Raw genomic sequence first — 57671 nt, forward strand, 5'->3', positions numbered from 1 at the left:
GATCGAGGTGTTCCGTATTTCTTCTGTAGCCGGCCTCTGTGAGGCCGGGCCTGTGCAAGTCCCCAAGCACCGGCCTCACAGAGGCCGGCTACAGATATTCTTCACGACGATTCGGCGTGAGACCGGCCCAGGAAACGGAGCGGCCGGGGCGCCCCGGCCGCTCCGTTCATCGCGTCACTTCATCCGCTCACCCGAACAGCTTGGTCACCGCGTCGTTCGGCACGAGTTCCCGCGGCTGGTTCAGGTGGTTGTAGGCCAGCGTCCGCGGGTCGATCCCGAAGGCGTGGTAGATCGTGGCGAGCAGTTCGCCGGGGTGAACCGGGTCGGTCTTCGGGCTGGAGCCGGTCTTGTCCGACTCGCCGTACACCGCCCCGGCCCTGATCCCGGCCCCGCCGACGACCGCGGTGTAGCAGTACGGCCAGTGGTCGCGGCCGTCGGCCGAGTTCCCGTTGCCCGAGGTGCTCACGCCCTTCTGCGGGCTGCGGCCGAACTCGCCGACCGCGATCACGAGGGTCTCCTTCAGCATCCCCCGCTGGTCGAGGTCGGTGAACAGGCCCGACAGGCCCGCGTCGAGCATCGGCCCGGACTGGTCCTTCATCCGCTTGGTGAGGCCGACGTGGTGGTCCCACGAGTGGTTGTCGGAGTTCGCCACCTTCGGCCAGATGACCTCGACCACCCGCGTTCCGGCCTCGACGAGCCGCCGGGCGAGGAGGCAGCTCTGGCCGAACGTGTTCTTGCCGTACATAGTCCGGGTCTTGTCGGTCTCCCGGCTGATGTCGAACGCCTCCCTGGCGCGGCCCGAGAGCACCAGGTTCAGCGCCCGCTCGTAGTACCCGTTCAGGTTGTGCTCGGCGACCGCCTTGTCGATGGCCGGCATGCCGGCGTTGATCGAGTCGCGGAGCCTGGCCCGGCGCTCGAGGCGGCCGGCGAACACCTCCGGGCGGAGCTTGAGGTCCTCCGTCTGGATCTTGTCCATCTTGTTCAGGTCCATGTCGTCGCCGGCCGGGTACAGCGTGTACGGGTCGTAGGCCTTGCCCAGGAACCCGGCGGTGCCGCCCTTGCCGATGACGTTCGACTCCTGGAGCGGCCGGGGCAGGGTGACGAACGGCAGCATCGGCACCTCGACCGGCTTGAGGCGGACGAGCTGCGAGCCGAAGTTCGGGTAGTCCTTCGGGTCGGGCGGCTCCAACTGGCCCGACGGGCTCACCTTGTCGGTCGTGTACCCGGTCATCATCTGGTAGATGGCCGCGGTGTGGTTGAACAGGCCGTTCGGGGTGTAGCTCATCGACCGCAGGGTGGTGAACTTGTCGTTCACCTGCGAAAGCTTCGGCAGGATCGACGTGTACTTCACGCCCGCGACCTTCGTCGCGATGGGGCCGAACTCGCTCTTCACGTTGTCGGGCACGTTCTCCTTCGGGTCCCACAGGTCCAGGTGGCTCGGGCCGCCCTGGAGGTACACGAGGATGATGCTCTTGGCCTTGCCCCACCCGGGGCCGCCGGGGGACTTGGCCACTTCCGCGGCCCTGGCCTGGTACTCGAGCATCGAGCCGAGGCTGAGGCCGAACAGCCCCGACCCGCCGACGCGGAGGATGTCGCGGCGGGACAGGTTGAGCCGCGAGTCGCAGGTGTCGTTGCCCTGCCGACCGGGGATCACGAGCATGGGAGGCTCCTGTGAGAGTTCGGGAGGAACGCCCCGGGCAGCGCCGGGGCGAGGGTGGTCGTTAGCGGTTGAACAGGAACGCGGGGCTGTTGATGAGCGCCCAGGCAATGTCTTGCGCCCCGGTCAGCCGGCTGTTCGCCGCCTGACGCGCGCTCGTCTCGGCGTCCTTCCGCAACTGGACGATGTTCGGGTCCTCCGGGGTCGGCACCGAGAGGGCGGCCACGGCGTCCTTCAACTCCTTGAGCTTCGGGTCGGCCGGGAGCGGGGCGCGGGCCTCGTCCGCGGCCTTCTGGAGCTTGGCGAACTCGGGGTCGGTCGCCTTCACGAGCTTGCCCAGGGTTTCGACCTGCTTCGCGGTGCGCTCCGCGGCCGGGGTCGCCAGGACCGTGCGGTACTCCTCGGCCAGCCCGAGCGGCACCGGCGGCTTCGCGGTCGTCACGGAGAGCCGGAAGCGGCCGATGCTGTGGTCCGCCTGCGCGAACTGGTGCGACATCGTGACGGTGAACACGGTGCCGTCCTTGAACCCGGCGGGCTCCTTCAACTCGACCACGGCCCAGTGCGTGACGCCGAAGTTGGGCGCGACCGCCCAGCCCTTGCCGCCGTTCGGGGTGCCGTCGAACGCCGTCTTCACGTCGAAGTTCTGCTGCGAGAAGTCGGCCTGGGCCTTCCCGAACGCGACCGGGGTCGGGTTGCCGCCGGCCTTCGGCGCGGCGGTCATCTTCATCTCGGTCAGCACGAAGTTGCCGTTCGGGGCGCGGCCCGGGCCGCCCGCGGGGAACTTCGGGTCGGCCAGGACTTCGAGCCGGACCGCGGTCACGCCGGTCAGGTCGGTGGGCACGGTGAACGTGTAGTTGCCCTTGTCCGGCTTGCCGGTGGCGAAGACCGAGCCGTCGGCCTGAACTTCCAGCTTGGTGCCGGTCGGGGCCTTCAGCGACTTCGCGTCGGGCGTCAGCACGGTCCACTCGGGGCCGGCCTTGAGCCGCTTCTCGGCGGCGGCGATCTTGGCCGCGATGTCGGCGTCGTACTTCTTGACCGCGGCGTCGGCGGCCGCGATCCGCTCGGCCCGCGCCTTCTCGTCGGCCGCGACCCTCGCCGCGGTCTCCTTCTCGTAGTCGGCCTGCGCCGCCTTGGCCTTCGCGAGCAGCCCGTCGCGCTCGGCCTCCTTCTTCTTCCGCTCGGCCGCGGCCTCGGGCTCGCGCGCCTTGAGCGTGTCAGCGAGCGACTGGTTCTCGCCGACGGCGGCGGTGAGCGCCTCGCGGCACTTCTCGAGTTCCGACTTGTTCGCGTGGCGGTTCAGGACGCGAAGGAAGATCTCGTCGATCAACTTGTCGTCGTCCTTTTCCTTGGCGACGAGCGCGGCGAGTTCGTTCTTCGGGTCGTTGATAGCGTCGGCCACGGTCTGCCCGTTGATGAGCGCCATGACCGGCCCGAGCTGCAGCCCGCTGGTCCGCTCGCACTCGCACGCGCTCTCGCGGACCGGGCGGCCGAACGCCGCGAGGAACCCGGTCGGCAGTTCGACGCCGACGTCGGGTAGTTCCGCGGCCCGGGTGCCGGGTGGCACGCCCGGGATCGCCGACCGCGCGCCCACCGCCTTGTGGACCGCGTCGTACAGCACCTCGGCCGGGAGCCGGCGGGCGAGGGCGTGCGAGAAGTTCGTCTTGTCGTCCGCGTTCCACTTGTTCGACTCGAAGCTGAGCTGGTACGTCCGGCTCTTGCAGATGAGCTTCTGGACGTGCCGCACGTCGAACCCGCTCTTCACGAACTCGGCCGTGAGGAAGTCGAGCAGCTCGGGGTTGGTGGCCGGGTTCCCGGCGCGGATGTCGTCGATCGGCTCGATGATGCCGACGCCGAACATGTACCCCCACTGGCGGTTCACGAAGCTGCGGGCGAAGTAGGCGTTGTCGGCCGAGGTGATCCACTCGGCGAGTTCGGTCCGCCGCGGGGCCTTGTCCTTGGTCTCGAACTTGGCGGGGTAGGGGAACTTGGGGGCGGTCACGGCCCCGGTCCGCTCGTGCTTCACCTCGCCGGCCGCCACGTCCTCGACGATCTCGTACAGCGGCTTGGCCCCCTCGACCGCGGTGCCGCCGATCTTCTTGTCGCCGGACGCCGGGTCGGTCTTCAGCCCGGTGCGGGCGAAGAACGCGGCCATCTGGTAGTACTGGTCCTGGGTCCACCGCTCGAACGGGTGGTCGTGGCACTTGTTGCAGTTGAACCGCACCGCGAGGAACAGGTGCGTCGTGTTCTCCATCGTGTCCGCGGGGGTGCGGAGGATCTTGTAGTACGACGCGGCCGGGTTGTCCTTGTTCGAGCCCTGGGCGGTGAGCACCTTGCGGGCGAACTGGTCGTAGGGCGTGTTCGCGTCCACCTCGGTGCGGATCCACTTGCGGAACGCCGCGGCCCCCTCGACCCCGAGGAACTTGCGGTTCACCTGGAGCAGGTCGGCCCACTTGTTGGTCCAGTACTCGACGTACTCCTTGCTGCCGACGAGCTTGTCGACCAACTCGTCTCGTTTAGTCTTCGCATCGCGAGTGTCGGCGAGGAACGCCCGCACGTCGTCGGCCGACGGCGGCAGCCCGGTCAGGTCGATGGTCACCCGCCGGACGAACTCCTCGTCGGAGCAGATGCCCGACGGCTCGATCTGCATCCGCTTCCACTTCGCGGCGGTCAGCTCGTCGATGCGGTTGTTCGCCGGGGGCTGGGTCCAGGTGAACCCGGTGCGGTCGCCCATCACGGTGAGCGTGGTGGCGGCGTACGCGCCCTCGTACCGGGCGAGGATCGGGGCCTCGCCGCGGCGGATCGCGGTGAGCAGCCCGCCGCGGGGCGACGCGGTCGCGACGTCGGCGTTGCCGGTCTCGACGAACGCCTCCTTGGTCACGTCGCGGGTCTTCCCGTCGGCGAAGGTGGCGGTCACGGTGAACTGCTGCGTCTGGCCGTCCTTCTGGACCACGGGGTTGACCGGGAGCAGCTCGATCTTCGTGACCCGCGGGGCGGTCAGGTCGAGCTTCGCGCCGGCGGCGATCCACCCGCGGATGATCTTGTAGTACGGGTCGTCGGTCGTGATGAGGCCGCCGCCGACGTGCGGGGTCGCGCCCGTCGTCTTGAGCAGCATGAGGCTGTCGTCGGGGGCGGCGACGTTCACCCGGCGGCCGGCGAGGTCGTCGGTGAGCGCTCGGACGTCGAAGATCGGGTCGTACCCGCGGAGCGAGAGCTTGAACCCGTTCTTGCCGGCCTGCGCCCCGTGGCACGTCCCGGCGTTGCACCCGAGCCGGGACAGGACCGGGTTCACGTCGCGGACGAAGTCGGGTGCCGCGGCGACCTCGGTCCCGGCGGCGGGCTTCGTCACCGGGGCCGGGGTGTACTGCTTCGTCACGGTGCCCGTGGCCGCGTCGATGATCCGGACCGTGCCGTCGGCCCCCGCGGCGGCGACGACCTTGCGGTCGGGCCGGAAGGCGACCGCGTACTGACCGGCCGGGACGTTCGCGGTGACCGGCTTGTCGGTCGAGACGGCCGGGCGCAGGCGGGCCAGTTCGGCCACCTCCTCGGGGGTCCGCTGCTGCACCCGCTTCGACTCGATCTGCTTGATCCGCTCGGCGGACTTGGGGTCCAGATCGCCGGGGTACGCCGCGATCAGGACCTGGCCCGTCGAGTCGAGCGCCGCGGCCGCCGCGACGAGGGTGCCGTCCCTGCTGACGGTCACGTCGAAGACGCGGCCGGTCATCGCCGGGAGCGGCCGGATCAGGTTCGCGTCGTCGCCGATCTGGCGGGCGGTCTTGCGGTGCATCCGGTACACCCGGGGGGTGCCGTCCGCGCCGCCGGTGACGATCTCGTCGCGGGTCGGGTGCCGGTCGATGGCCTGGATTCCGCCCTTCAGCGCGCCCGGGGTGATGCTCGTGACGTTGTCGACGAACCGCTGCGTGGCGACCTCGGTCAGCTTGGCGGTCATGTCCCGGCCGACGGACACGATGTGCGAGCCGTCCGCGGAGAACACGGTGCCGAGCACCCAGTCCGAGTGCGCGCCCTGCTGGAGGACCTGCTTGCCGGTGAGCGCGTCGAACGCCCGCACCGTGTTGTCGGAGCAGCCGACCGCGACGTGCTTGCCGTCCGGTGACCAGCTCACGCCGTAGACGGTGTCGTACCCCACGGCGATCGACGCCTTGAGCTTCGCCTTCTCGACGTCCCAGAGCTGGAGCTCGCCCATGCGGCCGGGGTTCCCGCCCGCGACGGCGAGCGTCTTGCCGTCCGGGGAGAACCGCACCGACTGGACCCGCTCCGAGAGGCCGACGAGCCGCCCCACGAGCTTCCCCTGCTCGGGGTCGGTGAGCAGCACCTCGTGGAACCCGGCGACGGCGAGCACCCTGCCGTCCGGCGCGAAGTCGAGCCCGGTGATGACCGGGGGCCGGGTGTACGTCGGCGGGTGCTCGGCGTCGAAGTGGACCGCGGCGTTGGCCGGCGTGTCGTCCCTCGCCCCCTCCGCGACCCACCGTGCGATCAGCTCGACCTCGCTCTCGTGGAGCGCGTCGGCGTTCTTCGGCATCAGCGCCTTGTGGGTCTTTGCGTCCGGAGTGATTTGGCGGAGGAGTTCACTCTCCTTTGGCTTGCCGGGGACGACGGCCTTGGTGCCCGAGTCGCCCGTGGTGAGGAGCTTGGCGAACTCCGTCATCACGTACCCGCCCTGCGCCTTCGCCGGCTGGTGGCAGCCGTGGCACTTGGCCTGGAGGACCGGGCGGACGCTCTTGTAGAAGCTGACCGGCCCCGCGGCCGGGGCGGGCTTGGTGTCGGCGGCGGGGGCCGAGGACGCGAACGCGGCCCCCAGGAGGAGGGTGGGGAGGAGACGAGCGGTCACGGTTCGGTGTCCTACGGGTGTGGGGTGCAACCGGTAGTCAGGTCGGCCCGCCGCACCGGGGCAGTCCGGCGTGCCGTGTGTCGAGCGGTCCGTGCTGGCAGGCGGGCAGTGTGAGTAATTTTCCCCCGCGACAGGAGCCGTGTCTTGTCAAATAGCCGCGAGATTTTGTAATTTTACCGCATGGCTGCGATCCCGGACGACCCCGCGACGTGGGCAACCGCCTTCTTCGACCGCCTCACGCGGCCCGACGAACTGTTCGACCTCTTCGACGCGCTCCCGGGTATTTACCTCTACGTCAAGGACGTCGAGAGCCGGTTCGTGCGCGCCAACCAGGTCGTGTGCGACGTCGTCGGCGCGAAGTCGCCCGCGGCCCTGGTCGGCAAGACGGACTTCGACTTCTTCCCGCCCGCGATCGCCGCGCAGTACGTCGCCGAGGACCGCCGGGTCATCGCCGCCGACAAGCCGCTGGCGAACCAGGTGTGGCTGGTGCCCGGGAACGACGGCCTCCCGCGGCTGTACCTGTGCAACAAGATCCCGCTCCACGACAAGAGCGGCGGCGTCGCGGGGCTCGCGGGGGTGAAGCGGCCGTTCGAGCACTCGGCCGGCAAGGTCGAGGGGTACAGCCGGCTCCTGAACGTGGTCGCGTTCGTCACCGAGCGGTACCGCGAGAACATCGAGGTCGGAGACCTCGCCGAGCGGGCCGGGCTCTCGGTGAGTCAGCTCCAGCGCGAGTTCTCGCGGCACTTCGGGATCACCCCGACGAACTACGTCCGCGAGGTGCGGATCGGGATGGCCCGCTACCTGCTGGAGACCAGCGACAAGTCCGTGTCCCAGATCGCCCTCGACTGCGGGTTCTACGACCAGAGCCACTTCAACCACCACTTCAAAACGCTCACCGGGCTGACGCCGCTCAAGTACCGCCAGCGGTTCCGCACCGCGTGACCGCGGCCCCGTCGGTGAAGAATCGGGGAAAATCCGCCGCCGCCGGCGTAGGTACGGGCGGTGAACGAGTTCCGCAGTGGGGGCCGCGTGTCGCCGGAACGCCCAACGGTCGATGAACCCCCCGTGCCGGAGGATTCCTCCCGGCACGCCGAGTTCCTGCGCCTGTTCACGCAGTACCAGCGCGAGATCTACGCCTACGTGTTCGCACTCGTCCGGGACTGGCACGACGCGGACGAGGTGATGCAGGAGACGAGCCTGGCCCTCTGGAAGAACTTCGCGCGGTTCACCTCGGGCAGTAACTTCCCGGCGTGGGCGTGCGGCGTCGCGTACCACCGCGTGCTGCGGGACCGCCGGGCCAAGGGCCGCGACCGGCACGCGTTCGGCGAGCGGTTCGAGGCGGCGCTGCTGGAGGCCGCGGACCGGACCGCCCGCCACGAGGCCCGCCGCGACGCGCTCGCCGGGTGCCTGGAGAAGCTCTTACCCTCCGACCGGACGCTGATCGAGACCTGCTACGCGACCGACGGCACGATCGGCGCGGCGGCCGACCGGCTCAAGATGACCGCGAAGGCGGTCTACAAGGCGGCCGCCCGCGTGCGCGAGATGCTCGCGGACTGCGTGACCCGCACACTGTCCGCGGAGGGCCGGCGATGACCGACGAAACCCCCGCGGCGCAACTCGCCGCCCTTGTCGAACGGTTGTGCTGGCGCGAAGCGACCCCCGCCGACCTCGCGGCGCTCGACGAGTTGCTCGCGGCCCACCCGGAACTGTGGCCGGCGTACCAGGACGCGGTCCACCTGCACGTGTGCCTGCGGCAGCGGTTCGCGGTCGCGCCGGCCCCGGCCGCGCCGCCCGTGCGGCGAACCTGGCGGCGTGCGGCGTTCGCGCTCGCCGGGTGCGCCGCGGCCGTTCTCGTCGCGTGGGTGGCGCTGCGGCCGGCCGCGGGGCCGCGGGCGTTCGCGACGCTGACTGCGCTCCAGGGCGAACTCGCCGACGGCGACGCGGCGCTCGCCAGCGGCCGGGTGCGCCTCGTCGCCGGGCTCGCCGAGGTGACGTTCCAGAGCGGGACCGTCGTCGTCCTCGAAGGCCCGGCCGAACTCGACCTCGCCGGGCCGGCCCGGGGCGTGCTGGTCAACGGCCGGCTCGCGGCGAAGGTGCCGGCGGACGCGGGCGAGTTCGCGCTCGACACCCCGGCCGCCCGCGTCACCGAGCGCGCGTCCGAGTTCGGCGTCTCAGTGACCCCCGACGGGGCGACCGTCGTGCAGGTCTACGGCGGCACGGTCCGCGCCGGGGACCGGGAGATCGCGGCCGGTGACGCGGTGCGGTTCGGCGGCTCCGATTCGGGCCGGGCGGTCGCGTTCGACGCGAGCCGGTTCGTCCGCGAGATGCCGCCGTTCGAGACCCGCCCGGGGACCGGCAACGACCAGAAGACGCCGTACAACCAGGCGACCAGTAGCGAAATGCGGATCCCGTTCGCCCCGCGGCCGCCGCGGATCGACGCCGACCTCGGCGAGTGGGACCGCGTCCTCGCGGTGAGCGGGAGGTGCGACCCGCCGTTCGACGAGGCGTACCGGGCGACGCTGTTCGCGGCCTACGACGAAACCGCAATGTACCTCGCGGCCGAGGTCGCCGACCCGAACCCGCTCCGCAACCGGGCCGACATCGCGACCGGCACTGAGCCGTGGGCCGGCGGCTCCGTGATCGTTCGATTGAGCACCGACCCATCGCTCGGCTACCCCGTCGACCAGCGGAAGCCGGACCTGAACCTGAAGCGGCCGCCGACCCCGCAGAACACGAGCGAGCGGCTCACCCACCTGATCCTGTGGTACTCGCGGCCGGATGACCGGGCGTGCCTTGACGCCTCGTTCGGCATGGACGAGCACGGCAAGCGCCGCAACCCCGCGGGGGTGATTGGCGCGGCGAAGCGGTGGCCCGACGGCCGCGGGTACACGATGGAGTACGCGGTCCCGTGGGCGGCCCTTGCCGGCCCGGACGCCCGCCCCCGCCTCGGCGACACGACCGGCATCTGCTGGCAGGTCCACTGGGCCGACCCCGCGGGCCGCGTGTGGCGGGGCCAGTTGATCGAAGTGCTGACCCCCGGCGAGACCGGGCTCGTGTTTCACAACGCCCGCCGCTGGGGCCGGGCCGAATGGCTCGCCCCCGGCACCCGCTGACCGTCTTCATCCCCACCAACGGAGGTGCCCCGTGCGCCGCCGCGGCTTCACGCTCATCGAACTGCTCGTGGTCATCGCGATCATCGCGATCCTGATCGGGTTGCTCCTGCCAGCGGTCCAGAAGGTCCGCGAGGCCGCGGCCCGCATGAAGTGCTCGAACAACCTCAAACAAATGGGGTTGGGCTGTCACAACGCACACGACTCCGTGGGCAAACTCCCGCCCGCTTACGCGGGCAGTGCCACGAAGTACACCGTCCCGTCGAGTTCGACGCCCTACTCCGCCGCGCTGGTCGCGGACCGGAAGTACAACTCGTACGCCGGGATCGGCCGGGCCTGGGTGCTCGTGTACCTCCTGCCCTACCTCGAACAGCAGTCGATGGTCGAACGCTTCCCGGTGTCCAACGGCATCCGGTACATCGACGTGTACAACAACGCCGGGACCGTGCGGCCGAACACGTTCGTCTGCCCGTCGGACGTCACGATCGGCAACTTCGGCAGCGGCGGCCCCTACAGCCGAGCGGGCGAGGACGCCTCCTACGCCGGGAACTTCCGCGTGTTCGCCCGCGCCCCCGACGTGCCGTTCGGCACGGCCACGTTCGAGGACTGGTTCGGACAATCGACGCTCGGGGCCAGCTTCCCCGACGGCACCTCTCAGACGCTGCTCTTCGCCGAGAAGCTGGGGAACTGTACCCCGGGCGGCGGCAACGGCACCCGGTGGGCTGGCCCGGCCGACCAGGACGCGGACCCGGGCTGGTCGCGCTACGGCAACGTCTGGAACCCGCTCCAACCGGCACGGTGGCCCGCTCCGGTCTTCTTTTGGCACAATTCAAACAAGTTCCAGGTTCAGCCGCGGCTCTCGGGGGCCTCGAACCTCTGCAACCAGTTGGTGGCCAGCACCATGCACGACGGCGGCATTCAGGTCGTCATGGCCGACGGGTCGGTGCGGCTCATTCGCGAGTCCATCCCCTCGGCCCTCTGGTACAACCTCGGGGTTCCGAACGACGGGACCGCAGTTTCGGGAGAGTGGTGAGCCATGCGAATCCCGATTGTCATCGTGACGCTGCTGGTCGCCGGGTGCGCCGCCGACCCCAAGGCCGGTGTCCTCACGGGCAAGGTGAGCGTCAAGGGCGCGCCGGTCACGGGCGGCGAGGTGTACGTCGTGGGCGGCACGGGCAACCACGAGTACGCGGCGACGGCCGTCATTCAGCCGGACGGGAGTTACTGGATGGACCGCGTCCCGGTCGGGTCCGTCCGCCTCTCCGTAACCCCGCCCCTCGGCGCGAACCCCGGCGACGCCCCGCCGGGGCCGGGGATCCCGCCGAAGTTTCGCGACCCCCGCACCTCGGGGCTCGTCCTCGAAATCGTACCCGGGTCGCAGACCTACGACATCAAACTCGACTGATCCCTTTCGGCAGGCGATCGACTTCACCGTGGCCGACCCGAAGCCCGGCACGAAGGCGCTCCCGCGGTTGCCCGAGTAGCGCGCTCGCGCCAGCCGCACGAGCGGTCTGTACCATGCCCCTTCGTTCGCGGCCGGCGCGTGCCGGTTGCTGAGGAGGGTGTCGCAGTGAACCGCCGCACGTTTCTGCGCTCGCTGCCCGTTGCCGTGTTCACCGTGGGGTGCTGGCGCCCGCCTCAGCCCCGGACCGACACGGCCGCGGCCGAGCGGTTGCTCGATCTCATGAACCGCCGCCTCGCGCTCATGGCCGACGTTGCGCGGGCGAAGTGGAACACCCGCTCCCCGATCGACGACCCGCCCCGCGAACGCGCGCTTCTCGCCGCGGTCGCCGAGTCCGGCCGCGAGTTCGGCCTCGACCCGGCCGACACGACCGCTTTCTTCACCGCGCAAATCGAAGCCGCGAAGGCCGTGCAGCGCGCGTGCTTCCGCGAGTGGGAGGCCGCCGCCCGCGGTCCGTTCCCCGACGCGCCGGACCTCGTGCGCGACATGCGCCCGAAGATCGACGCCGTGGGCCGCGAGCTCCTCGCGGGTCTGAAGTCATATCTCGCCAACGGCCGCCTCGACCTCGCCGAAGTCCGCGCACTTGCGGAGGCGCGACTGACCGGCGACGGCGTCACCCCCGAGGCCCGCTCGCTCGCCATCCGGCCGCTCGCACGGGATTGAGGCTTGCAGGAACTGTTGCGTGTTGCCGGGCCGGCCTCCGTGGCGGCCCGCGCACGACTTCATCGGTTCTCAACCGAGCGATCAACTCTCCGGGCCGCGCACGCGGAGCGCGGTGCCTGTCTCGTTTCGGCGGGCACCCGGCCGGTCCCGCCGTTTTCCCGCGAACCTCGCGCCGGGAACCCGCCTCCCTGACCGTTGCCCCGTCAGCACGACCGCGGGCCCGCCGCAGTCTCCCGGGCGGCGCCGGGACGGGCTCGCCGGTTTCTGCACCAACCAACACGGACCCAGACGCAATCATGACTGAAATGAAGGTCGAAGCCATTGCGCCCATGCTCGCCGGGTTCGCCATCCTGGGAACCGTCCTGGGCATGGTCCTGCGCGGCTGGTCGAGCATCAAGGGGCTCGTCCACACCGCGTTCCGCATGGTCGTGACGCAGGTCCACCTGAAGGACGAGGCGACGTCGCACGCCGTCCTCGCGCACCTGATCCGCACCTACCGCCGCTCGACCCTCGGCGAGAAGACGTTCGGCGGCGCGCACGAGTCGTTCCGCGACGGAAAGTACGGGCACGTCCCGTTCGAGTTCTTCGGCGGCCACCGCGTCATGTTCTGGGTCGGGTGGGTTCCGCTGTGGTTCAACGTGACCGCGGAGAAGAGCGACGACAAGGGCGCGATCTACTGGGGCGGGAAGCCGAAAGCGGACATGAAGTCGAGCCTGTCGTTCCTCCGGGGCACGGTGGACGTCGAGGCGATCGTGCGGGCCGCGTCGAGCGCCCGTAACCAGCTCTACTGGGCCAACGGCGTCTCGGAACACAAGCGGTTCTTCATCAAGCGGGTGCCGGACGCGACCGAGGTGGGCCGCCAGCGGTACTCGGCCGGCACGAGCGTCGCGTGGTACCAGGAGGGGCTGTACCGGCTCCTGGCGCACACCCCGGACCAGCTCGGGAAGGGCGCGTCGCCGCTTTCCCCGGGCCGGTCCACGGACAAGCTGTACTTCCCGGACCACGTCCGCAAGCTGATCCGCGAGGTCGAGATGTGGCGGAACCTCCGGGACTGGTACACCCAGCGGGACATCCCGTGGAAGCGCGGGTGGGTGCTGTACGGCCCCCCGGGGACGGGCAAGAGCGCCGTCACCCGGGCCATCGCGGAGGACCTCGACATGCCCCTGTTCGTGTACTCGCTGGGGCAGATGCTCAACGAGGACCTGGAGCAGTCGTGGGCCGAGATGCAGGCGCACGTCCCGTGCATCGCGCTGTTCGAGGACTTCGACAACGTGTTCCACGGCCGCGAGAACGTGTACGGCAAGCCCAAGCTCGCGGACCTCGTCGCCGCCTCGGCCGCGGCGAAGGCGGGCGGGGGCGGTGACGACCAGGGCGGCGGGGGCGGGGGCGGGGGCGGCACCCAGTCGTCCGTCCTGAACACGGGCAAGTTGAGCTTCGACTGCCTGCTGAACTGCCTGGACGGGGTCGAGAAGAGCAACGGGGTGTTCACGGTCATCACGACCAACCACATCGACAAGCTCGACCCGGCGATGGGGCAGCCGCGGAAGAAGGACGACGGGACTGTGGAGTTCATCTCGACCCGCCCCGGGCGGATCGACAAGGCCATCGAACTCGGGTACATGGAGGACGCCGACAAGCTGAAGCTCGCCCGGCGGATCTTCTTCGACGACGAGGTCGGCTACCGGCGGATCTGCCGGATGGTCGAGGTGGAGCCGAATCGCAAGGAAACGCCGGCGCAGTTCCAGGAGCGGTGCGCCCAGCTCGCGCTCGACCTGCTGTGGCAGTCCACCCACCCGGACCCGGCCGCCGAGGCCGAGAAGGCCGCGACGAGCGGGATCGTCCCCCGGACCCGGCCCGAGGGCCGTGCGGCCGACCTGGCGTTCGAGCCGGCCCAGCGGGCGTGAGGCCGGCGTGCCCGTGGCGTTTGCGTGTGACTGCGGAGCGTCGAACCCGGCACGCCGGGTTCGATGAGCGTCGAACCCGGCACGCCGGGTTCGATGCCGGGAAGGGGGAGTGTTCGTCCACTGGGGAATCCGTTTGACATCTCGCGCGCAGTACCGCACCATCCTGAGCGGCCAACCGATTCCCGCCTTCCCGCCGAACGGGCCGCCCGCCGGCGCTCGAACACTCCGCCCGCCGTCACCTTGGACCCCCGCATGCCGCCAACTCGCCTCTTCCCCGGGTTGCTCCTCGCGCTGATCGCCGCGCCGCCCGTCTCCGCCGCCGACGGCCCTCTGGCCGTGACCCCCGACGACATCAACTCCGAGCGCTGCACGGCGCACGGCGACGGCCGCGACCTCGGCCCGGCCCCGAAGGCGGCGCTCGCCGCGCTCTTGGGCCTCGCGCCGCCGGCCGACGCCGGCGCCTGGGCGACCGGCCCCGTGGCCCGCGAGCGGAGGCACTTCCGCGTCGCGTTCCAGAAGCCGGTCGCGGTCGGGACCGTCTGCACCGCGTGCCCGCTCGTCGCGGTCCTGAAGCCCGACGCGGCGTTCCCCGGCGACCCGTTCGACGAGGCGCAGTGGCAACCGCTCGCGACTGGCTCGGTCCGCACGCTCCCCGCCGGCACCACGGTGCGGGCGCTACGCTTCACCTACGAGGTTCACAACTTCCCGTGGGACGCGGTCGCCCGATCGAGCGCGCTGGACCCAGTGATTCTGCTGAAGGGGCGGTTCTACAACCCCGAACCGATCGGCGGCCGAACAGGGCGGCGGCTCCCGCCCGCGGCGCGTGGCGCTGCGCCGATTGACGAGTGGATCGGGTACTGGCCCGACACCCTTCCGGTCGCGGGAATCGTGCTGACGCGGCCCCCAACCAAGCCGGTCACCGTTTCGGTCATCCCGGAACCGAGCGAGGTCCACCCGCGGCTCGCGAAGCCGGCCGACTGGAAGCCGGTCGCCACCGAGGGCGGGCCGTTCGTGCTCGCGCCGCCGGCCGCGACCCGCACGCGGGCGCTCCGAGTTCACTCCCCGGGCGAGACTGGCGTGATGCCGCTGGTCGCGCTCGGCGACAAGGAGCAACCACCGACCTCGTTCGTCCCCCCGTCGCCCTTCGCCGTGCCGTTCGAGATGCCGCTCGACGGGTTCGTCGCGGTCAACGTGACCGACGCGACCGGCAAGCACGTCCGGCGGCTCGTCGCCGAGGTCGAGCGCGGAAAGGGGCCGGTCCTCGAACCGTGGGACCTCCGCGACGACGACGGCCGCCCCGTTCGACCGGGGACGTACCACTTCCGCGGCATCGCCCGGCCGCCGCTCAAGCTCACCTACGAGATGACGGCGTACAACCCCGGCAAGCCGGCGTGGGCCGCCCCGGTGCCGGGCGGGGGCGGGTGGATGGCCGACCACGCGCCGCCGACCTCGGCGTGCTCCGTGGGCGACGCGTTGTTCTTCGGCGCGGCCGGTGCAGAGTTCGGCGTCGCGCTCATCGCGACCGACCGCGACGGCAAGAAGGTGTGGCAGGACCCGCCGGGGGCGCTGCGGCTCGTGTCCGACGGGCGGTACGCCTACGCGGTCAACAACGACGAGGTGACGCGGATCGACCCGAGCGCCAAGTTCGCCCGCACGCCGGTGCTGAAGTGGCCGTACAGCGACAAGGTTCCGGCCCCGTCGCAGAGCTGGATTCACTCGGAGCAGAGCGGCGCGGCCGCGAAGCCGGGGACGCTGTGCATGAGCGTCAACTCCACCCCGGCGGCGTGGGTGCGGTCGGCGATCACCCCCGGCGACTTCGACGCGAGGGCCACCATCCCGCACATTCTGCCGCACAAGGTCCACGTTACTGAGTTGAACCGGTACGAGCAGTTCTTCTCGGCGTTCCAGGCGATGACGAGTTCGACGGCCGCCGCGTTCGGCCCGGCCCCGACCAAGGGGCCGCTCGCGAACACGCTGGTGCTGGCGCTCACCCGCGAGGTGCCCGTCGGCGGCGTCGTGGTCCCCGACGGCGACGTCGAGGTGTGGGCGCTGCGGCAGGGCAAGGCGCTGCCGGCCGCGTTCAAGGAGGCCGCCGCGTCGCTCGACGGGCCGACCGCACCGGCCCCCAAGGGCGACCCGCTCGACCTGCTCGACGACCTCAAGAACCGCTTCGACCCGGCGCTGTGGGTCCGGCTCAAGGCCCCGCCCGGCCGCCCGGGGCTCGCGGTGCCGGCCGAAGCCGTCACCACGAAGGTGCTCGTGTTCACCGGCCCCAAGTTGAAGGCGCTCGACTACGCGCTGGTACTCGACCGCCCGTACCGCGACGCGGCCGCGGGGGCAAAGTTGGTCGTTCGCGAGGGCAGGGCGACGCCCGCCGGCGGGTGGGACGTGCGCCGCGGGGCGGACCGGCCGCTGTCACCGGCTGACCCGGCGACCGCCGCACTCGTGTGGGACAAGCCGGTCAAGCTCCGCGGATTCAACCTGCTCCGGCCGATGGAGTGGGCCGGGGTCGCGGTGGACGTGTGGACCGGCCCGGAAGACGCCGCGATCGCCGCGAGCGACCTAGCCGACGACGCGAAGTGGAAGCCGGTGTACCAGCACCGCCAGAACCGCTCGGACATCCGGTTCTCGTGGCACACGCCGAGGGCGCTACTCGGCGACTTCGGCGCGACCCTGAGCGTCCGGGCACTGCGCGTGCGGGTCGTCGAGGGGCCGTCGGGCGTCGGTGCCGGAAGGCCGGCGGTCGGCGGGTTCGAGCGGCTCGTCGCGCTGGAACCGGTCGGCAAGGAGGCCGAGGCGACCGGCGACCTCGCCCAGCGCATCACCGTCGTGGACCTGCCCGAAGGCGACCGAAAGGACGCAAAGGTCCGCGGCCACCTCGCGCTGCCGGCACCGTCGGCGCTCGCGTTCGACCGGGCCGGGGTGCTGTACGCGGCGTGCGCGAAGGGCGTCGTGCGGGTCCGCGACCTGACCACGTTCGACCGGCCCCCGGCGCTTGAGGTGGTGCTGCCCGCGGAACAAGCCGGGCGGCCGCGGGCGCTGGCGTTCGACGCCGACGGGTTGCTCTACGTGCTCGACGGCGCGGCGAAGCAGATCAAGGTGTTCGACCCGGCGACGGGGAAGGGCGTCCGCACCATCGGCAAGGCTGGCGGGATCGGCCCGTACGACCCCGCGACGTTTACCGAACCGGTCGCCATGGCCATCGACTCGGCCGGAAAGGTGTGGGTCGTCGAGCAGACGTTCCAGCCGAAGCGGATCAGCCGGTGGACCCGCGAGGGGCAGTACGAGAGCGAGTGGCTCGGGCCGACGCACTACGGCGGGGGCGGGATGATGGACCCGGGCGACCGCACCGTGGTCAACCACCTCGGCATGAAGTTCCGGCTCGACTGGGAGAAGCGAACGACGCGGCTCGAAGCCCGGCTCGCGCCCTACGGCGGGGGCTCGTACCTGCCGGACCGCACCACCTACGTCGGCGGCCGCCGCTACCTCGTCGGCGACCGTCCGGTCGTCACCCCGTTCGGGGACGCCGGGCCGACCGCGGTGATCTGCGCCGAGCGGGCCGGCGTGGCCGTGCCGCTCGTCGCCACGGGCGTGCTCGCGGACTGGAAGGAGTTCGCCCGCAGCCCGGAACTCCAGCAGGTCGCGAAGGGCCGCAACCCGTCCGCGACCGCGTTCGTGTGGTGCGACGCCGACGGCGACGGCAAGCCCGGTGCGAGCGAGGTCCAGATGCTCGCCGCGGCACTCACCCGGTCCCCGTACATCGGCGACGACCTGTCGCTGAACTTCGTCCGCGGCGGAACGGCCCCGGGCCTGCGGCTGCGCGCGACCGGCTTCGGGAACGACGGCGTGCCGGTCTACGACGCGAGCAAGCCCGAAGAGGTCGCCGCGCTCACGGGCGAGACGCTCGTGACGAACACCGGCGAGACGCTGGTGATGGGCCACACGTTCCTCGACCGCGCCGGCAAGCCGCAGTGGACCTACCCCGACCGCTACTCCGGGGTGCAGGCGTCGTACGCGACCCCGTGGGGCTTCACCGACCGCCCGCCGGGCGTGGTGGCCGGGAGCTTCGGGCCGGTCGGGCAGTTCGAGGTCGGCGGCGAGAAGCTCCTGTGCGTCGGCGGCAACAACGGCGACTACTACGCGTTCACGGCCGACGGGCTCCTGGCGGCCGCGATCGTCGGCGGCCCGCGGGGCTACGGCAAGCGGTACTTCTCGATCCCCGACTGCGAACCGGGGGTCACCGACCTCTCCGACCTGCGGAAGACCGTCGAGAACTTCCACGGGCACGTCACCAAGGCGAACGACGGGAAGGTGTACGCGATCGCGGGCAAGAACCACATCACCGTGATGCGCGTGGACGGCCTGGAGCGGATGCAACGGGTGAAGGGTGAGGTGACCGTCACCGCGGGGGACCTGGAGAGGGCCGGCGCGTGGGTCGCGGCCAAGGCCCGCGTCGACCGGTTCCTCGCGGCCGAGGGGCCGAAGGTGTACCCGGTCCGCCCGCTCTCCAAGCCGCCGGTGCTCGACGGCGACGTGCTGACCGACTGGAAGGGCGTGCCCGAGGTGACCGTCCGCACGACCCGCGACGTGACCGGCAAGCCGGCCGGGGAGTGGAGGGCGAAGCTCGCCTACGACGCCGACAACGTGTACGTCGCGGGGACCGTGACCGGCGACCGCCCGCTGCGGAACGCGGCGACCGACACGTCGGTCCTGTTCCAGAAGGGCGACGGGCTCGACCTGCACCTCGGGCTCGACCCGGCGGCCGACGCGACGCGTGCCGACGCCGTTCCGGGCGACGTACGGGTCGTATTCTCGGTCGTCGGCAACGAGCCGGTCGCGGTGCTGTACCGCTACCGCCTCGCGCCGCGGCCCGCGAAGCCGACCGTGTTCAAGTCGCCCGTCGGCGAGTTGGAGGTGGACGAGATCCGCGTGCTGGCGAACGTGAAGGTCCAGGTGCGGCAGGGGCCGAACGGGTGGGCGCTGGAAGCGGCGGTCCCGTGGGCGGCGCTCGGCGGCAAGCCGCCCGCAAAGGGCGGCGTCCTCCGCGGCGACCTGGGGTTCCTGACGGCCGACCCGAACGGCGTCGCCACCGTCGGCCGGTACTACTGGGCGAACCGCTCACTGGTCGTGCTCAGCGACCTGCCGTCCGAGGCGCGGGTCCACCCGAACCTGTGGGGCGAGTTCCGGTTCGAGGAGCCGTCCGTTGACGCGCTGCTGGAGCCGTGAGTTGCTGCCGGTCGGTGCCGAACGGGACGAGGCCCGTCACCCACTGCTCGTGTGAGCGCGGGTGACGGGCCCCGCCCTTTCGGTGACGTGCGTTCCGTTCCAACCAAGGGGAGCGAGCGAACCGGTCACGGCTTCTTCTGCAGGCCGTCGAGGATCCGGTGGGCCCGCACCACCTTCGTCACCCCCGACTGGTCATTCGTTTACGACAAGAACCCTCAACGTCGGTCGCGGGAGTGGGCCCGGACCTCGTATAATGTGTACAGCGGCTAACCGGCGACGTGCGGTCACCGGGCTGCGGTCGAGGCTCACATGCAGATCACACTGTACCGCCGCTCGTACCCCATTGCGGGCTCCCCGGTCGCCCACTCGTTCGCCCCCGATCAGGCGAGCCAGCGGCACACCTTCACCGCGGAGGGCAAGGTGTACGAGTCGAGTTGTCGGGAGGTTCAGGTCACCGTCCCGGACGGGGCGAAGCTCGACGTGTTGCGGAACGTCCTGTGCTGGACGGGCTCGTCGGGCGCGGTCCGGTCCACGGCGCAGGAGGTGTTCGACCTGGCGTCCGCAGGGGAGCGCGGGTTCCGCCTCGCCGACGCGTCCAGTGCCCGTGCGTAGCGGCACGTTCCACCACTTCTGATCCGGAACGGTGTGCCCGGGTTTGCGCTTCGAAAGTCGGGTGACTCCACCGGGTGCCGGTACGCTCCGGGGCAGGCGAACGGCCTGCCCCAGTCAACGACCAACGACAACACGGACACTCACCCGACCCCCTGAACACCCAACCGGTCCTACTTCCCCGACTTCGGGGCGTACCCCTTCCACACCCACTCGATGGCGTGCGGGAGGAACTGCTGCTGCGCGTTGCCGTCGCAGTGGCGGGCCCCCTGACAGAACAGGTACTGGTACTCGTACCCCTTCTCCTTCAGCACCTTGGCCATGCGGTGGTTGGCCTCCACCCAGTCGTGCATGTCGTCCCGCATCACGTTCGGGTTGAGCAGGTCCCGGTCGCCGACCTGGATGAACAGGCGGATCGGCTTCTTGGGTTCCTTGGGGATGAGCGTCTCGTGGAACCCCCACGCGCCGTCGGGGAACTTCGGGTCGAACGGCCACGCCTGGTTCACGAACGTGCCCGAGGTGGTCAGCACGCGGTGGTACAGGTCGGTGCGGAACCACGCCATGATGAGCGCCGCCGAGCCGCCGGAGCTGCACCCCATCGCCGCGCGGCCGTCGGGGTCCTTCGTGAGCTTCACCTTGCAGTGCTTCTCCACCCGCGGCAGCACCTCGTCCTCAATGTACATGGCGAAGTCGCCGTTCATGTTGTCGTACTCCTTGCCGCGCTCGTGCCCCTGGGCGTCGCCGCCGCCGTTCTGGATCGCGATCAGCACGATCGGCGGGATCCGCTTCTGGGCGATCAGGTTGTCCAGGATGGTCCTGTAACCCGCGGCCTGGCCGGGGCCGTCGTGGACCACCATGAACGGCGCCTCGGTGCCCTCCTTGTACTGCGCGGGAACGTACACCCCGATCTTGCGCTTGTAGTCGATGGTGTGCGTCTCGACGATCAGCGTCTTCGGGTTGTTCGGATCGACCTTCCCGAACACTTTGCGGGCGATGCCGGGGTTGAAGAGCTTGGTCTCCTTCGAGTCAATCTCGAACTGCTCGACCTTGCCCTCGGGTACGCCCTCGACCTTCTTCCGCTCCGGCGCGGGCACGTACTTCGGCCCGGTCACGAAGTTGTCGTACGCGTCGAGCGGGGGGTTCTCGCCCTCTTTGAGCACCTTGAAGGGCGGCGCGCCCTTATCGTCAGGGTTGCGCACCGGCTGCGCGACCGCCGTGCCGGAGCAGGCGAGCGCGGTGATCAGAACGGCCATCCGCAGTTTGAACATGAGCCCCTCGGTGTTCTTTCAGTTGGAGAGTGCCCGGGGAAGCCCGGACGAGCCGCGAGTGATTTTAGTGAGCGGGATGCGCTTCGATCGGCACACTTCCACCCGGACCACCTCCGACCTTCACCCCGCAAGTGGCTGTGTCACCGGGTTTGAACGAGGCGAGGTTCACCAAATCGCCGCACTCGGTCCGACCCCGGCGGGCAAAACCCGCTACCGTAATCGAAGTACCGTGCGCCCGTGCAATGTCCCGCACCAACTCGACGGCCGCGGAAATTAGGAGCCCGATGCACCCTCACCGCCGACCCGCCCAGTGCCCCGGGTGCCGCCTGTCCGGAGGACTGTGCGTGTGTGGGTTCGCTCCGCGGGTCGCGACTCGCACTCCCCTCATCCTGGTCGGCCACGTCCACGAGTTGGGCCGGACGAGCAACACCGTTCGCCTGCTCGCGCTCGCGGTTCCCGCGGCCTCGGTTGTCTGCCACGGAGTGTTCCCCGCCCCGGCCGACCCCGCGTCCCACGTGCCCCCGGGCACGACCCCGCTCGTGCTCTTCCCGGGCCACGGGGCCAGGCCGCTGACGCCGGAACTGGTCGCCGCGCTGCCGTCGCCGCCGGTCCTCGTCGTCCCGGACGGGAACTGGCGTCAGGCGAGCCGCATGGTGAAGCGGCTGCCGCTCCTCGCCGGCGGGGTGAAAGTCGCGCTCCCGCACCGGGCGTTCGCGGGGGCCGCGTTGCGCCGCAACCGCCCGGGGCACCACATGTCGACCTACGAGGCGGTGGCCCAGGCTCTCGCGGTTCTCGAAGGAGAAGCGGTCGCCGGGCCGCTCATGGACTTCTACCGCCGCGCCACCGACCGCATGCTGTTCGCCCGCGGCAAATTGAAGCTCGAAGACGTCTACGGCGGCCTCGACGGACCCCGCTCTGCCGACTTGCTTGATGTGTAGCGTTGCACTCCGCCCGCCGGCTCGGAACTGCCCGACTCAGGTGGCCCTGCCGGGGACGTCTTGATCTGCCGCTACCCGTTCGGAGGGGCGTAGAGACGCGGCGTGCCGTGCGGCTCCCCGATCGGGCTCGCGATTGCGTTACCGACCCAGCAGGCCAGAAGTTCGCCGCGCGAGTGGACGCCGAACTTTCGGTACAGAGTCGTGACGTACTCGTGAACGGTTCGCGGGCTCAGCCGCAGTCGTGCGGCCACCTCTTTCTCCGAGTACCCTGCGAGCAAGAGTGACAGGGTGTCCCCCTCGCGCGGCGACAGCCGCGGTGCGGTCTCGTTCGCCCGAGCGGGCGGCGGAGGGGCCGCGGGCTGGGCCTGCGCAAGGTGGCCGGCCATCCACCCGAGGCGACCGACCACGTGGTGCAGCAGGGCGTGGGACCGGTCCCCGAACCCCCGCCGGCGCCCCCAATCGTGCCACCCGCCCACCCCGAACACGAGGCCGCCGCCCAACCGCACCGCGGAGGTGAGCGTGTGGTCGAAGCCGATCGACCGGCGGAACCCGTCCACGTACGGGCTGCGGTACCACTCCCGCTCGGGCACCAGTTCCTCCCGCCGGTACGTGACCGGCGTTCCGGGCCGGAACCGCGACCGGGCCGCGGCGAGGAGCGGGTCGTGGCGCGCACCCGGGTTGCTCACGAACAGGCGGTGGAAGTCGGCCCGCTGGCCGGGGGTGAGTCCGGACTGCTCGAAGAACCGCATCGGCCCGGGGGGCGTCGTCCCGTCGGCCGGGACGACGCGGAGCCAGACGCCCGTGTGGGGGCACCCGAGGAGCCGCCGGAGGGCGTCGAGCAGGTGGCCGCTCCAGACCCGCGGGTCGTCCACGGGCAGCCGACCGAGTTCGTCGAACAGCCGATCGACGAACGCGACATCGGCCGCGCGGACCCGCTGCGACTTCCGCATGCGTACCTTTCGGGCGACACTAAGACGGTGCAGAGAGTGTAGCTCCTGAGCGAGACCGCGGGAAGTCCGCAACGGGGCGAACCCAACGTTTGTCCCGATTGCTGTCAATCCCGCCAAACAGCGGGATGGAAGATTGCTCGTGGAACCGGAACACTACTCCATATCTCTAAAACTCGAACACACACGCCGACCCGAACCGGTGCCCCCGCGAGCGACGCCTGCATGTCTTTTCCGCTGCCCGACACTGACGTGCCGTCCCTGACCACCGCGCAGATGGTTGAGGTCGATCGGTTGATGGTGGAGGAGTACGTGATCGACCTGCCGCGGATGATGGAGAGTGCCGGACGGTCGGCCGCCGCACTTGTGAGGGAGCGGTTTCTGGGCGGCGACCCCCGCGGGAAGTCGGTCGCGGTCCTGGCCGGTCCCGGCGGGAACGGGGGCGGGGTGCTCGTGGCCGCGCGGCGATTGGCGAACTGGGGGGCGGACGTGAGCGTAATTCTCGCGTCCCCGAACCTCACTCCCGTTCCCGCGCACCAGCTCGGCATCCTCCGACACATGGGTGTCGGGGTTCGCGCCGCGGACACGGTGGCAGACGTTCCCCCGCCGGTCGCGGTGCTCGACGGGCTGATCGGGTACAGCCTCCGGGGCGCGCCCCGCGGGTCGGCCGCCGACCTGATCCGGTGGGCCAACGGCCGCTCCGAGCGGGTGCTCGCACTGGACGTGCCCTCCGGGATGGACGCGGGCACCGGGGCCGTCTCCGACCCGACCGTGCGGGCGGCCGCGACCCTCACGCTCGCGCTACCCAAGCACGGGCTCCGGGAACCGGCCTCCGCCCAGTGGACCGGAGAACTGTACCTGGCCGACATCAGCGTCCCCCCGGGGCTGTACGCCCGCCTCGGGCTGGACGTGGGACCGATCTTCGCACGCAGCGAGGTCGTTCGGCTGACCTGACCACTGGCCCGCCGCGGGGCCGACCGTTCGCCCGACAGACACGAGAGGTGTGACCCATGAGTTCGCTCGTCCACAACATCCGCCGAACCGGCCCGTCGAAGCTCCTGCTGCTGCCCCGGCTGCTCGCCGGGGGGCCGCTCGTCGCGTTCAGCGCGATGCACTTCATGAACCAGCAGCACTTCCACGACATCCTGACCGCGGCCGGTGCCCCGATGGTCGACCTCACGGTGGTCGCCGCGTCGGCCGCCGAGATGGCCGCCGGGGTGCTGATCCTGACCGGCTTCTTCGCCCGGATCGGCGGGCTGCTCGGGGTCGCCACGATGCTCCCCGCGATCCTCACCACGGTCAAGTTCATGGGGGTGCCCGAGCACCCGTTCGTCCCCCCGCTGCCGCTGCCGGTCGCGGTGCTGCTGGCATCGGCCGTGGTCGCGTGGCTGGGGGCCGGGGCGTTCAGTGCGGACCGGGCTGCGACCGCCCCGGCGATGGCCGGGTGAGTGTGGCGGCGCGCGGATCGGAAACACCCCGCCGGCTCCGGCCGGCGGCAGGGGGCGACACATGGGCCAGCCGGTGCACGAGGTGGTGATTGTGGGCGGCGGGTTCGGCGGGCTGTACGCGGCCCGCGGGCTCCGCCGGGCGGACGTCCGGGTGACGCTGATCGACCGCCGGAACTTCCACCTGTTCCAGCCGCTGCTGTACCAGGTGGCGACCGGGGCGCTGGCCCCGGCCAACATCGCCACCCCGCTCCGGGCGATCCTCAAGAACCAGGCGAACGCCCGCGTCCTGCTCGGCGAGGTCGAGGGGTTCGACCTCGCCGCCAAGGAGGTCGTGCTGACCGACGGGCGGGTGCGGTTCGACACGCTGATCGTCGCGGCCGGTGCCCGGCACGCGTACTTCGGCCGCCCGGAGTGGGAGGACCTCGCCCCGGGGCTGAAGTCGGTCGAGGACGCGACCGAGATCCGCCGGCGGGTGCTGTACGCCTTCGAGATGGCCGAGCGGACCGCCGAGACCCCGATGCTCTGCGACTGCTGGCTCACGTTCGTGGTCGTCGGCGGCGGGCCGACCGGGGTGGAGATGGTCGGGGCGATCAGCGAACTCGCCCGGGACACTCTGCGGAAGAACTTCCGCACCATCGACCCGGCCCGCGCCCGGGTGCTGCTCGTCCAGAGCGCCGACCGGGTGCTACCCGCGTTCCACGAAAAGTCGTCCCGCCGGGCGAAGGCCGCACTGGAGCGGATGGGCGTCGAGGTCCGGCTGAACACGCGGGTGACGGACGTGCGGAAGCACGCGGTCACGCTGAAGGGGGCCGCGGGTCCGGAGGACGTGCTGGCCTCGACGGTCGTGTGGGCCGCCGGCGTACAGGCGTCCCCGCTCGGCGAGCGGTTGGCGGCCGCAGCTGGGACCGAGGTAGACCGGGCCGGGCGGGTGCCGGTCGGCCCGGACCTAACGCTCGCGGGCCGGCCGGACGTGTTCGTCGTCGGGGACCTGGCCGTGGCCGCCCACCCGGCCGGCGGGCAGGTTCCGGGTGTGGCCCCGGCGGCGATGCAGATGGGGGCCTACGCCGCCCGCGTGGTCAAGGACCGGCTCGCCGGCCGCGAGACCGCCCCGTTCAAGTACTGGGACAAGGGGAACATGGCGACGATCGGACGGGCGAAGGCGGTCGCCGAGGCCAAGGGGTTCCGCCTGTCCGGGTTCCCGGCCTGGCTCGCGTGGCTCTTCGTCCACGTCATGTTCCTGGTCCAGTTCTCGAACCGCGTGGTGGTGGTGTGGCAGTGGTTCTGGAACTTCGTCACCTGGAACCGGACGGCCCGGCTGATCACCGGTGAGCCCTCCAAGGCCACGCCCATGAACAGCCTGGCGGCCGGCATCCACGAGGTGATTCCGGAGGGCGGGATGCCGGCCCCACCCGGGGCCGGTCCGGGGGGAATGCGCCCGCCCGGAGGCAGCCCGACCGCCCACTGACCGGCGCGCACCGGCCCGATGAACGCTATTCCGGTCCCCCGGTGTCGCCGTACCCTGTGGTCGCCCCTTCCCGCACTGGGGCGGCCGAACCCTTGCGGGCCTTGGTTGGCAGGAGGGCGGCCGGCGGTTGCTTCACGTCCCAGGCCAGCCCCGTGAGCCGCAGCGCCCGGATGACCGCGTAGCTCACGTCCAGCTCGTACCACGCGAACCCGTGCCGCGCGGAACTCGGGGCGCGGTGGTGGTTGTTGTGCCACCCGTCACCCATCCCCAGGTAGCCCAGGACGAAGTTGTTCCGGCTCCCCTCGCCGGTGTCGAACCGCTGCGGGCCGTACAGGTGGCCGATCGAGTTGACCGCGAACGTGACCTGGAACACCAGCACCACGCTCAGGCAGTACCCGTACACCAGCCCGCCCCACCCGCCCGCGGCGAAGCACGCGGCCGCGAGGAGCAGGCCCGGCACCATCCACAGGCGGTCCAGCCACACGATCTCGCGGTACTTCGTGAGGTCGTGAACCACGGTTTCGTCCGGGTTCATCAGGTCGCGGGTGAACAGCCACCCGACGTGGCCGTACAGGAACCCGTCCCGGACCGGCGAGTGCGGGTCGCCCGGCTGGTCCGAGTGTCGGTGGTGGAGGCGGTGGTGGACAGTCCACCACAGCGGCCCCTTCTGGAGCGCCGCGCAGCCGGCCACGGCGAGGCCGAACTGGAACCACCGCGGGGTCTTGAACGACCGGTGCGAGAAGTACCGGTGGAACCCGACGGTGATCCCCAGGCCGATGACCCGGGTGAGGACCAGGATCCAGAGGACGTACCACCAGGACCACTCGATGAGCGGGACCGTGAACAGAGCGAGGTGAACGGCAAGGAGCGGGCAAAGCGCGAGAAAGACCCTGGTGCCGCGGTAGGCGGCGTGGGCTGATGGCATTTGCGGTGTCCGGAGTGGTGGGGGTCGCGGGCGACCGGGCGCGAGCGTGGGGTTCCGCGAGGGCGGCATGCGAACCACACCCCGGTTAGTCTACACCCTGTGTCGGATCGGCGGCCCCGATTCCGCGCAGAATTCCGGATTGGCGCTCGCCCGGCGGCCGGCACCGGGTATCATCGCCCTTAGGCGGCTCGGCCGCCCGTCAGGAGTGGATGTACCTCCCGATCGCACTCGCGATTTGACCGCTCCCCGGCCCCGAGTTTGCACCTCACGGCCCCGGACCGTCGAACCGCCCCCGACGGAGGCCCGGCACCCGCCTGGCCCGTCCACTCCCGACGGCTCGGGGCCACTTCGGCCCCGCGCCACGCACTCGGGCCAATCGGCCCAGCAAGGTGAAACTGTGGGTAAGAAACTGTACGTCGGCAACCTGTCGTACGACGTGACCGACGACCAACTCCGGGACATGTTTGCCCCGTACGGGGCGGTCCAGACGGCCCAGGTCGTCAGCGACCGTGACACCGGCCGGTCGAAGGGATTCGGGTTCGTTGAAATGGGGTCCGACCAGGAGGCCCAGGCCGCGATCGCCGGGATGCACGGGCAGATGTCCGGCGGCCGGAGCCTGACCGTGAACGAGGCCAAGCCGCGCGAGAGCCGTCCGGGTGGCGGCGGTGGCGGCGGCGGCGGCGGTGGCGGCCGCGGGTACGGCGGTGGTGGCGGCGGCGGTGGCGGCGGCGGCGGTCGCCGGTACTGACCCACGCCCGGCTACGATTCGCCGGAATGTTTGCCGCACCGACCGGGGGAGCGGGTACCATGCACCGCGGCGGGCACCCGCCCGCCGCACCCCCGAGGCCGACATGCACTTCCTCGTCGTCGATGACCGGTTCGGCACCCCCATCTACGTGTTTCTCGAGCGCGACCCCCACGGGCAGACCGGCTACCCCGGGATGTACGTGCGGGAGGTCTCGCTCGAGGCCGGCCTCAACTTGGTCACGGGCCGGCGGTCGGAACTCGGTCGGGACCCGGCGAGCCTCGGAAAGTTCCGCGAGTTCACCTCGTCCGGTGCGGTGGCCCGCGCCGGGTTCATCCTCATCGAACCGCACTACGTCGGGCCGAACTGGGAAGGGTACTGCAGCCAGTTCAAGCCCGAGGGCGTGAAGCCGCCGAAGAAGTCCGGCCGGCCCCAGCTCCCGCCGCGGCCCGCACGCGCCCGGGCGACCGAGGCCGCCAGCTGATTGCTAGTCGCGCCGACTTCTCGTTCTGGACCTCGGCCCTACTTTGCGTTCCGAAGCGAAGTAGGAGTCCCCGCCGGGGCGGCGACCACCCCTCTCTTGCCGCCGTCGCGGCTTCCGCACCACCCGCACGATCGGACCGGCACGTACCCGTAACGCACGCTCCCGAGAGGCGCGGGCTGTAGCGCGGGTCCGAACCGGCGGCGGGGCGCATTTCTTCAGAATGCTGCACGAAAGCCGACGCACCGGCCCACTATTGGGGTAGAGGCCCGCCGACCCCAGGACCGCGCACATGATCCGGCTCACGCTGCGAACGCTGCTCGCGTACATCGACGACACGCTCGAACCCGACGAGGCCCGCGTCCTCGGCCGCAAGGTCGCCGCGAGCGAGGAGGCCCAGAAGATCATCGAGCGGATCAAGCAGGCGACCCGCCGCCGCGGCCTCGGGTCGCCCGCCGCGACCGGTCACGACGACATCGGCTCGAACCCGAACGTCGTGGCCGAGTACCTGAGCGACAACCTCGACCCCGAGCAGGTCGGCGAGCTCGAGGAGGCGTGCCTCGAGTCCGACCTCCACCTCGCCGAGGTCGCCGCCTGTCACCAGATTCTGACGGTGGTACTGACCGACCCCGTCCGCGTGCCGCCGACCGCCAACCAGCGGATGTACAAGCTCGTCGGCGCGCCGGCGTCGGACCCCCGCCGCAAGCCGGGCAAGACCACCCCGGTCGGCGGCGTCATCCCGACGGCGGCGGAGCGGCCCGACGCCGACGACCCGGACGCGGCGCTGCTCCTCGGCATGAAGCGGTTCGCCGAGTCCGACTCGTGGGCCGGCCGCGTCGGGCTGGTGACCGCCGTCGGTGTCGTCGCGGCGACCCTGGCGGTCGCGGTCTTCCTCGCGCTGCCGCGGACCCAGCCCACCCCGCCCGACACCTCGTCGGCCTCGGCCGCGGTCGTGGCCCCGCCCCCGACGACGGTCGTCGCCAAGGCCGATCCGAAGCCGGCCGATCCGAAGAGGGCCGAGGCCCCCGAGCCGAAGAAACTCGACACGCCCGATCCGAAGAAGGCCGAGGCCCCCGAGCCGAAGAAGGTGGAGCCGCCCGAACCCAAGAAGGCCGACGTGCCGGACCCGAAGGGGGTTGCGGTGAAGCCCGAGGACCTCGTCCCGCTCGGGGGGAACGAGGAAGTCGGGCGGGTCGAGTCGGCCAACGTGATCGTCATCGCCCGGCCCGCCGACCCGTCCGGCCGGTGGACGCGGCTGGACCCGGCCGGGAAGCCCGCGGTCCGCGCCAACGAGCAGGTCGTCGCGCTCCCCGGGTACAAGGCCGACGTGAAGCTCGCCACCGGGGTCGGAGTTCACCTGTGGGGGAACCTCCCGGAACAGGTGCTCGCGCGGCCCGCGCTGATGGAGTCGCGGGTCCGGTTCCACCCGCCGGCGGGCGGCCTCGACGGCGATCTCACGGTCGACGCCGGCCGCGTCTACGTGACCGCGGGCAAGCCGGGCGGCGCGAAGGTCCGGGTCCGCGTGGGAACCGAGGTGTGGGACCTCCACCTGCGCGACGAGAAGGCCGAGGTGCTCGTGCAGGCCGCGACCGCGTTCGTTCCCGGCACGCCCCTGGGCGGCGAGAAGCCGCGGACCGATGCGCGGCTCGTCACCGTCCGCGGGAGCACCGACTTCGCCGCCCCGACGCGGTTCAAGAAGTTCGACGCGCTGCCCGTGTGGTCCGAGGTCGCCTGGGACAGCAGGACCGGCCAGCTCTCCGACCCGCACCCGGCCCCGAAGGACGAGTTGCAGCCGAGCAAGATCCCCACGATCGAGGCCGAGTTCGGCCGGTCCGTGCAGAAGACGCTGAGCGACGCGCAGAGGGGGCTCTCGGCCCCCGACGGGGTCCGCGTGCTGCTCAAGGAGCGGCTCGTCACGGACCCGTCCGACAAGTTCCGGCCCGGGATGTCGCCGGGGGAAATCATCGCGATCCTGTACCCGACCCAGTGGGCCGCGTACGCCCAGGCCGCGATCATGGACGGCACCGACTCCGGCGAGTTGCTCAAGGACCTCCTGGACCTGCTCAGCTTCGAGTCCCGGAGCTACGTCCGCCAGGCGGCCATCGTCGCGCTGAGCAACTGGGTCGCCCGGTCCCCCGAGAACACCGACGTGCTGGTGAAGGGGAGCTTGAACAAGGGGTGGGAACGGGAGACGGCCGACCTCTTCGCTCAACTAATGCGGGGGTACTCGTCGGCCGACATGCGGGACCGCACCGCCGCGGTCGCCGGCCTCGACAAGCTGGTCGAGATGCTGGACGACCCCCGGCTCGCGGTCCGCGAGGCGGCCCTGGGGAACCTGCTCGCGTTCTACGCCGGCCCGGACACCGCCGCGAACCGCGTCCTGACGAGCACCGACGTGGCCACCCGCGAGACCCGGGCCGGGGCCGATCCGGCGAAGGTGAAGGCCTGGGACGCCTTCCTCAAGGCCTGGAAGGACCACGCCGAGACGATCAAGAAGCGCATCCTCGAAAAGAAGTGACGCGGCTCGCCGAAAGGAGAGAACGGTAGGCGGGCAAGAAGACCGGCCCCACCAAGCAAGCGAGCGGCCGCCCCGAATGGGGCGGCCGCTCGGCGTTTCACGGTGCGCCACCTCACCGCTGCGGCGGGGCCACGTCGCGGATCACGGCCCCGCGGTCCTCGCTCAGCACGAGGATCGCGAACCGGTCGATCGCCAGCCGCTCCGGGGTGTTGACCGACGAGTAGTCGAACCGGCCGCGGAGGTCGGTGTACCCGTCCTTGTGGAACTTCACCGACCCGTCGTGCAGCCGGGCGTACACCTTCACGTACACCTTGCCGACCGCCTTGCCGCCGGACGTCTCGGTCACCTGCAACTGCCCGTAGTTCTCGGACGTGTTCACCGTCATCGTGCTCGCGAAGTGCGACACCGTGCGGGTCTTCCCGGCGGCGGTCACCTCGACGAGCACGTTGCGGCCCTGGAACTCGGCCGGGAGCGGGTGCGTGTGCTTGGTCCGCCCGCCGGGGAGCTTCACCGAATCGGTCGCGTTCGGCTTGATGGTCGAGAACTGCCCCGCGGCCCGCTGTACGAACGGGCTGGAGCTGAACAGCAGCTCGACGTCCATCAGGTAGTAGTTGATGCGCACCGCGTCGACGTTCTGGTACGTCAGGTTCACGCCCTCGGCGGTCACCGTCAGTTCCACGTTCGGCTCGGTCGCGGCCAGCCCGCCCTGGTTCTGGTTCCGGTCGTCCTTGTCGATCACCTTGCCGGCCCGGCCCTCGATCTCGTCCACCTGGGCGACGACCGCGGCGAAGGCGTTCCGCCACCGGTCCACCGGGTGGAACTGGTACGCGGTGGCGATCGCGCGGGCCTGCTTCGGCTCGGCCTTGAACATCTCCAGGTACGCGGCGCAGTAGTCGTACTGCACCCGCGTCGGCACCTTGTCGGCACTGACGCGGCCGAACGTCTCGATCGCCTCCTCGACCCGGTCCTGGAGGAGCAGGTAGTACACGGTGGCGAGGAGCGAGGCGTCGTCGAGGTCGTTGCTGTACGTCAGCGTCTTGAGGAAGCCGTGGTACTGGGCGAGGAACGCGTCGTTGACGATCTGCCGCCGGTTGCCCAGCGCGTGCGCCCGGGCGTTGACCAGCGGCTTGTACTCCAGGTGCTCGTACAGGCCGCGCTCGACCGGGTCGAGCGTGAACAGCGGCGTGTCGATCGGGCCGCCGACCTCGCGGGCCAGTTGGTCCGAGTGCATCAGGAACTGCCGGGCCGTCGGCACGTCGGCGTGGTGGACGCCGTAGCTGTACAGCGTCGGGTGGTACAGGTGCCGCTCGGCCAGGAGGCGCACGGTCGCCTCGTAGAACGGCCGGTCCTTCATGCGGAACGCGATCTTGTCCAGGTTCAGGGCGCGGACGTTCTCGCGGTTCAGGAACGCGAGCACCTCCTCGCTCGTGCCGTGCTGTGACACGTGGTCCCACGAGGTCGTGTCGACCTTCGTGGCCCTCGCGACCACGTTGAACGTCGTCGGCTGGGCGGCCGCGACGAACTGCTCGTTCTTCGCGACGTGGACCGGGAAGTGCGGGAACGTACCGGCCCGCGGGAAGTAGAAGAAGTAGTCGAGCGTCTGCGTGCGGTACGGCTCCAGGTCCAGCGGCACGCTCCGGGTGAACTGGCCGGTGAGGACCGGGATCGCGCCGACCGGCAGTTGGAGCAGCACGCTCAGCTTCTGCCGCGACGAGGTCGGGTTGGTGACCACCACCTGGCACCCGTACACCGTGTGGACGACGAACTCGCCGGTCACGAACTTGTCGTACGTCTCGCCGCCCTCCTCGCGGTACCGGTCCCCGTGGCGGTAGAAGTTCTCGCTCACCAGGATCGGGATCTGCCCGCCGGGGCCGTCGGCCGGGCGGACCTCCTCGTGGAACGCGATTAGGTGGTTCGCCGGGGTCAGCGTCATGCGGCCGCCCGCGAACTGCACGTCGTGCTTGCCGGCCTCGAACGGCAGGTCGAGGACCGCCAGCGCGAACATCATCTCGGTGAAGTTGCGGCTCGCGTCGCCCAGATGCCGCGACAGGAACGGCGACTTCCCGTCGTGCCTCGCGTAGTCGTGCCAGAACTCGGCGACCGGCACGAGGTCCGCGACCTGCTGCTGGATGCGGATCTTGTAGTAGTTGTTCTCGGCCCACTCCTGGGTCGGGTCGAGCTTGCGGTACAGTCGGCGCACCGTCTGCCGCTTGTCGAGGTTCCCGTCGAAGAACTGCTCGACGCCCGCCTCCTTGTCCCGCTTACCGTCGCTCATCTCCTTCACGGCCTTGGTCTCGGCCTCGCGCTGCTTTGCGGCCTCGGGCTTCGTGGCGGCGGGTCCGCCCTTGCCGCCGGCCATCCCCGGGAGTGCCAGCGCCACGCTGTCGGCAGTCGGGGCCGCTTCCCCCGGCGCACCCCCCCCCCGGATCGACCCGTCGCGGTCGCGGTGCAGGTTCTCGGAGAGCTTCTTGCTGTCCTCCTGCCGGGCGACCTCGGCCTTGAGCTTCTCGGTCACCGCGTCGTCGCTGCTGAGCCCGCCCGAGTCCACCCCGACGTTGAACACGAACAGTTCCTTGTCGACGTTCCGCGGGATGAGCCGGAGCAGGTCGGTGAGGTGCCGGGCGGTCCTGTCCGGCTCGCCGGGGGTGCGGGCCGCGAGCAGCACGCGCTCGACCGTGTTCAGCCGGCCGTACTCCCACGGCTTCAGGTAGCGGCTCACGTCGTCGCCCAGCAGGTAGTGGTCGAGGAACGTCTTGTCCTTCTTGTTCTTCAGGTACGGCTTCACGACCTCGGTGAAGAACCGCGGGTCCTTCTTCGAGAGGAAGAAGCTCAACTCGTGGCAGGCGAACTGCGAGTACAGCGCCCGCTTCTCTTCTGCTTTCAGCTTCGGCCACCCGAGGACGAACCCGAACTCGGTGAGCGTCGGGTTCTTCGAGAGGGTCGCGTAGTAGGCGTACACCTTCGCGAGGCTGTCGTAGGCCTGGAACCGGCTGCCCGCGACGTCGGCGATCGCGAACGCCTCCTTCGGCGCCACGAGGCTCACCTGCTTCTGCTGCGTGTAGTGCCGGGCCGGGTCGAGCCCGTTGCGGAGCCGCAGGTCCACGAAGTGCGCCGGGGTCTCGGCGAGCGTCGCGGTGCGGAGCGTGGTGCCGAGCGGGTCCACGGCGATGACGTGAACCAGCGCGTGCGGGCCGACCTCCTTGCGGGTCAGCGTGATGGTGCCGTCCTTGTCCGGGACGAGGTTGACCGCCACGGCCGCGGCGTCGGCGAGGAAGTCGAGGTTCGCGAAGTCGCCGGACGTCGGCGCGGCCCACCCCGGGGACTGGGGCGGGGTCGCCGGGGGAATGGACCGGCCCGGGTCGAACTTGCCGCCGGCCCCGAACGCGTCGCCGCCCTGCGCGACCTGCTCGCCGGTCTCGGTGGTGCGGACCGCCCACGGGTTCAGCAGCAGCGCCGGCCGCTCCAGCATGTTCCCGGGGTACTTCTTCTGCCCGCGGCGGTCGAGCACGTAGCGGTACTCGTCGCCGATGTTGCGGCCGGTCAGGTACACGGACTCGGCGTGCCCGGGGACGGTGCCGCCGAGTTCCGCGTCGCGGACCCGGCTGAGGTCGGCGAACGCGCTGAACGCCGGCTGGTAGCGGGTCGCGAACACGTGGACCCGGGTGAACTTCGACTCGTCGCGGAGCCGGATCGTGACGTTGTCCTTGTCGGCGACCACCGACTCGACCGCGACCGGCTTGAGGCCGGGAAGTTGCATGTGCCGGGTCGCGCCGAGGACGAACCCGGCCTCGACGGTGCCGGCCACCATGCGGACCCGGACGCGCTCGCCGGTCCGCTTCTGGTACAGGTCGTAGTCGCCAGCCGGCAGGTCGCGGAGTTCGACGCGGCCGTTGGCCACAGCGATTGCTGCGAACCTGTCGGAACGGATGTCGCTGCCGCGGACCTCGAACAGCGCGTACTCCTCGCGGGACGGCACGCCGGCCACGCCGAGGTACGGCAGGGTGACGGTCTCCCCGGCCTTCGCGTGGACCACCTGGCGGAACGTGTGCGCGTCGGTCGAGAGGGTCCAGGTGTGGGCGGTCCCCTCCGGGCCGCGGGCGGTCACGGTGGCGATGTCGGCGAGTTGCCCGAGGGCGACGCGGCCGAGCGGGTCGGTCTTCAGCGACACGTCGATCGGCCGCTTGAAGTCGCGGTGCTTGAGCGAGACGTGGACCATGCGGTCCGCCCGCGACTCGCCGCTGCGGCCGAGCAGTTCGATCGCGTACCCGCTCGCGAACCGGGCGAGGTGCAGGTCCTCGATCTTGTCGGTCCGCTCGATCTCGTTCAGGTCGAACGCCTTCGCGGCGATCAGGTCCGTGTGCTTCCCGGTGCCGACGTTCTTGACGCGGGCGGTGAGGGTCACGGTGAGCGACTTGAGCCGGGCCGGGACGCGGATCTCGTGGACCGCCTCGCGGTCCTCGAACAGTTGGAACGCGGGCACCTCGGCCGAGGTCGGGATGTCGCTGTGGTCGACCGACACGACGCGGAGCTTCACGTCTTCGAGCAGCTTGAGCGACACCGGGGTGTCGTTCATGAACAGCCCGGCCCGGACCAGGACCGGGGCGATACGCTGGGTGAGCAGGCTCTCGCGGGCGACGTGGATGCCGGCCGCGAGGCGGTAGCCCTCGGGCCTGTGGTCGATGAACTCCAGGCACGCGAAGTCGCCGCGGCTCAGGACCACCGGGCGGCGGCCCGGCTCGGCGGTGAACGGAACCGTGATCACCCCGTCCTTATCGGCCCGGTACTCGGCGCTGCTGAGCCACAGGCTCGCGTCGAGCACCGGGCGGTTCCGCTCGTCCACGACGCGGACCGATTGGCCGGCCGGGCCGGTGGCGATGAGCGGCCGCAGCCGGCCCTTGCGGACCAGCGCCCGGCTGCTCTTGCCGGCCCCGATGAAGTCGATCACGTACACGCCCGGCTTGTTCAGTTCGGGGAACTCGTACTTCCGCGGGACGCGGCGGAACGGGGCGTCGTCGTACTTGACGGACCGCTCGGTGTTGGCGACGAGGCCGTCGAGGTTGATGTCGGTGTCGATCTCGACCGGTCGGGCCTTGTACACGGTCCCGGTGTTCACCTCGAACACCTTCACGAGCATGTTCGGCACGTTCTTGACGTGCAACTGCAGGGCGACCGGCTCGTCGGCCGCGTAGTCGGTCGTGTTGGTGAACGCGAAGTCGATGTCGATCCGGTCCTTGAGCGCGCGGAACGCCTCGGGGGAGAGCTTCGACGCCCACGCCTCCGGGTCGCCGCGGCCGAGCTCGATCTGCGTCTCGGCGAACAGTCGGGTCAGGTAGTCGTCGTAGATGTACGGCTCGAACTCCTTCGTCGAGGCCTTGTCGTCGCTGAAGAACTGCTTCAGGTAGCTGCGGACGAGCGGCTCGTCGCTGCGGACCGGTGGCATCAGGGTGACCGCGGTGTAGTCGGCGTTGAGTTGCGCCGGGTTCTGGTTCAGGTGCCGGTCGTTGTTGATCGCCGAGCACATGTACCCCTGCTTCCGCGGGAGCGCGAGATACGCAACGAACCGGGCCTTGTCGTACACGTCGCCGGCCCGGTCGAACGCGAGCCGGTGGAACCCGACGTGGGCCTTGAGCGGGTTGTGAACGTCGCTCAGGCCGGCGGTGAACTGGCCGAGCCGCTCCAGGTACGCGAGCGTGACCTTGCGGTCCCGCTTCCAGTCCTCGTCTGCGCCGGGCTGGAGCTTGGTGAGGTAGGTGGTGACGAAGGCGTGCTGGTTCCGCACCCCCGGGCTGAGCTTGAGCAGCTCGTCGAGCTGGGCGAGGGTCATGTGCTTGTGGACCCCGAGGTAGCCGAACTCGCCGGCGTAGGTCGAGTCGAGGTCGGCGGCGACCATCCTGGGCAGGTCCGCGACGTCGGGCCGGGTGAGCCGTTGGAGCAGGTTGCGCCGCCGCTCCCACCCGAGGTCGTCCTTGGCCGCGAGCCAGTCGAGGGCCGGGTCCTCGAAGTTGTCGAGGTTCCCCCAGGTGAGCGAGGTCCGCCGCAGCGCCTCGCGGCTGATGAGGTTCTGGTCGAGCGCGACGGGCAGGTTGACGGCGTCGTTGACCGTTTCCTTCTGGTGGTTGAAACTCAGCCCGAGGTGATTGCGGAGGTACGCGAGGGTCTGCTCGGGGTTCTTGTCGAACGTCAGGAGGACGCGGCGGGTCTGGATTTCCGTCAGGCGTGCGGTCTGGTTGTGCCGCGTGTGCCACGGGCCGACGAGGGCATCGATCTTCTCGAACTGGCCGGTGTTCAGGTAGTGCAGGGCGTGGTAGTAGTAATAATCTTCGGTGCCCGGGATGAGCTGCTTGAGGGCCGTCGTGCGGTCCTTCGCGAGCGCGAAGTCCTCGTTGAAGTTGATGTCCCCGGCCCGGGTGGGCGTCGGGGTCGCGGCGAGGACGAGCCCGAGGGCGGCCAGTGACGCCCCCGGCAACCAGGCGAAGAGCCGACGCATGCTAAACCCTCAGAAGGAGTTAAACCCCGTGCGGGAGCCGACGTGTTCGGGGTACACTGCAAAGAAGACGTCACCCGGCAGTAACACGACGTATCGCGAGTGTAACGAGATTGCCGGCCGGGTGGGGCGATCAGGGACCAGTGCCTGAAAGATTGGCGGGGCCGATGGGTATGGCCTTGCACGAGTTACGGGACGGCGTGTGGGGTGCCGAGGGGCTCGAACCACGGGGTGCGGGATGACAGCCGTAGAGCAAGAAAAGACCGGGCTGGGCAACTACTTCATCGCGAACTACCCGCAGTTCTCGTTCTGGAAGAACTCGTTCGCGGCCGACGCCGAGCGCACCTTCAACTCCCCGCCGAAGCCCGGCACGCCGCTCGGGCTGTACCTGCACATCCCGTTCTGCCGCAAGCGGTGCAAGTTCTGCTACTTCCGCGTCTACACCGACAAGAACGCGAAGGACATCGAGGTCTACCTCGACGCGCTGACGAAGGAGGTCGAGCTCCTGAGCAAGACGGCGTGCGTCGGCGGCCGGCCGCTCGACTACGTCTACTTCGGCGGCGGCACCCCGTCGTACCTGAGCGCGTCGCAACTCGACGGCCTGATGACGAAGCTGCGCGGCATCATGCCGTGGGACCAGGCCCGCGAGGTGACGTTCGAGTGCGAGCCCGGCACGCTCCAGAAGCACAAGCTGGAGATGCTCCGCAAGCACGGCGTCACGCGGCTGAGCCTCGGCGTCGAGAACTTCAAGCCGGAGATCCTCCAGTTCAACGGCCGCGCTCACCTTGAAGACGAGATCTATCGGGCGTTCGGCTGGGCGCGCGACCTCGGGTTCCCGCAGATCAACCTCGACCTCATCGCCGGCATGGTCGGCGAGGACTGGGACAACTGGCGGACGTGCATCGCCAAGACCATCGCGATGGCCCCCGACTGCGTCACGATCTACCAGATGGAGCTGCCCTACAACACGGTGTTCTCCAAGGAACTGAAGGTGATCGGCAACGACGAGCCGGCGCTCGCGGTGGCCGACTGGCCGACCAAGCGGGCGTGGACCAAGTACGCCTTCGAGGAACTGGAGAAGGCCGGGTACGCGGTGTCGAGCGCGACGACCGTGGTGAAGGACAAGGCGAAGACGAAGTTCGTGTACCGCGAGGCGCTGTGGCGGGGGGCCGACATGTTCGGCACCGGCGTCGCGTCGTTCGGGCACGTCAACGGCGTCCACGTCCAGAACGTGGACACCTGGGAGCAGTACATCGAGAAGCTGACCGCGAACGAGTTGCCGCTCGGGCGGGCGTTCCCGACCACCGAGCGCGACCGGCTCGTCCGCGAGGTCGTGCTGCTGCTGAAGACCGGGCACCTCGACGTCGGCTACTTCCGCGACAAGTACGGCGTGGACGTTCGCGAGGCGTTCCGCGACGCCCTCGCGAAGCTGGAGCAGGAGGGCTGGCTGTCGGTCCAGGGCGAGAGCATCGACTGCTCCCGCGACGGGCTCATCCAGATCGACCGCCACCTGCCCGCGTTCTTCGACCCGCAGTACATTAGCTCGCGGTACACATAACGGGGATTCACCGCAGAGAACGCAGAGACCGCAGAGGAGACCCAGAAATGAGGGAGAAACTCAATTCGATCTCAGCGGCGGTCATCGATGCGGCGATCGCGGTGCATCGCGAACTCGGCCCCGGGCTCTTGGAGAACGCGTACGAGGCGTGTCTCGAATACGAATTACTCGACCGCGGATTCCGTGTGGAGCGGCAAAAAGCCCTCCCGGTCGTGTACCGGGGCATTCAGGTCGATTGCGGGTTCCGACTCGACCTCGTGGTGAATGATCTGGTCATTGTTGAGTTGAAGTCCGTTGAGCGGTTAGACCCGATCCACGAAGCCCAGGTTCTCACCTACCTGAAGCTGACCGGCCTTCACCTCGGGTTGTTGATGAACTTTAACGTCACTCGTGTGGTGGACGGTTTCAAACGACTCGTTCGGAATTTTCCCGCCTGACTTCGTTTTCCTCTGCGGTCTCTGCGTTCTCTGCGGTGAATGTTGAATGCCCGAGCCCCGCACATTCCTGATGGGCAAGCACCCGGCCCCGCTGCCGGGCGACTTGCGCTACTGCAAGAACCACATGTGGTGCCGCCCCGGCACCGACGGCCCGCACCTGTTCGGCTTCACGAGCTACGCCGTGCGGCTCATGCAGGACGTGTACTTCCTCGAGTGGCGCATCGAGCCCGGCCTCGTGACCGCGAAGCAGGAGATCGGGTACATCGAGACGCAGAAGGCCACGTCCGGCCTGTACGCCCCGCTCGAGGGCCGGATCGTCCGGTTCAACGCCGCGCTGCTCGAAGACCCGGGCACGATCAACGTGGACGGGTACGGAAAGGGCCACCTGTTCGAGTTCCGCGGCGACCTCGCCGACACGCTCGACGTGGACGCGTACTTCACGCACCTGGAGGCCGGCTGGGACGCCACTCAGCGGATTCTCAAGGGCCAGGTGAATAAGATGTCCGACGACGAATGACCGTTCCCGGAGCGCGTATGGCCCGATCCCGCCTCACCGTCGTCCTGTCGCAAGCGCCCGGCAAGCACCCCGGGAAGCGGTCTCTCGAAGAGAGCATCGTTGCCGCGCTCATCATGGAGCCCGACCTCGAAGTGTCGGTGGTCCCGAACCTGTACGACCTCGGCCCGGACCACACCGGCCGGCTGTTCCTCGGGTCGGTGAAGGGCGACATGGTCGTGCTGTCATGGCTGTACCCGCGGGCCGCGTTCTGGCTCCTCGACCGCGACGGCGTGAAGGGCCAGTTCGGCGAAACGAAGCTCAAGCCGCCGTCCGACGACGACGACGGCGAGGCCGAGACCGACACGCCGGTGGACCGCCCGCCGGCCATCGGGGCGACCGGCGACATCCCCGACCGGCACATCTACACGCTCGACCTGCGGGACGCGAACAAGCACGAGGCGTTCGTCGCCGAGGTGCGGCGGATCGCGGCGGAGTGCGGAGAGCGCCGGGAGGCGAAGGCCCGCGAGAGGGCCGCCACGAACACGCCGGTGCTGCAACTCGGGCTGGCGCTCGCGAAGCCGGAGGTGGAGCCGCAGCACGCGGCGTTCGCGCCCGAGGCGCTGCTCGCGGCGGCCGGCCGGCGGTGGTACCCGGTCATCGACTACAGCCGCTGCACGAACTGCCTCGAGTGCCTCGACTTCTGCCTGTTCGGGGTGTACGGCGTCGATTCGCTGGAGCGGATCATCACCGAGAACCAGGACCAGTGCAAGAAGGGGTGCCCGGCGTGCTCCCGCGTGTGCCCGCAGCAGGCGATCATCTTCCCCGAGTACAAGTTGCCGGCCATCGCCGGGGCCGAGACCGGGGCCCTGGGCGGACTGAAGATCGACCTGAGCCGGCTGTTCGGCGGCGACGTGGGCGACGCGCTCTCGGCCGCGGTGCAGGAGCGCGACCGCGAGTTGGTGAACGACGGCCGCTCCGCGGTCGGCGCGACCATCGGCATTCCGAAGCGGCAGGACAGCAAGCCGCAGGGGCCGAAGGACGACCTCGACAAGCTCGTGGACGACCTCGACAGCTTGGGGCTGTGACAGAGCAGAAGAGATTGGCCGCAAAAAAGCACAAAAGTCACACAATTGAACGAGATGCAACCTCGGGTTTCATCATGAATTCTCTTTTGTGCACCTTTTGTGCTTTTTTGCGGCCGAGCTTCTGCTCTTATCCGTGTTTCATCCGTGCCCATCCGTGGCTACTCTTCACTTCATGATCCCCCCCGAACGCCTCCAATCCGCGTACGTCACCGCCCGCGACGCGCTCCTCGCCGAGCGGGTGCCGGCCGGGCACTGGGTCGGTGAGTTGTCCACGTCGGCGCTCTCGACCGCGACGGCGGTGATGGCGCTGCACCTCGTCAACCCGTTCACGCACCGCGAACTCATCGACGCCGGCATGAAGTGGCTCGCCGACCACCAGAACGAGGACGGCGGCTGGGGCGACACGACCAAGAGCCTCTCGAACATCTCCACGACGATGCTCGTGCGGGCGGCACTCAAGATGATCGCGATGGACCGGGACTACCCGGCGGCCGTCGAGAGGGTCGAGGCGTACCTGAACGTCCGCGGCGGGCGGAGACCCGAGCAGCGGGCCGAGGCGATCCGCCGTCGCTACGGCAAGGACCGCACGTTTTCCGTGCCGATCCTGATGACGTGCGCGCTGGCCCGAATGGTGCCGTGGAAGGAGGTGCCGCGGCTGCCGTTCGAGGCCGCGGCGCTGCCCCAGAGTTGGTACCGCTTCGCGAAGATGCCGGTCGTGAGTTACGCGCTGCCGGCGCTCATCGCGATCGGCCAATGCGTCCACTACCACCGCGGCACGCTGAACCCGGTCACGGCTCCGCTGCGGTGGCTCGCGAAGGGGAGAACCCTTCGGGTTCTCCGGCGGATCCAGCCGACGTCCGGCGGCTACCTCGAAGCGACGCCGCTGACGAGCTTCGTCGTGATGGCGCTGTCGTCGATCCGCCGCCGCCGCAGTGCGGCCGAGCAGCAGGTGATCGACGAGGGCGTGCGGTTCCTCGTGGAGTCGGTGCGGCCCGACGGGAGCTGGCTGATCGACACGAACCTCGCGACGTGGGTGACGACGCTCTCGGTGAACGCCCTCGCCGCCGCCGGCGACCTTGACTCGCTCGACACGAAGGAACCGATCCTCGCGTGGCTGCTCGGTCAGCAATACAAGCAGCGCCACCCGTACACCGGAGCCGACCCCGGCGGCTGGGCCTGGACCGACCTCCCCGGCGGCGTGCCCGACTGCGACGACACGCCCGGGGCGATGCTGGCGGTTGGTTCGCTCATGGACACTCCACGGGCTCGACAGGAGCCATCTGAAACTGAGCCCATCCAGCGAGGGAACCATTGGGTCAAAGGGTTACAGAACCGGGATGGTGGGTTCCCGACCTTTTGCCGTGGTTGGGGAACACTTCCCTTCGACCGAAGTGGCGCTGACCTCACAGCCCACGCTTTGCGGGCGATCGCATTCGCCAATCCAATCTGGTTCAAATTACCCGGGCGAACGGACAAGTCTCTGAGCTATCTCGCAAAGGAGCAACGGCCCGACGGATCGTGGTTGCCGCTGTGGTTCGGCAACCAGCACGCGAAGGACGACATCAACCCTGTGTACGGCACGGCGCGCGTTCTCGCGGCTTACCGCGATCTCGAGATGAAGGAATCGCCCGAGTGTCAACGCGGCGTCACTTACCTGATGTCGGTGCAGAACGCCGACGGCGGGTGGGGCGGCGACAAGGACTGTCCGTCGAGCGTCGAGGAGACGGCGCTGGCGGTCGAGGTGCTGATTGACTTGGCGAGCCGGGAGCGTCAGCGACCGGAGGAACCTTCGCCTGTCGAGCGCGGCGTGACGTGGCTCGTCGAGGCGGTGGAGTCGGGCCGCTTCCGCGACCCGAGCCCCATCGGGTTCTACTTCGCGAAGCTGTGGTACTTCGAGAAGCTGTACCCGCTCATCTTCACCGTGGCGGCACTGGGTCGCGCTCGCCAACAACTCACTTCTTCGGCTCCGGCGGCAGGATCGGCTTGAACTCGCCCTTGCCCTTCTTGTCGAGGTTCTTGTTCAGGTCGGCCGGGTCGAACTTCACCGGCGCGCCGGCCTCGGGGACTTCGACCTTCGCGGTCCACAGGATCGCGTTGACCACGACGCGGCGGAAGTTCTCGTCGGCCCAGTTGCGGTGGAAGTGCCCGCCGGTGAACCCGAACCCGCGGCCCTTCGCCTCGTCGGGCCGCTCGTAGGCCCACGCCATCGTCTCGATCTCGCCCTTGCGGCCCTTGGTGTACTCGGTGTTCCGGGTGTTGTCCGGCGGCAGCGCTTGCAGGATCGGCGTCAGCCCCTTGGTGTCGTCCGGGAACCGCATCCCGTAGTACCACTCGTCGCGGATCGTGAACGGCTTCACCCCGCGGGTGATCGGGTGCTTCGGTAGCGCCCGGACCTCGGCGTCCCAGTGCGGGTTGATCGAGTAGTTCGGCTCGTAGTACCCGCCCATCCACCCGAGGACGGTCTTGCCGTGCTGCGGGAGGTAGTCCACCGCGTAGTGCAGGTTCACCCACCCGCACCCGCGGTCGATCTGCTTCTGGATCAGCTTCATCCGGTCGCCCTGCACGACCGGGTGCCCGCCGCGGCCGTCCATGTACATCAGGATGCAGTCGGCGCTGTCGAACAGCTTCTCGTTCTTGGGCCACCCATCGCGGGCCATGATCGGGAACACGCCGTCGGTCTGCTTCAGGAGGTTGCAAAGGATGGCGCAGCCGGCGAAGAACTCGTGGTCGCCGGGGCCGTGGCTCTGCCGGCCGGCAATGACGAGAATGCGCTTGCCCTTGAAGTCGGCCGGCGGCTCGACTTCGAGCGCGACCTTCGACTGGTCGTAGGGGTCGACCTTCTCGTCGGCCTTTGCCGCGTGGAGGGGGGCGAGCAGGAGCAGGGCGGAGAGGATTCGCGTCATGGTGTGAAAGACTCCGGGCGGGACGGGGTATCGGCGGGTGGTGATCGTTCTGTATCAGGTAACCACGGGGGCGACCGCCCCGCAAGCGCCGTTTTCATTTGAATCCGCCGCGGGTTCTGGCACACTGGTACGGACCCCGCCACCCTGCCGGCACGTGCGCCGGCTCGTATCCTTGCCCTGCCCATTCCCCGCTGCCAGGGACTCGCCGTGACCGTCGCCGAAGCCGAACTCGAAGTCGCGACCGAGGCCGCGCCCAGCAAGCCGCCGAAGCTCAGCACCGCCGCGTTCAAGGCGGTGCCCGAGACTCGCGAGCTGCGGGACAAGGTGCGCGCCGCCGTCGCGGCGTTCTGCAAGACCGTCGACAAGTCGAAGCCGCTCAACAAGGACTCGACGAAGGAGATGGCCGAGGGCATCCTGTCGTCGCTCGGCCTGGGCGGGACGTACCTCGGCTTCACGATGGTGATGCTCACGAACGAGTTCTGGCGCGAGCAGGTCGCCGCGGTCCCGTTCCACCGCCGGCTCATGCTCCTCCCGCACTGCCTCAAGAACGCCGAGGGGTGCCCGGCCGAGTACGACGAACTCGGCCTCGACTGCAAGAAGTGCGGGGCGTGCGAGGTCGGCGACTTCCGCACGAAGGCCGAGCAGCTCGGGTACAAGGTGCTCGTGAGCGAGGGCACCCCGATCGTCCTGAAGATCATCGTGTCGGGCCACATCGACGCCATCGTCGGCGTCGCGTGCCTTAACGTGCTGGAGAAGGCGTTCGACAAGGTGCTGCTCGCCGGCATCCCGTGCGTCGCCACCCCGCTGCTGTCGAGCAACTGCAAGAACACGTCGGTGGACAACGACTGGGTGTTTGAGTCGATCGACCTGCACACCCCGCCCGCCGGGCAGAAGACGAAGACGTACGTGCACCTGATGCGGGCCGCGAACGCGATGTTCGAGGAGCCCGAGTTGACAAGGTTGGTCCCTCGCGCCCGGGCCGCGTCACCCGAGGCCGACCCGCTCCGCACGCACGAGTCGATCGCTTACGACTTCCTCGCCCGCGGGGGCAAGCGGTCGCGGCCGTTCATCACCCTCGCCGCCTACGACGCCCTCCGCGGCGCGCCGGCCACGCTCTCCGACTCGGGCTGGGAATTGACCGACCCGGTGAAGCGGGCGGCGCTGGCCATCGAGACGTTCCACAAGGCGAGCCTCGTTCACGACGACATCGAGGACGACGACTCGTTCCGGTACGGCGCGGAGACGCTGCACCGCGTCCACGGCGTCGGCACCGCGATCAACGTCGGCGACTACCTCATCGGCCTCGGCTACCGGCTCGTGTCCCGTGACCGCAAGGAACTCGGGGCCGAGGTCGCGGCCGACGTGCTCGACAAACTCGCCGACGCCCACATGAAACTCTCGGAGGGGCAGGGTGCGGAACTGCTGTGGCGCGACGCGAAGAACAAGGCGCTCACGACGCTCGACGCGCTGAAGATCTACGCGCTCAAGACGAGCCCGGCGTTCGAGGCGGCGCTGTACACCGGCGTGCGGCTCGCGGGGCCGGTCGACAAGTACGAGAAGATGATCGCCGACTTCAGCCGCAACGTCGGCGTCGCATTCCAGATCCTCAACGACATCAAGGACTGGACCGGCGACTCCGACAACAAACTGGTCTCCGGGCAGGACGTGTGCGCCGCCCGCCCGACACTGCTGCTCGCACTCGCGCTCGAAGGCTCGTCGCCGGCGCAGCGCGAGGAACTGCTGCACCTCATCGGCACCGCCCGCACCGACGGCACCGGAGCCGAAGAACTCGTCGCCCGCGTGCGGCACCTGTACTTCGCCGCCAAGGTGTTCGAGAGGGCCGACAAGCTCGTGGACAAGTTCCGCGCGAAGGCCGAGAGCCTCGCCGACGAGGTCGAGCCGACCGAGTTCCGCGAGTTCCTCTACTACCTCGTGGACACCGTTCTGGAGAAGGGCGAACTCCCCCGGCAGGGCGTCACGCAGTTCGTGCAACTCGGGCGGTGACGCGGGCCGGGGCTGTAATGCCGGTCCGCGGCCGCGGTATCCCTCGCATACCTCTCACCCGGGTTCCTGCCCCCAGGGGTCGCGAGATGCTGACCACCGCCCCCACGGTCGATCACCTCTACCACTCGTTCCCAGACTCGCCCGACCGGCCCGACGCGGTCGAGGTCCCCGCCGGGGACGTGCCGCAACCCTACCACAAGCTCCTCGTCCACACGCACCACATGACCGTCACGGTCGAGGAGTTCTACCGCTCCCCGGTGGACGTGCGGGTGCTCGACGCGCGCCGGACCGGCAACGAGTACGCCCGCAAGATCCTGCTCACGACCCGGGACACGGGTGCCGTGGTTCAGTTCGGGTTGGTGCGCATCAACCTCGGCGTCTGCCCGTCGGCGGTTCGCGAGGCGATTGTCGAGGGGAAGACTCCACTCGGCCGCGTCCTCATCCAGCACGACATGCTGCGGCGGATCGAGCCGGTCGGGTTCCTTCGCGTGACCCTGAGCGAAGAAATGGCCGGCTGGTTCGGCGTCGAACCCGGCGCGCTCACGTACGGCCGCCTCGGCGTCATCTACACGGGCGACCGCCCCGCTGTCGAAGTGCTCGAGGTCCTCACCCCGATCCCGTCCTGAACTGTCGCATCACTTCCAGGAAACGCCTCGTCCCACCGCGGAGTGGTGCGACGAGGGATCCTATGGGTCCGAGCCCGAGCGGCGAGCGAAGGTGCGCGTGATCCTTCGCTCGCCGCTCGAGTTCGACCCGCTCACGCCGGTTTCTCTCCGGCCGGGGCGGGAGCGGGTTGCGGAGCGGTCGCGGACCAGCGCGACGGCATGACCCGCCACAGGTACGCCTCGATGGCGAGCGCCGAGCCGAGCACGATGACGCTCCCCCACTGCGACAGTGTCAGCCCGCCGTTGTACGACGGCTCGATCCGCAGCGACTCGTTGATGAACCGGTGGATCGCGTACCCGATCATCACCACCACCATCAACTGCCCGTCGTGCCGGCGGTACGGGTAGTACGCGAGCAGCACCAGGATCAGCAGGACCATGCTGACCGTCTCGTAGAGCTGCGTGGGGTACAGGCCGACGGTTTCGGGCGCGAACGCCGGGAGGTCGATCACCTGCCCGCCGCGCTCGACGCCGAGAGTGAGGTGCGCCTTGCCGCGGGGCCAGTCGCGGGCCAGTTCGTCGAGCCGGTCGGTGGTCATGAGGGGTACGTCGCCGGGGATCTTCTCGGCCTCCATCCGCCCCTTGAGGTACGCAGGTAGGGTGTCGAACGCGGCCCGAACGCGGCCGCCCGGCTCGCGCGTCACGGCCGCACCGGCGGCATCAAGAGCGTCCGCGACCGGCTTCACCTTCTCCTCCGGACCCGCGAACTCGACGATAACCGCGTTCGGCTTGCCGTTCACCGTCACGATTCGGTCGCCGGCCTGGAGGCCGGCCTTCTCGGCGGGGGAGCCGACCTCAACGACCGTGACCACCGCCCGCGGGTCCTCGAACAGCATCCCGCGCTCGCGGGGCTTGGTCGCGAACCCGGTCGAGGTCTGGAGGAACCTCTCGGCCACGAGCTGGCCGCGGGCGTGTGCCGGGAGCAGCGGGAAGTGCGCCGGGCCGAGCGGCACCGGGCACGCCTCGACGTTCGCCGCCTGGCCCCAGCAGCACCCGTTCAAGTAGCACCCGATGCGGCCGATCGCGAGGCCCATCGCCAAGAGGGGGGCGACCGCGTCGGCGAGCTGCCACCCGGACACGTTCAGCCGCCGCATCACGAACCAGTAGAAGAGCCCGTACCCCACGACCCCGCCGAGTGCGGAGCCGTAGAAAACGATCCCGCCCTCCCAGATCTTGAAGAACGCACCGGCGAGCCCGAGCAGCGACTGGTCCGGGAACTGGTTCGCGTACTGGGTCATGTACAGGATGCGCGCGCCGACGATCCCGGAGATGAACACCCAGATCGTGAAGTCCTGGAACCGCGACCCCTCCAGGCCGATCTTCTTGGCGCGGGCGGTCCCCCACCACGTCACCATGATGAACGTGACGAACAGCATCGCACCGAACCCGTACAGCGGGATGCCGTCCGGCGGGAACTGCTCTTTGAGCACGGGGATCGTGAAGAGGATTTGTCGCATGGGAAGAGCGATGTAAAGGGGAAGTCGTAAAGACGCTGTGTTGAGGTCCGACGCCTCACGCGGGCCGCCACGGAGGGCGGCCCCTACCAGAAGGAAGGCGGTTGGTTCGTAGGGGCCGCCCTCCGTGGCGGCCCGCCAGCCGCCTCGTGCGCATCCCCAGAGTGCGTGTTACATTTGTCATTCCGTCGTCACGGTACGGGGAGCTTGTCGAGCACCTGGCGGACCACCTGCTCGGGGCGGAGGTCTTCGGCTTCGGCCTCGAATGAGATCACGAGCCGGTGCCGCAGGACGTCGGTGGCGGTCGCCTTCACGTCCTCGGGCGTCGCGTACGCCCGACCGGCGAGGAACGCGTGGGCCTTCGCGGCCCGGTGGAGCGCGATCACCGCCCGGGTGCTCGCGCCGAGCTGGATCAGCCCGCCCATGTCGAGCCCGTACTCGGCCGGCGTGCGGGTCGCGCGGACCACGTCCACGACGTACCCCTTCACCTTCGGGTCGACGTATACCGCGTCGGTCGCGGAACGCAACTCCTCCAGGTCGGCGGGGGTCAGCACCGGCGCGATGTCGGTCGAGGCCGTGAGCCCGCCCATGCGGTCGAGCACGGCCAGTTCGTCGGCCCGCGACGGGTAATCGATGACGAGCTTCAGCATGAAGCGGTCCACCTGCGCTTCCGGGAGCGGGTAGGTGCCCTCCTGCTCGACCGGGTTCTGCGTCGCCAGCACGAAGAACGGCCGCGGGAGCTTCAGCGTGTTCTCGCCGATGGTCACCTGCCGCTCGGCCATCGCTTCGAGGAGCGCCGACTGTACCTTCGCCGGGGCGCGGTTGATCTCGTCGGCCAGGACCACGTTCGCGAACACCGGCCCCTGCTTGACCGTGAACTCGCCGGACCGCGGGTTGTAGATCTGCGTGCCGATGACGTCCGCGGGCAGCAGGTCCGGGGTGAACTGCACGCGCTGGAACTTGAGTTCGAGGGCGCGCGCCACGGTCCGCACGGCGAGCGTCTTCGCGAGCCCCGGGACGCCTTCGAGCAGGACGTGCCCGTCGGTGAGGAGGCCGATCAGCAGGCCGTCGATGAGGTGCCGCTGGCCGATGAGTACGCTCTCGACGGCCGCGTAGAACGGGTCGAGCTTCGGCCGCAGCTTCTCGACGATCGCCCGATCGGTCATGGGTGCTCTGGCTCGCGCGGGACGTTTCGGGACACCCACATGATACGGACCCGGCCGCCGCGGGTCTGTGTCCGCGGGGCCGCGTAACACGGCGGGGAAATCGGTGGCAGACACCGGGGGCGGCCGGGTAAACCTTAACGGAACGACCGCCGCCCCCACACCGAGGCCTCACCGTGACACGCGCTGCCCGCGTCATCGCCGGATCGCTGCTGAACCTGCTGCTGACAAGTCTCGCCTCCCCGGCCGCCGACGCGCCCGCCAAGAAGGTTCTCACCTTCGCCGACGAGGCCGCGTTTCGCACTTCGTCGGTGCCGGTGATGTCGCCCGACGGAACGCACATCGCCTACGCGGTGTGGCCCGTCGAGGGCGACGGTGAGTCGATCGTGAGGCACATTCCCGGCGGGAAGGAGTACCGGTTCCCGCGCGGCCCCGGCGGCGCGGCGGTCGATCCGAAGTTCACCTCCGACGGCAAACACGCGCTGCTCCCGCTCACACCCACGAAGGCCGCAACCGAGAAGGCCAAGGCTTCGAAGGTGAAGCCCGAAGACCTGCCGCAGCCGGCGCTCGCGGTCGTTGACCTCGCGACCGGGACCGTCACCGACCGGTTCCCGCAGGCCGGAGCGTTTGCGGTCGGCGGGGAAGGGGCCGGGTTCGTGGTGTACCGTAAGCCCGCGAAGCCCGATTCGAGCAAGGACGATGGAAAGACCTCGCTGCCGAACCCGCTGCCGCCGACGCCGAAGGGGAAGCTACCCGCTCCGCCCACTTCAACAACGCCGACGTTCGGGAGCGACCTCCACATCCGCGACCTCGCAACGAAGACCGAGCGCACGGTTCCCGATGTGTCCGAGTTCAGCCTGACCCGCGACGGGAAGGCGCTCGTCTACGCGGTCAATTCCAAGAAGGACGAAGGGAACGGTGTGTTCGTTCTCGATCCGGTGGCGAAATACGGGGCCGAACCGATCAAGCTCGCACCCGGCCGGTACTCGGGGCTGACCTGGGACGAGAAGCAGACGAGGCTCGCGTTCCTGTTCGACGACAGCGGCGTCGCGAACCCGCGGCTCGCGCCCCCGCCGCGGCCGATCGGGCCGAACGCCGGCACCGTCGGCCCGCCGCTGCTCCCGAAGGCGCGCTACCGTGCGTTCGTGTGGGACCGAACCGCGAAGCCGGCCAGGTCCGCGGCCCGCGACCTGCCTCTCGGTGCGGCCGGCGGGTTCGCGGCCCTCGTGCCGGCGGTCCTCGCGGCGCACCCCGCGACCATCGTTCCCGCCGAGGAGGTCCTCGGGCCGGACGCGCCGGGGCTGCGGGCCGGCTGGTCGCTCGCGGGCGGCACGCTGGCGTTCTCGACCGACGCGAGCAAGCTGTTCGTGCAGACCGCCCCGAAGCGCGACCCGCTCCCGCCCGCCGGCCCGCCGAAGCCCGACGACTTCCAGCTCGACCTCTGGCACTGGAGGGACGAGCGGCTCCAGCCGATGCAGAAGCTCCAGGCGGCCGCGGACCAGGCGCGGACGTACCTCGCGGTCGTGAACCTCGAGGGGAAGGTGTTCCGACAGCTCTCGGACGAGGACGTCACCGTCGGCCGCCCGCAACGCGACGGCGACTGGGCGCTCGGCTCGGACAACCGCGCCTACCGCAAGCTCACGGGCTACGGGCTGCCACTGGCCGACTACACCGCGGTGAACGTGAAGACCGGCGAGAGCAAGCCGCTGCTGAAGGCGTTCGGTGGGTACGGCACGCCGGCACCGAGCCTGTCGCCGGCCGGCACGCACGCCGCCGCGTTCGACGGCAACGACTGGATCGCCGTGGCGGTCGCCGACGGCAAGCGCGTGAACCTCACGGGGAAGCTGAAGGCGAGCTTCACCGACGTGGACGACGACCACCCCGGCGCACCGCCGCCGGCCGGGCCGGCGCAGTGGACGAGCGACGGCAAGTTCCTCCTCGTGAGCGACGGCTACGACCTGTGGAAGCTCGCCGCCGACGGGTCCGCGGCCGAGAACCTCACGCAGATCGGCCGCGGGCAGCACCTTCGCTTCAGCGTCGTCCAGGTGAAGGTGCAGGACGCGACCGAGGAGCCGCGGGGCGTCGATCTGTCGAAGCCCGTGCTGTTGCGAGCCGAGAACCGCGACACCCGCGACACCGGGTTCTACCGCCTCGAACCTGGGGCCGCGCCGAAGTTGCTGGTGATGGGCGCGCGACAGTTCGGCGTGCCGGTCCGGGCGAAGCACGGGGACACGCTCCTCCTCACGGCGCAGACGTTCACCGCGTACCCCGATTACTACGCCACCACGCCGGGGTTCGCCGAGATGAAGCGGGTGACCGACGTGAACCCGAAGGTGAAGGACTTCAACTGGGGCACGGCCGAACTCGTGCGGTACACGAGCACCGACGGCGCGAAGCTCACCGGCGTCCTCATCAAGCCGGAGAACTTCGACCCGACGAAGAAGTACCCGATGGTCGTGTACATCTACGACCGGCTCTCGGACTCGCTGCACCAGTTCCGGTCGCCGGTCGCGGCCCGCGGGCAAGTCATCAACCCGACGTTCTACGCGAGCAACGGCTACCTCGTGCTGATGCCCGACATCGCGTACAAGGTCGGCGCGCCCGGCCAGAGCGCGCTCAAGTGCGTCCTGCCGGCGGTGCAGGCCGTCGCGGACAAGGGGTTCGTCGACGAGAGGGCCATCGGCATCGACGGCCAGTCGTGGGGCGGCTACCAGATCGCATACATGGTGACGCAGACCGACCGGTTCCGGGCCGCGTGCGCCGGTGCGCCGGTGTCGAACATGGTGAGCGCCTACGACGGCATCCGCTGGGGCTCGGGCCTGACCCGGCAGCACCAGTACGAGCACACGCAGAGCCGCATCGGCGCGACCCTGTGGGAGGCCCCGATGCGGTTCATCGAGAACAGCCCGGTGTTCATGGCCGACCGCGTCAAGACGCCGCTGCTCATGATCCACAACGACCAGGACGACGCGGTCCCGTGGTACCAGGGGATCGAATACTACCTCGCGCTGCGGCGTCTCGGGAAGGAGTGCTACCTGCTGAACTACAACGGCGAGCCGCACAACCTCGTGAAGCGCGCCGCGGCCCGCGACTTCGCCGCCCGGATGTTCCAGTTCTTCGAGCACCACCTGAAGGGCAAGCTCGAGCCCGCGTGGATGGCGAAGGGCGTTCCGCACCTGGACCGCGAGAGGGACAAGGACGAGATCAAGAAGCTGCTCGGCGGCGGGAAGTGACCGCGCCGAAGCGCGGGCCGGCACGGAGGGCGGCCCCGACCAGAGCCTTCGGCTTCGGTTCGTAGGGGCCGCCCTCCGTGCCGGCCCGCCAGCCACGGATCGATTCCGGCGAGGAGCCACCCGCGCCGCGATAGAATCTCTGCCTCTCCAGCCGCACCCCACGCACGGAGTTCGCCGTGTCCCGTTTCGTTGCGCTCGTCGCCGTCACACTCGTCTCGTGGCCCGCTCAGGTGCGCGCCGAACCGGCATTCGCCTACCTGTTGCCGCCGACCGCCACCGATGTCTCCGAGGCGCTCCAGCGGTCCGGCGTCGCGGTGAGCGAACTGCGCGAGGACATCGTGCTGCCGGTCGAGGCGCTCCGGCCGGGTCGCGTGTGGCACCCGGAACTGGTCCGGGTGCCCGCGGGGGCGCTTGTGGTGAGGACGGACCAGTCCCACGGGTGGGTCGCCGCGTGCGTGCTCGAAGCGCGTGCGGTCGAGGGCGTCTCGCGGCGGCTCCCGAAGCCGTACCCGATGTGGCTCGGGACCGCACCGGGGGTGACCGACGGCCGCGTCGCGAAGCAGCCGATCACCGAGGCGCTGCTCATCGGCCACGGCGGCGGGTTCTCGTTCGGCTTGCAGGGCGCGCCGGTGAGCGTCGGCGAGTGGCTCGACGCCGAACACTTCCTTCAGGTGAAGGACGGGAAGTTGTGGGCGGTCGAGGCCCGCACGGGCAAGGCCGGGCCGTTCGCGGACCCGGAGGTGATCGCGAAGTCGGTGAGGGCCTTGAAGGGCGTCGACGCGAGCACGGCCGACGGGATCGCGAAGCGCACCGGGTTCCGCTTCTCGCCCGACCGCACCGCGTTCCTGTTCAACGTCGGCCCGGACCTCGCGCTCGGGTACTTCGACGGCACCCCGGCCGTGCGGCTCACGAAGTCCGACGGCGGGGCCGAACACGTCACGTTCTCGCCCGACGGCACCCGCGTCGCGTTCGTCCGCGGCGGCAACCTGTTCGCGGTCGATGTGAAAAAGCCCGAGGAGAAGCAACTCACGCACGACGGCGGCGGCGAGATTCTGAACGGCGTCGCCGACTGGGTGTACGAGGAGGAAATATTCAACCGTGACGGCAAGGCGTTTTGGTGGAGCCCCGACGGCAAGCACCTCGCGTTCCTGCGGTTCGACGACTCGCCGGTCAAGAAGTTCAACATCGTGAACCTCAACAGCACCCGCGGGCAACTGGAGAGCTACCCGTACCCGAAGGTCGGCGACCCGAACCCGACGGTGAAGATCGGCGTGGTGCCGGCCGAAGGCGGCAAGCCGGTGTTCCTCGACCTCGGGGCCAACACGCCCGAAGACACGCTCGTCACCCGCGTCGGCTGGCTGCCGGACGCGAAGGGCGTGTTCGCCCACGTCACGAACCGCACGCAGACGTTCCTCGACTTCACCGTCTGGGCCACGCCCGCCGCGAAGCCGAAGGTGCTGTTCCGCGAGACGACGAAGGCGTGGGTCGAGGACGCCGGCCCGCCGCACTTCCTCGCCGACGGCACGTTTCTGTTCGCGAGCGACCGGAGCGGGTGGCGGCACCTGTACCACTACGCGGCCGACGGGACGTTGCTGGGACCGGTCACCAGCGGCGCGTGGGACGTAAAGGACCTGCTGCGCGTCGACGGGGCCGAGAAGACGGCGTACTTCACCGCGACGTACACGAACAACAACGGCACCGACCTGTGCCGCGTGAAACTCGGCGAGAAGACCGAACTGCTCACCGAGAAGGGCCAGTCGCACCGCGTGAGTCTCGCGCCGAGCGGCGCGCTGTTCGTCGATCGGCACACGGACCCGGTGACGCCGCTGCGGGCGCGGCTGGTGGAGGCGGGCAAGGGCGAGGTGCGAACGCTCGACACGAACCCCGTGCGCGAGCGCGAGAAGTACAAGTTCGGCCGATTCGAGCGCGTGAAGGTGCCAATGAAGGACGGGTTCGAGTTGGAAGCCACGGTCACCTACCCGCCGGACTTCGACCCGGCGAAGAAGCACCCCGTGTGGGTGTTCACCTACGCCGGCCCGCACATGCCGACGATCCGCGACGAGTGGGGCGGCGGCCGCGTCCTCGACAACACGCTCGCGACCAACGGCGTGATCGTCCTGCGCGTCGACCCGCGGAGCGCGAGCGGGAAGGGGATGCAGTCGGCGTGGGCGTGCTACAAGCAACTCGGCGTGCAGGAACTCAAAGACCTGGAGGAAACCGTCGCGTGGCTCGCGGCGAAGCCGGGCGTGGACGCCGCCCGCGTCGGCATCAGCGGCCACAGCTACGGCGGGTTCATGGCCGCCTACGCGCTGACGCACTCCAAGACCTTCTCGGCCGGGATCGCGTCCGGGGCGGTGACCGACTGGAAGCTGTACGACACGATCTACACCGAGCGGTACATGCTGACGCCGAAGGAGAACGCCTCGGGGTACGCGAAGTCGAGTTGCGTCGCCGCCGCGAAGGACGTGCACGGCAAGTTGCTGGTCGTCCACGGGATGATGGACGACAACGTCCACGTGCAGAACAGCGTGCAACTCGCCGACGCGCTCCAACGGGCCGGGAGGGACTTCGAGATGATGTTCTACCCGCAGGCCCGCCACGGCATCGGCGGCTCGCACTACCTCAAGTTGCAGTTGGAGTTCATCCGCCGCACGATGGGCGTGAAGGCGGGGAACTAACCACAAAGGCACAATGCAGAGTTTGCACTGTTGAGTCGTTCGCCTCACTCGGGCCGCCACGGAGGGCGGCCCCTACAAACCCAAGACAAAAGGCTCGGTAGGGACCGCCCTCCGTGGCGGCCCGCCAACCGCCGATGACTTCAACCAGGAACATTCTTCAACAACCCGTCCTCGTCTTGTTCGCTCTGTGCCTCTGTGGTTAGTTCTTCTGAGCCGGCTTGATCCGCACGTTGCGGAACGCGAACGGGCCGTGGTCGGCCTGGAGCATGAGCGGCCCGGTCGCCGTCTCCTTCTTGTTCCAGTTTGCCCCGGTCGGCGTCTTGAGTTCCTGGTTCTCGTGGATCACCTCGCCGTTGAGCGTCGCCTTCACCACGACGGCGTTCGCGGTCTTCTCGCCCTTGGCGTCGAACCGCGGCGACCTCCACACCACGTCGAGCGTCTGCCACTCGCCCGGCGGCTTGGCGGCGTTCACCTTCGGGGCGATGCCCTCGTCGATGTGCTTGTACCCCTTCGAGTCGTCGGCCCGCGGGTAGATGCCGCCCATGCTGTCGCCGGTCAGCTTCTTCTTGGTGTCGAAGCTGTCGAGGATCTGGACCTCGTACACCCCGTGCAGCTTGAGCCCGGCGTTCGACCCCTTCGCGATCACGAACTCCATATAGACCTCGCAGTCGCCGTAGTCCTGCTTCGTGTACAGGTTCGGGAGCCGGCCGTCGCCGTTGACCCAGACCGTGCCGCCGTCCTTCGCGGTCGCGGCGAGCTTGTTCGCCTTCTCGGCGTTGAGCTTCACCTCGTCGGTCACGATCCACTTCGGGTCGACCTTCTTCCACACGTCGGGCTTCATCAGGTCGGTCCACCCCTCGGGCACGGGCCCGGCCGGGGCGGCCGGTGCGAGTGCGGCGAGTACGGTGAACAGGGGCAGGGAGAGTAACAAACGCATGGCGGCTTCCTTCAATGCGGGGGCGTGTTTTCGTTATGCGGGGCGGGCGGGTGGCACTATCATCAACCCGCACCCCGACCGGGGGAATCGGTTTTTCCCCACAACCCGAGGTTTTTCCATGACTCTGACTCGCGCCGCGGCCGTCGCCGTGGCACTGGCGTTCGCCGGCACCGCCGCAGCCGACGACTCCTGGGTGTTCTTCGGCACCTACACCGACAAGGCCGGCAGCAAGGGCATCTACCGGGCAAAGTTCGACGCCAAGACCGGCAAGCTGAGCGAGCCCGAACTGGCCGCCGAGATGGGCAGCCCGTCGTTCCTCGCGGTCCACCCGAGCAACAAGTTCCTTTATGCGGTCGGCGAGGGCGGGGGCAAGGACGGCGGCCCAGTCGTCGCGTACTCGGTCGACGCCAAGACCGGCGCGCTCACCAAGCTCAACGAGCTCCTGAGCGGCGGCAGCGGCCCGTGCCACGTCTCGATCCACCCCAAGGGGACGCACGCGATCGTCGCCAACTACGGTGGCGGGAGCACGGCGTTCTACAAGCTCGGCGACGACGGCAAACTGGTCGAGCGGATCGCGTTCTTCCAGCACGAGGGGAGCGGCGCGAACCCCGGCCGGCAGAAGGAGCCGCACTCGCACTGCGGGTTCTTCACCCCGAACGGGGCCGCCGCGGTGAGCGTGGACCTCGGCATCGACAGGGTCAAGGTGTTCACCCTCGACGCCGCGAAGAATACGGTCACCGAGGCCAAGGACCAGGACGTGACCACGCCCCCCGGGGCCGGCCCGCGGCACATCGCCATCGCGCCCGACGGCAAGTTCGCCTACGTGTGCGGGGAACTCGACTCGACCGTGAACGTGATCGAGTTCGGCGAGAAGGGCGGCAAGGTCGTGCAGTCGCTCTCGACCCTGAAGGAGCCGGTGAAGGGGAACTCGACGGCCGAGTGCGTCCTGTCGCCCGACGGCAAGTTCGTGTACGTCTCGAACCGCGGGGCCAACACGATCGCGGCGTTCAAGGTCGGCGAGGACCGCAAGTTGACGGTGGCGGGCCACGTCACCGGCGACATCAAGATCCCCCGGAACTTCAACATCGACCCGAGCGGCAAGTGGATGCTGATCGCCAGCCAGGACGGCGGCAAGGTCGGCGTGTGGGAGATCGACGCCGTGACCGGGCTCGCGAAGGAGACCGGAACCACGGTGCCGGTGAGCAAGTGCGTGTGCGTGAAGTTCGTGCCCCTCGCGAAGTGACACGTGTCCCGTAACGCCGAACGGCCGCCCGAAAGGGCGGCCGTTCGTGTTGTTGGCCGACGCCTCACCCGGTCTTCGACCGGGCGGTGAGCGCCTCGAACGTCGGCCGGTCGGCCGGGTGGATGCCCCGCACCTCGATGCCGCGGCGCTTCGCCTCGCGGAACGCCTTGTCCGCGTCCTCGGTCCTCGGCGGGGTCTGCCCGAGCCGCGACACGGCCAGGTGGAACCACCGCAGCGCCGTCGGCTCCATGCGGATCGCGTCGTTCAGGTCGCGCTCGGCTTCCGCGAACTGCTTGAGCGTGATCCGCACCCGGGCGCGGGTGTCGAGCAGGTCGCCCGTCATGCCGATCTCGCGGGTCGCGAGGTTCACCAGTTCGAGCGCGCGCTCGGCGGTCTTCGGGTCGGCCGCCTGGAGCCACGCGAGGTTGTTCAGCGCGACGACGTTCCGCGGGTCGGCGGCGACCACCTTCTCGTACTCGGCCGCGGCCCCGGCGGGGTCGTTGCGGAGGGCCATGAACTCGGCCCGGTTCATCCGCAGGCCCGTGGAAGTCGGGTCCTCCGCGAGGCACGCTTCCAGCCACCCGAGAACGGTCGTGGCCTGCCGGTCGGACGCCGCCCCGGCCCGCACGATCGCGAGCCCGGCCATCGCCCGCACCCGGGCCGGCAGGGTCCGCGAGAACTGCTCGATCCGCCCGAACGCCTCGGTCCCGCGGCCGTCGGCCGCGAGCACCCCGACCAGGCCGACGATGGCCTCGGCCCGCGTGGGGATGAGGGCCGCGTACCGCTCGGCGGCCGCGTCGGTCATGGCCCGGCCCGCCGGGGTGCCGCGGACGTTCGGCGTGCGGGCAAGCTCGTCGAGCAACTCGGCGAGGCGGCCGGCCCGCGACAGGTGGCTGCCGGCGGCCGTGTCGCTCGACCGGGCGTACCCCTCGGCCACGGACAGCGCCCGCTCCGGGCGGCCCGCCCGGCACTCGAACCGGGCCACGGCCGCGACCGCCGCGAACTCGCCCGGGTGGTTCTGGAGCAGCACCTTCGCGAACTGTGCGGCCGCGTCGAAGTTCTGGTCCTCGACCAGTTCTTCGACCGCGAACGTCAGGTAGTAGATGTTGTTCTTGTCCG

General features: G+C 69.8%; 37 protein-coding genes (1 of these 37 running past the window's edge). 26 read left to right on the forward strand and 11 right to left on the reverse strand.

Annotation, left to right across the window (positions count from 1 at the left end):
* Positions 1–187: 187 nt before the first annotated feature.
* Together ACTIGN_RS30450 and ACTIGN_RS30455 are read right to left on the reverse strand one after the other, a co-directional pair.
* A complete protein-coding gene (locus tag ACTIGN_RS30450; protein WP_439631036.1) occupies positions 188–1660 on the reverse strand; it encodes a DUF1501 domain-containing protein in 1473 nt (490 codons plus the stop codon).
* 61 nt (positions 1661–1721) lie between these two features.
* Positions 1722–6503, reverse strand: coding sequence for a DUF1549 domain-containing protein (locus tag ACTIGN_RS30455; RefSeq protein WP_439631038.1), 4782 nt, complete (start codon positions 6501–6503; stop codon positions 1722–1724).
* A gap of 180 nt (positions 6504–6683) precedes the next feature.
* Between ACTIGN_RS30455 and ACTIGN_RS30460 the strand changes: the two genes are divergently transcribed.
* From ACTIGN_RS30460 to ACTIGN_RS30500, 9 genes are all read left to right on the forward strand, one after another.
* Positions 6684–7445 (forward strand): helix-turn-helix domain-containing protein, encoded by a 762-nt coding sequence (locus ACTIGN_RS30460; RefSeq protein WP_439631040.1) that lies wholly within the window; start codon positions 6684–6686, stop codon positions 7443–7445.
* Between the two features lie 123 nt (positions 7446–7568).
* Complete coding sequence (locus ACTIGN_RS30465; RefSeq protein WP_439631042.1) at positions 7569–8096, forward strand: sigma-70 family RNA polymerase sigma factor; 528 nt, start codon at positions 7569–7571, stop codon at positions 8094–8096.
* Entirely contained in the window at positions 8093–9616 is a 1524-nt protein-coding gene (locus tag ACTIGN_RS30470; RefSeq protein ID WP_439631044.1) for a hypothetical protein, read from the forward strand. The genes ACTIGN_RS30465 and ACTIGN_RS30470 overlap by 4 nt, the downstream gene beginning before the upstream one ends.
* Positions 9617–9647: 31 nt before the next feature.
* A complete protein-coding gene (locus ACTIGN_RS30475; protein WP_439631046.1) occupies positions 9648–10646 on the forward strand; it encodes a DUF1559 domain-containing protein in 999 nt (332 codons plus the stop codon).
* Positions 10647–10649: 3 nt separating this feature from the next.
* The gene (locus ACTIGN_RS30480) at positions 10650–11018 is read left to right on the forward strand and encodes a hypothetical protein (RefSeq protein WP_439631048.1); all 369 of its coding nucleotides are present in this window, start codon (positions 10650–10652) and stop codon (positions 11016–11018) included.
* A 165-nt stretch (positions 11019–11183) separates the two neighbouring features.
* A complete protein-coding gene (gene aroQ / locus ACTIGN_RS30485; protein ID WP_439631050.1) occupies positions 11184–11738 on the forward strand; it encodes a gamma subclass chorismate mutase AroQ in 555 nt (184 codons plus the stop codon).
* 296 nt (positions 11739–12034) lie between these two features.
* Positions 12035–13642 (forward strand): AAA family ATPase, encoded by a 1608-nt coding sequence (locus ACTIGN_RS30490; protein WP_439631052.1) that lies wholly within the window; start codon positions 12035–12037, stop codon positions 13640–13642.
* Between the two features lie 252 nt (positions 13643–13894).
* A complete protein-coding gene (locus ACTIGN_RS30495) occupies positions 13895–18868 on the forward strand; it encodes a hypothetical protein (RefSeq protein WP_439631054.1) in 4974 nt (1657 codons plus the stop codon).
* 309 nt (positions 18869–19177) lie between these two features.
* The gene (locus ACTIGN_RS30500; RefSeq protein WP_439631056.1) at positions 19178–19480 is read left to right on the forward strand and encodes a hypothetical protein; all 303 of its coding nucleotides are present in this window, start codon (positions 19178–19180) and stop codon (positions 19478–19480) included.
* Between the two features lie 170 nt (positions 19481–19650).
* Here the strand turns inward: ACTIGN_RS30500 and ACTIGN_RS30505 are convergent, their stop codons facing one another.
* Complete coding sequence (locus ACTIGN_RS30505; protein ID WP_439631058.1) at positions 19651–20745, reverse strand: alpha/beta hydrolase; 1095 nt, start codon at positions 20743–20745, stop codon at positions 19651–19653.
* Positions 20746–21029: 284 nt separating this feature from the next.
* On the opposite strand from ACTIGN_RS30505, the gene ACTIGN_RS30510 reads away from it, so the two are divergent.
* Positions 21030–21683, forward strand: coding sequence for a tRNA-uridine aminocarboxypropyltransferase (locus tag ACTIGN_RS30510; RefSeq protein WP_439631060.1), 654 nt, complete (start codon positions 21030–21032; stop codon positions 21681–21683).
* 71 nt (positions 21684–21754) lie between these two features.
* Here the strand turns inward: ACTIGN_RS30510 and ACTIGN_RS30515 are convergent, their stop codons facing one another.
* Positions 21755–22633, reverse strand: a complete 879-nt coding sequence (locus tag ACTIGN_RS30515; protein ID WP_439631062.1) for a helix-turn-helix transcriptional regulator — start codon at positions 22631–22633, stop codon at positions 21755–21757.
* Between the two features lie 222 nt (positions 22634–22855).
* Between ACTIGN_RS30515 and ACTIGN_RS30520 the strand changes: the two genes are divergently transcribed.
* The 3 genes from ACTIGN_RS30520 (at position 22856) to ACTIGN_RS30530 (ending at position 25543) form a co-directional block, all read left to right on the forward strand.
* Entirely contained in the window at positions 22856–23584 is a 729-nt protein-coding gene (locus tag ACTIGN_RS30520; protein ID WP_439631064.1) for an NAD(P)H-hydrate epimerase, read from the forward strand.
* Positions 23585–23640: 56 nt separating this feature from the next.
* Complete coding sequence (locus ACTIGN_RS30525) at positions 23641–24078, forward strand: DoxX family membrane protein (protein ID WP_439631066.1); 438 nt, start codon at positions 23641–23643, stop codon at positions 24076–24078.
* Between the two features lie 61 nt (positions 24079–24139).
* Entirely contained in the window at positions 24140–25543 is a 1404-nt protein-coding gene (locus ACTIGN_RS30530) for an NAD(P)/FAD-dependent oxidoreductase (RefSeq protein WP_439631068.1), read from the forward strand.
* Between the two features lie 25 nt (positions 25544–25568).
* On the opposite strand, the gene ACTIGN_RS30535 is transcribed toward ACTIGN_RS30530, so the two are convergent.
* A complete protein-coding gene (locus ACTIGN_RS30535; protein ID WP_439631070.1) occupies positions 25569–26468 on the reverse strand; it encodes an acyl-CoA desaturase in 900 nt (299 codons plus the stop codon).
* 397 nt (positions 26469–26865) lie between these two features.
* Between ACTIGN_RS30535 and ACTIGN_RS30540 the strand changes: the two genes are divergently transcribed.
* The 3 genes from ACTIGN_RS30540 (at position 26866) to ACTIGN_RS30550 (ending at position 30212) form a co-directional block, all read left to right on the forward strand.
* A complete protein-coding gene (locus ACTIGN_RS30540) occupies positions 26866–27216 on the forward strand; it encodes an RNA recognition motif domain-containing protein (protein ID WP_439631072.1) in 351 nt (116 codons plus the stop codon).
* Positions 27217–27319: 103 nt separating this feature from the next.
* Positions 27320–27697: a hypothetical protein gene (locus tag ACTIGN_RS30545; protein ID WP_439631074.1), complete on the forward strand. Its 378-nt coding sequence runs from the start codon at positions 27320–27322 to the stop codon at positions 27695–27697.
* Positions 27698–27986: 289 nt separating this feature from the next.
* On the forward strand, positions 27987–30212 hold the full coding sequence (locus ACTIGN_RS30550; protein WP_439631076.1) for a hypothetical protein: 2226 nt from the start codon (positions 27987–27989) through the stop codon (positions 30210–30212).
* A gap of 112 nt (positions 30213–30324) precedes the next feature.
* Here the strand turns inward: ACTIGN_RS30550 and ACTIGN_RS30555 are convergent, their stop codons facing one another.
* Complete coding sequence (locus tag ACTIGN_RS30555; RefSeq protein WP_439631078.1) at positions 30325–36699, reverse strand: hypothetical protein; 6375 nt, start codon at positions 36697–36699, stop codon at positions 30325–30327.
* 235 nt (positions 36700–36934) lie between these two features.
* On the opposite strand from ACTIGN_RS30555, the gene ACTIGN_RS30560 reads away from it, so the two are divergent.
* The 5 genes from ACTIGN_RS30560 (at position 36935) to ACTIGN_RS30580 (ending at position 42259) form a co-directional block, all read left to right on the forward strand.
* Entirely contained in the window at positions 36935–38254 is a 1320-nt protein-coding gene (locus ACTIGN_RS30560; RefSeq protein ID WP_439631080.1) for a coproporphyrinogen-III oxidase family protein, read from the forward strand.
* A gap of 47 nt (positions 38255–38301) precedes the next feature.
* Complete coding sequence (locus ACTIGN_RS30565) at positions 38302–38691, forward strand: GxxExxY protein (RefSeq protein ID WP_439631082.1); 390 nt, start codon at positions 38302–38304, stop codon at positions 38689–38691.
* Between the two features lie 46 nt (positions 38692–38737).
* Complete coding sequence (locus ACTIGN_RS30570; protein ID WP_439631084.1) at positions 38738–39208, forward strand: glycine cleavage system protein H; 471 nt, start codon at positions 38738–38740, stop codon at positions 39206–39208.
* A 17-nt stretch (positions 39209–39225) separates the two neighbouring features.
* Positions 39226–40272, forward strand: coding sequence for a ferredoxin family protein (locus ACTIGN_RS30575; protein ID WP_439631086.1), 1047 nt, complete (start codon positions 39226–39228; stop codon positions 40270–40272).
* A gap of 172 nt (positions 40273–40444) precedes the next feature.
* Positions 40445–42259 (forward strand): prenyltransferase/squalene oxidase repeat-containing protein, encoded by a 1815-nt coding sequence (locus ACTIGN_RS30580; protein WP_439631088.1) that lies wholly within the window; start codon positions 40445–40447, stop codon positions 42257–42259.
* Here the strand turns inward: ACTIGN_RS30580 and ACTIGN_RS30585 are convergent.
* A complete protein-coding gene (locus ACTIGN_RS30585; RefSeq protein WP_439631090.1) occupies positions 42225–43175 on the reverse strand; it encodes a ThuA domain-containing protein in 951 nt (316 codons plus the stop codon). The genes ACTIGN_RS30580 and ACTIGN_RS30585 overlap by 35 nt on opposite strands.
* 207 nt (positions 43176–43382) lie before the next feature.
* Between ACTIGN_RS30585 and ACTIGN_RS30590 the strand changes: the two genes are divergently transcribed.
* Both ACTIGN_RS30590 and ACTIGN_RS30595 read left to right on the forward strand, forming a co-directional pair.
* Entirely contained in the window at positions 43383–45179 is a 1797-nt protein-coding gene (locus tag ACTIGN_RS30590; protein ID WP_439631092.1) for a polyprenyl synthetase family protein, read from the forward strand.
* Between the two features lie 86 nt (positions 45180–45265).
* Entirely contained in the window at positions 45266–45805 is a 540-nt protein-coding gene (locus tag ACTIGN_RS30595) for a hypothetical protein (RefSeq protein WP_439631094.1), read from the forward strand.
* Positions 45806–45936: 131 nt separating this feature from the next.
* Here the strand turns inward: ACTIGN_RS30595 and ACTIGN_RS30600 are convergent, their stop codons facing one another.
* Together ACTIGN_RS30600 and ACTIGN_RS30605 are read right to left on the reverse strand one after the other, a co-directional pair.
* The gene (locus tag ACTIGN_RS30600) at positions 45937–47301 is read right to left on the reverse strand and encodes a prolipoprotein diacylglyceryl transferase family protein (protein WP_439631096.1); all 1365 of its coding nucleotides are present in this window, start codon (positions 47299–47301) and stop codon (positions 45937–45939) included.
* 188 nt (positions 47302–47489) lie between these two features.
* The gene (locus ACTIGN_RS30605) at positions 47490–48464 is read right to left on the reverse strand and encodes an AAA family ATPase (protein ID WP_439631097.1); all 975 of its coding nucleotides are present in this window, start codon (positions 48462–48464) and stop codon (positions 47490–47492) included.
* Between the two features lie 173 nt (positions 48465–48637).
* Between ACTIGN_RS30605 and ACTIGN_RS30610 the strand changes: the two genes are divergently transcribed.
* Together ACTIGN_RS30610 and ACTIGN_RS30615 are read left to right on the forward strand one after the other, a co-directional pair.
* Positions 48638–51694 (forward strand): prolyl oligopeptidase family serine peptidase, encoded by a 3057-nt coding sequence (locus ACTIGN_RS30610; protein ID WP_439631099.1) that lies wholly within the window; start codon positions 48638–48640, stop codon positions 51692–51694.
* A gap of 176 nt (positions 51695–51870) precedes the next feature.
* A complete protein-coding gene (locus ACTIGN_RS30615; protein WP_439631101.1) occupies positions 51871–54372 on the forward strand; it encodes a S9 family peptidase in 2502 nt (833 codons plus the stop codon).
* A gap of 199 nt (positions 54373–54571) precedes the next feature.
* Here the strand turns inward: ACTIGN_RS30615 and ACTIGN_RS30620 are convergent, their stop codons facing one another.
* Positions 54572–55309: a 3-keto-disaccharide hydrolase gene (locus tag ACTIGN_RS30620; protein WP_439631103.1), complete on the reverse strand. Its 738-nt coding sequence runs from the start codon at positions 55307–55309 to the stop codon at positions 54572–54574.
* A gap of 118 nt (positions 55310–55427) precedes the next feature.
* Between ACTIGN_RS30620 and ACTIGN_RS30625 the strand changes: the two genes are divergently transcribed.
* The gene (locus tag ACTIGN_RS30625; RefSeq protein ID WP_439631105.1) at positions 55428–56552 is read left to right on the forward strand and encodes a lactonase family protein; all 1125 of its coding nucleotides are present in this window, start codon (positions 55428–55430) and stop codon (positions 56550–56552) included.
* 64 nt (positions 56553–56616) lie between these two features.
* Here the strand turns inward: ACTIGN_RS30625 and ACTIGN_RS30630 are convergent, their stop codons facing one another.
* Positions 56617–57671, reverse strand: the 3' portion of a protein-coding gene (locus tag ACTIGN_RS30630; protein ID WP_439631107.1) for a tetratricopeptide repeat protein. Its footprint extends 3169 nt past the window's final position; 1055 of the gene's 4224 nt are visible here — the last part of the coding sequence; its start codon lies off the right edge, out of view; the stop codon is at positions 56617–56619.

The organism is Gemmata sp. (assembly GCF_051859125.1).
GTDB lineage: Bacteria > Planctomycetota > Planctomycetia > Gemmatales > Gemmataceae > Gemmata.

What these genes read in the sequence shown, in the direction of transcription:
- ACTIGN_RS30450 (WP_439631036.1), bottom strand. Translation starts at nt 1,660, where the DNA reads ATGCTCGTGATCCCCGGTCGGCAGGGCAACGACACCTGCGACTCGCGG.
- ACTIGN_RS30460 (WP_439631040.1), top strand. Translation starts at nt 6,684, where the DNA reads ATGGCTGCGATCCCGGACGACCCCGCGACGTGGGCAACCGCCTTCTTC.
- ACTIGN_RS30470 (WP_439631044.1), top strand. Translation starts at nt 8,093, where the DNA reads ATGACCGACGAAACCCCCGCGGCGCAACTCGCCGCCCTTGTCGAACGG.
- ACTIGN_RS30480 (WP_439631048.1), top strand. Translation starts at nt 10,650, where the DNA reads ATGCGAATCCCGATTGTCATCGTGACGCTGCTGGTCGCCGGGTGCGCC.
- ACTIGN_RS30490 (WP_439631052.1), top strand. Translation starts at nt 12,035, where the DNA reads ATGACTGAAATGAAGGTCGAAGCCATTGCGCCCATGCTCGCCGGGTTC.
- ACTIGN_RS30495 (WP_439631054.1), top strand. Translation starts at nt 13,895, where the DNA reads ATGCCGCCAACTCGCCTCTTCCCCGGGTTGCTCCTCGCGCTGATCGCC.
- ACTIGN_RS30500 (WP_439631056.1), top strand. Translation starts at nt 19,178, where the DNA reads ATGCAGATCACACTGTACCGCCGCTCGTACCCCATTGCGGGCTCCCCG.
- ACTIGN_RS30505 (WP_439631058.1), bottom strand. Translation starts at nt 20,745, where the DNA reads ATGTTCAAACTGCGGATGGCCGTTCTGATCACCGCGCTCGCCTGCTCC.
- ACTIGN_RS30510 (WP_439631060.1), top strand. Translation starts at nt 21,030, where the DNA reads ATGCACCCTCACCGCCGACCCGCCCAGTGCCCCGGGTGCCGCCTGTCC.
- ACTIGN_RS30515 (WP_439631062.1), bottom strand. Translation starts at nt 22,633, where the DNA reads ATGCGGAAGTCGCAGCGGGTCCGCGCGGCCGATGTCGCGTTCGTCGAT.
- ACTIGN_RS30520 (WP_439631064.1), top strand. Translation starts at nt 22,856, where the DNA reads ATGTCTTTTCCGCTGCCCGACACTGACGTGCCGTCCCTGACCACCGCG.
- ACTIGN_RS30525 (WP_439631066.1), top strand. Translation starts at nt 23,641, where the DNA reads ATGAGTTCGCTCGTCCACAACATCCGCCGAACCGGCCCGTCGAAGCTC.
- ACTIGN_RS30530 (WP_439631068.1), top strand. Translation starts at nt 24,140, where the DNA reads ATGGGCCAGCCGGTGCACGAGGTGGTGATTGTGGGCGGCGGGTTCGGC.
- ACTIGN_RS30535 (WP_439631070.1), bottom strand. Translation starts at nt 26,468, where the DNA reads ATGCCATCAGCCCACGCCGCCTACCGCGGCACCAGGGTCTTTCTCGCG.
- ACTIGN_RS30545 (WP_439631074.1), top strand. Translation starts at nt 27,320, where the DNA reads ATGCACTTCCTCGTCGTCGATGACCGGTTCGGCACCCCCATCTACGTG.
- ACTIGN_RS30550 (WP_439631076.1), top strand. Translation starts at nt 27,987, where the DNA reads ATGATCCGGCTCACGCTGCGAACGCTGCTCGCGTACATCGACGACACG.
- ACTIGN_RS30555 (WP_439631078.1), bottom strand. Translation starts at nt 36,699, where the DNA reads ATGCGTCGGCTCTTCGCCTGGTTGCCGGGGGCGTCACTGGCCGCCCTC.
- ACTIGN_RS30560 (WP_439631080.1), top strand. Translation starts at nt 36,935, where the DNA reads ATGACAGCCGTAGAGCAAGAAAAGACCGGGCTGGGCAACTACTTCATC.
- ACTIGN_RS30565 (WP_439631082.1), top strand. Translation starts at nt 38,302, where the DNA reads ATGAGGGAGAAACTCAATTCGATCTCAGCGGCGGTCATCGATGCGGCG.
- ACTIGN_RS30570 (WP_439631084.1), top strand. Translation starts at nt 38,738, where the DNA reads ATGCCCGAGCCCCGCACATTCCTGATGGGCAAGCACCCGGCCCCGCTG.
- ACTIGN_RS30575 (WP_439631086.1), top strand. Translation starts at nt 39,226, where the DNA reads ATGGCCCGATCCCGCCTCACCGTCGTCCTGTCGCAAGCGCCCGGCAAG.
- ACTIGN_RS30580 (WP_439631088.1), top strand. Translation starts at nt 40,445, where the DNA reads ATGATCCCCCCCGAACGCCTCCAATCCGCGTACGTCACCGCCCGCGAC.
- ACTIGN_RS30585 (WP_439631090.1), bottom strand. Translation starts at nt 43,175, where the DNA reads ATGACGCGAATCCTCTCCGCCCTGCTCCTGCTCGCCCCCCTCCACGCG.
- ACTIGN_RS30595 (WP_439631094.1), top strand. Translation starts at nt 45,266, where the DNA reads ATGCTGACCACCGCCCCCACGGTCGATCACCTCTACCACTCGTTCCCA.
- ACTIGN_RS30600 (WP_439631096.1), bottom strand. Translation starts at nt 47,301, where the DNA reads ATGCGACAAATCCTCTTCACGATCCCCGTGCTCAAAGAGCAGTTCCCG.
- ACTIGN_RS30605 (WP_439631097.1), bottom strand. Translation starts at nt 48,464, where the DNA reads ATGACCGATCGGGCGATCGTCGAGAAGCTGCGGCCGAAGCTCGACCCG.
- ACTIGN_RS30620 (WP_439631103.1), bottom strand. Translation starts at nt 55,309, where the DNA reads ATGCGTTTGTTACTCTCCCTGCCCCTGTTCACCGTACTCGCCGCACTC.
- ACTIGN_RS30625 (WP_439631105.1), top strand. Translation starts at nt 55,428, where the DNA reads ATGACTCTGACTCGCGCCGCGGCCGTCGCCGTGGCACTGGCGTTCGCC.